Genomic DNA, 57671 nt, shown 5'->3' with positions numbered 1-57671 from the left:
GACGGGGGCCTTCGCGGGTTTCGCGCTGGGCGCGGTCCACGGGATGACGCTGGTCCTCCTGGGCCGGGCGAGCCGCAAGGCGGCCATGCCGTTCGGGCCGTTCATGGTGGCGGGCGCCCTGGCGGGTCTGGTGCTGGGAGCGCACCGGGGAGATACGGGAGGGTGAAACGGGCTGTCGGTGCACGGTGCGCGCGCCCGCGGCGGCTATGGTGGAAGCCCCCCTCGGGCCGGCCCGTATCCCCCCCCACGGGCCGGCCCGCTTCACAGCCGGGCCCGCTTATCACTGTTCTGTGACAATCCCGGTTCGTGCGGTTGTGCGGACCCGCAGTAAGGTTCTCAGGTCCCGTCCGGCCGGTCTCCGCGGGCCCCGCCCCGCCCGGTCCCGGCCGGGAACCCCGCCCGGTTCCGCCGGGAGAAGCCTGTCCGCCCGGGGTGGCGGACCGGGGTCGCGGGCTGATCCACCCAGGTCGGCCGGACGGGGCCACACGTTCGGGACCGGCATGGAGGGGCTGACAAACCGATGCTGCGATCTTCCCGGGGAGGCACCCGGTACCCCCAGTGGCTGCGCCGGCTGGTCTACAAGCTCTACACCCACCGGGTGGAGGGCCGGCTGGACCACACCCAGGTGCCCAAGCACATCGGTGTCATCCTCGACGGCAACCGCCGCTGGGCGCGGGCCGCCGGCGGTACGACCGAGCAGGGGCACCAGGCCGGCGCCGAGAAGATCCGGGAGCTGCTGGGCTGGTGCGCCGAGACGGACGTCGAGGTGGTCACGCTGTGGCTGCTGTCCACGGACAATCTCAACCGGCCCCCCGAACAGCTCAACCCCCTGCTGGCGATCATCGAGGACGCGGTGCGGGACCTGGCCGCGGACGGCCGCTGGCGGGTGCACCACGTCGGCGCGCTCGACCTGCTGCCCGACCACACCCAGCGGGTCCTGAAGGAGGCGGCGCAGACCACCGCGGACAACCGCGGGATACTCGTCAACGTCGCCGTCGGCTACGGGGGGCGGCAGGAGATCGTCGACGCCGTGCGCTCCCTGCTCGCCGAGCGGGCCGCGCGGGGCGCGAGCCTGGGCGAGCTGGCGGAGAACCTGTCCCTGGAGGACATCGCCGAGCACCTGTACACCCGGGGGCAGCCCGACCCGGACCTGGTGATCCGCACCAGCGGTGAGCAGCGGCTGTCGGGCTTCATGCTCTGGCAGAGCGCGCACTCGGAGTACTACTTCTGCGACGTGTTCTGGCCCGCCTTCCGGAAGGTGGACTTCCTGCGCGCGCTGCGGGATTACGCGGCGCGCCACCGCCGGTACGGCTCCTGACGGGACACCGGCCCCGGCAGGCCACCAGCTGTTCACCCGGTCTGCGGCATATGCCGTTGCATGGCACGGGGACGCGCAGGGAATACCCCCTTCAGGCCGGTCCCCGATCCAGGGGGCGGCCCCGGGAGGCCCTTTGCACACCACGGACGTCCGTGCGAGACGCACGGAGGACGCGGAGGGCCGGTGCCCGGCCCGTGCACCGGGGCCGGAGCCCGGTCTCTTCCCCCGCGACGCCGTCGCACCCCGAACTCTTCCGAGGGGGTCCGTCCACCCGTGGTGACCAGAACCAAGCGTCGTGAGCACGACCGGCGCACCTACGTCATCGACACCAGTGTCCTGCTCGCCGACCCGTCGGCCCTGACCCGCTTCGACGAGCACGAAGTCGTGCTCCCGGTCGTCGTGGTCACGGAGCTGGAGGCCAAGCGGCACCACCCGGAACTGGGCTACTTCGCCCGCCAGGCGCTGCGGCGGCTCGACGAGTACCGGGTGCTGCACGGGCGGTTGGACGCCCCCATCCCGATCGGCGAGCTGGGCGGCACGCTCCGGGTGGAGCTGAACCACTCCGACCCGGCGATCCTGCCCTCCACCATGCGGGGCGACCACGGCAGACCGGCCGACAACGACTCGCGCATCCTGGCGGTGGCCAGGAACCTCCAGGCCGAGGGATACGACGTCACCGTCGTCTCCAAGGACCTCCCGCTGCGCATCAAGGCGTCCTCCGTCGGGCTGCTGGCCGAGGAGTACCGCGCGGAACTGGCCATCACCGAATCCGGCTGGACGGGCATGGCCGAACTGACCCTGGCCGGCGAGGACGTGGACGAGCTGTTCGCCGCGGAGAGCGTGTACGTGCCCGAGGCCGCCGAACTGCCGGTGCACACCGGGCTCGTCCTGCAGTCCGAGCGGGGCAGCGCGCTGGGCCGGGTGACGCCCGAGGGGCGGGTCAGACTGGTGCGCGGCGACCGCGAGGCGTTCGGCATCCACGGACGCAGTGCCGAGCAGCGCATCGCGCTGGACCTGCTGCTCGACCCGGAGGTCGGCATCCTCTCGATGGGCGGCCGGGCCGGCACCGGCAAGTCGGCGCTGGCGCTGTGCGCCGGCCTGGAGGCGGTGCTGGAGAAGCGGCAGCACCGCAAGGTCATGGTGTTCCGGCCGCTGTATGCGGTCGGCGGCCAGGAACTGGGCTATCTGCCGGGCACCGCCGACGAGAAGATGAACCCCTGGGCGCAGGCGGTCTTCGACACCCTCTCGGCGGTGACGTCCCGTGAGGTGATCGAGGAGGTCGTGGCCCGCGGCATGCTGGAGGTGCTGCCGCTCACGCACATCCGCGGCCGTTCCCTGCACGACGCGTTCGTGATCGTCGACGAGGCCCAGTCCCTGGAGCGGAACGTCCTGCTGACGGTGCTGTCGCGGATCGGGCAGGACTCCCGGGTGGTCCTCACCCACGACGTCGCCCAGCGCGACAACCTGCGGGTCGGGCGGTACGACGGGGTGGTCGCCGTGGTCGAACGGCTCAAGGGGCATCCGCTGTTCGCCCACATCACCCTCACCCGGTCCGAGCGGTCGCCGATCGCGGCGCTGGTGACCGAGATGCTGGAAGAGGGCCGCATCTAGCCGTACTGGGCCGTATCCGGCCGTGTTCAGCCGCGTTCGGTGCCGTTCGGCTCGGTGTGGCGGTGTCCGGTCGCAATCGGCCGCGTCCGGGGGTGACTTCGGCCCGGTTCGTACGGAAGACCCCGCACGGCGAAGCGCAGCAGCCTAGCCGTGCGGGGCCTTCCGCGCGCCCTTTTCCGGGGAATCGGAGTGCCGGGAGGGGTGTGAGCTTTCCCACGTGTCACAGAATTGCATCCGTCGTTCCGTGTCCGGCAGTGTGTGGGTCCTGTCAGGCCCCGCGTACGGCACACCGCCACCATCCGCACCACCGGGTGCGGCGCCCACAAGTCAACAACGGAACGCCGTACGCCGCCCGAAGCATCACGCGGTCCCTCCGACCGGAGGGATCCGGCCGGGCCAGCGCCTCCCGTGACCAGCGCGTGGGGAGGTCAGTGTCAGGGGCACGATTGCGCCCGCGGGGTCACCCGAGCGGGCAGTGTGGAAGGAAACCGTGTGACTCGGATCTCGGTCCGGGGGTTCGCCGTGGCATCCGCCACCGCGGTCACCACCGTCGGCGCTGTCGTCGGAGTGGCCTCGGGGAACGAGCAGGGATCGACCGAACCGGTCGAGGCCACTGCCGCGGACGCGACGCTCCTCGCAGACATACCCGTCGGCCAGCAGGCCCAGGTACAGACCGCTTCCCTCACACAGCAGGCGGACAACGCCGCCGTCGCCGCGGACGCGGAGGCCAAGAAGGCCGCCGAGGAGGCCGCCCGCAAGCAGGCGGCCGCGGACGCGAAGGCCAAGAGGGAGGCCGCGGAGAAGGCGGCCAAGGCCGCCAAGGAGGCCGAGCAGCGAGAGAAGGAGCGGCAGCAGGCCGCCAGCCGCTCCGCGGAGCGCGCCGACTTCCCGGCGCAGAGCTCCTACACCGTGGCCGAGGTCAAGGCGATGGCCCAGCAGATCGTGGGCGGCGGCCAGTTCCAGTGCTTCTCCAGCATCGTCGAGCGCGAGAGCAGCTGGAACTACCGCGCCGAGAACCCGTCCTCGGGCGCGTACGGGCTCGTCCAAGCGCTGCCCGCCTCGAAGATGTCCTCGGCCGGTGCCGACTGGCGCACCAATCCGGCCACCCAGATCAAGTGGGGCCTGAACTACATGAACGACCGCTACGGCAGCCCCTGCGGCGCCTGGGAGTTCTGGCAGGCCAACCACTGGTACTGAGCCGTACCGGGCCGTGAGGAACGGTCCGAACCCCCCGTCCGCCGGACGGGGGGTTTGGTGTGTCCGGTCCGGAGCAACCGTTCATCCCGGTGATCTCGTCCCATGACGAGACGGCCGGTGCGGACGCGCGTACCGGCCCCGGCCGGTCGGCTCATACTGGAGCCGGCCGGAAAACCGGCCAGAGGGAACACAGGGGGCGAAGGAAGCGGCATGTCGAGACTGCAGAGCCTGAGGAAGGGCGTGTCGCGCCTCGCCGACCGGCTGAGTGAGCGCCTGGCACAGGCCGGGAAGGAGCCGGACGACACCCCGCCGGCCACGTCCGTCCGTTCCCCCGCCCCGGCGGCGACGGCGGGGGGCGGCTCCCCGCCGCCGTCCTCCGCGGGCCCCGCCGCCTCGCCGGTGCAGCCCCCGTCCGGGCCGCCGCCCGCCGTCATGGTGCCGTGGGGGGTGCGGGTGGCGGCCGAGGTGGGCTGGCGGCTGCTGGTCCTGGCGGGGGTGCTCTACGTCCTGATGAAGGTGATCAGCGCGTTCAGCCTGCTGGTCCTGGCCTTCTCCGTCGGCCTGCTGCTCACCGCGCTGCTCCAGCCCACGGTCGCCCGGTTGCGGCGGCTGGGCGTGGGGCGGGGCGCGGCCACCGCGATCACCTTCGTCACCGGTGTGGCGGCCCTGGGGCTGGTGGGCTGGTTCGTGGTCTGGCAGGTGATGGAGAACATCGACGACCTCACCCGCCAGGTGCAGGACGGCATCGAGGAACTGCGGAACTGGCTGCTGGACGGCCCGTTCCACGTCACCGAGGAGCAGATCAACAACGTCGCGGACAGTCTGAACGACTGGATCGGCGGCAACACGCAGGCGATCACCGACGCCGGTCTGCAGGGCGTGACCGTCGTGGTGGAGTTCCTCACCGGCGCGGCGCTGGCGCTGTTCGTGGCGATCTTCCTGCTCTACGACGGCCGGCGGGTGTGGAACTGGACGCTCAACTTCGTGCCCCGGCCCGCGCGGGACGGTATCGCCGGTGCCGGGCCGAGGGCGTGGACGACGCTCACCAGCTATGTGCGCGGCACGGTGATCGTGGCCTTCATCGACGGCTTCTTCATCGGGGTCGGCATCTACTTCCTGGACGTGCCGATGGCGGTGCCGCTGGCCGTGATCGTCTTCCTGTCCGCCTTCGTCCCGATCGTCGGCGCCTTCACCTCCGGGACGCTGGCGGTCCTGGTCGCCTTCGTGACCAACGGCATGGTCACCGCGCTGCTCGTCCTGGCGGTGGTGCTGGCCGTGCAGCAACTGGAGGGCCATGTGCTCCAGCCCTTCATCCTCGGCCGGCTGGTGCGGGTGCATCCCCTGGGCGTGGTGCTGGCGGTGACCGGCGGGAGCCTGCTGGCGGGCATCCCCGGCGCGGTGGTGGCGGTGCCGGTGGTGGCGGTGCTCAACTCCGTGGTCGGCTACCTGCGCGAGTACGCGGCCCAGAACGCGATGCACGGCGAGGCCACCCCGCACGGCGCCACCGCCGAGTTCGCGGTGCCGGAGGTCGCGGCGGGCGGCGCGGCGGCGGGGGAGAGCGGCCCGGGAGCGGGCGCTCCGGAGCGGTAGCGGAGTTCCCGCCGCCTCCTCCACCGGACTTCCCGGTCCCTCGTGGGCTCCCCGGGGGCCCCGCCGCACGGCGGGGCCCCCGGCGGTGTCTTCGGGTGTCTTCGGGTGTCCTCGTGTCCTCGGGTGCCTCCCCGGGCTTCCGGAGCGGGTCCCGTCAGGATAATGTGCTATCACATTGCTAGAACGCACCAGAACGAAACGGGGAACCGCCATGTCCGCCGACACCATGCCCACGGTCAGAGACCTTCCGCGGATGCCCGCACCGCGGGTGCGGGAGAAGCCCGCCCGCTCCGTCCCCGGCGGGCTCGCCCTGCTGCTCGGTCTGCTGGGGCTGCTGCTCGGGGTGGGCGGCATCCTCCTCGGGGCGGGACTGACCGCCGACGGCTCGGGCGGGGCCGGAGTGACGCTGATCGTCCTGGGGGCGCTGCTCGTGGCCGGTTCGCTCTTCGCCATGGCGGGGCTCAACATGGTGGCGCCCGGCGAGGCCCGGGTGGTCCAGCTCTTCGGGCGCTACACCGGCACCATCCGTGAGGACGGGCTGCGCTGGGTCAACCCGCTGACCAGCCGCGCGAAGATATCCACCCGGGTCCGCAACCACGAGACGGCCGTGCTCAAGGTCAACGACGCCTACGGCAACCCGGTGGAGCTGGCCGCCGTCGTCGTCTGGCAGGTGGAGGACACCGCACAGGCCACCTTCGAGGTGGACGACTTCCTGGAGTTCGTCTCCACCCAGACCGAGGCCGCCGTACGGCACATCGCGATCGAGTACCCGTACGACGCCCACGAGGAGGACGGCCTGTCGCTGCGCGGCAACGCCGAGGAGATCACCGAGAAGCTCGCCGTGGAGCTGACCGCCCGGGTGCGGGCGGCGGGGGTGCGGATCGTCGAGTCGCGTTTCACGCATCTGGCCTACGCCCCCGAGATCGCCGCCGCGATGCTCCAGCGCCAGCAGGCGGGCGCGGTGGTCGCGGCGCGCCGGACGATCGTGGACGGCGCCTGCGGCATGGTCGAGGACGCCGTCGCCCGGATCGCCGCGCAGGACTTCGTCGAGCTGGACGAGGAGCGCAAGGCCGCCATGGTCAGCAACCTCCTGGTGGTGCTCTGCGGTGACCGCTCGCCCCAGCCGGTCCTCAACACCGGGACGCTGTACCAGTGACGGCGCCGCAGCGGGGCCCCGGTTCCGGTTCCGAGCCGGAACCGGAACCGGAACCGGGGCCCCGCCCCCGGCCCCGGCGGGAGCGCAGGCAGGTGCTGCTGCGGCTGGACCCGGCGGTCCACGACGCGCTCGCCGGCTGGGCGGCGGACGAGCTGCGCAGCACCAACGCGCAGATCGACTACCTGCTGCGCCGGGCGCTGAACGAGGCCGGCCGGATGCCGGGGGACGCCCGTCCCCACCCCCGCCGGGGGCGCCCGCCCCGCGCGGAGGACTGACCCCGGACCGGATCCGCAAGGGCTGGGAAAATACCTGGTCAGATGGGTGTCGTGCCGCATGACTCCCCTCTATACACGTCGTGTATACACGTGATGTACAGTGGTGGGCATGTCCATCGGCCACACCCTGCTGGGAATCCTGGAGACCGGGCCGCGCCACGGTTACGACCTCAAGCGCGCCTTCGACGAGCGTTTCGGGCACGACCGCCCGCTGCACTACGGGCAGGTCTACTCGACCATGTCCCGGCTGCTGAAGAACGGCCTGGTCCAGGTCGACGGGATCGAGCCCGGCGAGGGGCCCGAACGCAAGCGCTACGCCATCACCGACGCCGGGATCACCGATGTCGCCGGCTGGCTCGGCCGCGCCGAGAAGCCCGAGCCCTATCTGCAGTCCGTCCTCTACACCAAGGTCGTCCTCGCGCTGCTGACCGGGCGCGACGCCGGAGACCTGCTGGACGTCCAGCGCGCCGAGCACCTGCGCCTGATGCGCGAGCTGACCCGGCGCAAGCAGGGCGGCGACCTCGCCGACCAGCTCATCTGCGACCACGCACTGTTCCATCTCGAAGCCGACCTGCGCTGGCTGGAGATGACCGCCGCACGTCTCGACCGACTCGCCAAGGAGGTGCGCGGATGACCGCCACCGACTCGTTTCTCAGCGCCACCGACCTGCACAAGTCCTACGGCCCCACCCCCGCGCTGGCCGGCGCGGACTTCGCCGTCCAGTCCGGCGAGGTCGTCGCGGTGATGGGTCCCTCCGGCTCCGGCAAGTCCACCCTGCTGCACTGTCTGGCCGGCATCGTCCGCCCCGACTCCGGCGCGGTCCACTACCGCGGCCGCGAGCTGTCGGCGATGACGGACGCCCAGCGCAGCGCCCTGCGCCGCTCCGAGTTCGGCTTCATCTTCCAGTTCGGCCAGCTCGTCCCCGAGCTGACCTGTGTGGAGAACGTCGCCCTGCCGCTGCGGCTGGCCGGCATGGGCCGGAAGGACGCCGAACGGCAGGCGGCCGGCTGGCTGGAGCGGCTGGAGGTGCACGACGTGCGCCACCACCGCCCCGGGCAGGTCTCCGGCGGCCAGGGCCAGCGCGTCGCCGTCGCCCGCGCCCTGGTCACCGGACCGCGGGTGGTCTTCGCCGACGAGCCCACCGGCGCGCTGGACTCCCTCAACGGCGAGCGCGTGATGCAGCTGCTGACCGAGGCCGCCCGGGACACCCGGGCCGCCGTGGTGCTGGTCACCCACGAGCCCCGGGTCGCCGCCTACTCCGACCGCGAGATCGTGGTCCGCGACGGCCGGGTGCGGGACATGGCGGGTGTGGCGTGAGGGCGCTGGAATCCCGGCGGGAGACCCGGGACACCGCACCGCCCTCCGGCGCGGAGGACCCGCCGCCCGCACCGGCGGCCGGAGGCGCCGGCCGGCTCGCCGACCTGCTGATGGGGGCCCGCTTCGCGCTCTCCGGCGGCCGCGAGGGCTGGGCCCGTACGGCCCTCACGGCGATCGGCGTCGGGCTCGGCGTCGCCGTGCTGATGATCGCGACCTCCGTGCCCCACATGTTCGCCGCCCGCGACGCCCGTACCGACGCCCGGGAGATCTACGGGGCGGCCGAACTGGAGCGCTCCGCGGACACCGCCCTGTACACGCTGGCGGACACCGATTTCCGCGGTGAGGACATCCGCGGCCGGTACCTCCAGCCCGAGGGCGAGGACCCGCCGCTGCCGCCGGGCGTGGACGAGGCCCCCGGCCCCGGCGAGATGCTCGTCTCACCAGCGCTGAAGGACCTGCTCACCTCGCCCGAGGGAGAGCTCCTGCGGGAGCGGCTGCCCCAGCGGATCGTCGGCACCATCGGCGACGAGGGGCTGAGCGGCCCGGCCGAGCTCACCTATCTGGCGGGCACCGACGAACTCTCCACAGCGGACGGCTCCGGCTACCGCATCGGCCAGTTCGGCGAGGACGTCCAGCGGGAGCCCCTGGATCCCTTCCTGCTGCTGCTGGTGGTCGTCACCTGTGTGGTGCTGCTGCTCCCGGTCGGGGTGTTCGTCGCCACCGCCGTGCGCTTCGGCGGCGAACGCCGGGACCGCCGGCTCGCCGCGTTGCGGCTGGTCGGCGCGGACAGCCGGACGGTGCGGCGCATCGCCGCGGGGGAGGCCCTCGTCGGGGCCCTCCTCGGACTGCTCGTGGGCATCGCGCTGTTCCTGCCGGCGCGTGAGGTGATCGGCCGGATCACGCTCTTCGACATCAACGTCTTCCCGTCCGACGTCCGGCCCAGCGCCCCGCTGGCCGTGCTGATCCTGCTGGCCGTGCCCGCCGCCGCGGTGGCCGTCACCCTGCTGGCGCTGCGCGGCGTCGCCATCGAGCCGCTCGGCGTGGTACGCCGCTCCGGGGTCCGCAGGCGGCGGCTGTGGTGGCGGCTGCTGCCGCCCGTGGCCGGACTGCTGTTGCTGTCCCCCCTGCTCGACGGGATGGACCCCGACGCCGGGGCGTTCGACACCTACATCATCACCGCGGGCATCCTGCTGCTGCTGGTCGGTGTCACCGCCGTGCTGCCCTGGCTGATCGAGTGGGTCGTCTCGCGGCTGCGGGGCGGGCCGCTCCCGTTCCAGCTCGCCGTCCGCCGGCTCCAGCTCGACAGCGGAGCGGCGGCCCGCGCGGTCAGCGGCATCACGGTCGCCGTCGCCGGGGCCATCGCCGTCCAGATGCTGTTCAGCGCGGCGGAGGAGGAGTACACCAGGCCGACCGGCCAGGACACCGGCCGCGCTCAGCTGCAGGTCATCGACTACGCCCAGAACGGCGCGAGCGCCGCCGGGCTGACCGGGCGGCTCGCGGACACCCGGGGGGTGAGCCGGGCGCTGGGCAGCACCAAGGTCCATGTCCCGATGCCCGCCGAGAGAGGCGGCGACCCGGTGTACACGCAGGTCACCGTGGCGGACTGCGCCACCCTGACGGAGTTGGCCCGCATCGGCTCCTGCACCGACGGCGACGTCTTCACGACCGACCCCGAGGGCGTCGGCTCCCGCCCCGGGGCGCGGCTCGACCTGAACGTCCCGCAGTACGTGCCGGAGAAGGGCGAAGACGTACGGATCGGAGACCCGGACCCGTGGACCGTCCCCGCCGACGTCCGTGAGGCCGAGCCCCGGACCGACCCCGCGGGCAGTCTCACCGAGGGCATCCTCGCCACCCCGGGGGCACTCGATCCCTCCCGGCTCAAGGACGGGCGGATCGAGGTCCTGGTGCGGCTCGACCCGTCGGTGCCCGACGCGGCGGAGTACGTGCGCAACGCCGTGGAGCCCGGTTCTCCCCGCACCATCGTGGTGGAGCTGACGGACAGCGACGCCGCCGACAGGTTCGTGCTCATCCAGCGCGCCCTGTACGGCGGCGCCGCCGGGGTACTGGTGCTGATCGGCGCCAGCCTGATCGTCTCCACCCTGGAGCAGCTGCGCGAGCGCCGGAAACTGCTGTCGGTGCTGGTCGCCTTCGGTACCCGCCGGGCCACGCTGGCCTGGTCGGTGCTGTGGCAGACGGCGCTGCCCGTGGTGCTCGGCCTGGCGCTGTCGATCGCCGGCGGGATCGGACTGGGGGCGGTCCTGCTGTCGATGGTCTCCGAGCCGTTCGCGGTCGACTGGGCGAGCCTGGCCGCCATGGCGGGCCTGGGCGGCGGTGTGATCCTGCTGGTGACCGTCCTGAGTCTGCCGCCGCTGTGGCGGATGATGCGCCCGGACGGACTGCGCACCGAGTGACGCGCCGCGCACGCGCCGCCCGTACGGCCCGCACGGAGGGAGGGCCGTACGGGCGGCGCGTGCCGGGCCGGGCCGGACGCCGCCGACGGCGCGTCAGCGGCGCAGGTCGCGCAGGCGCTTGCCCCGCTTGGGCCTGGCCTCCACCCCGCCGAAGACCGCCGCGCCGCGCACCACGACCACCGGCGCGTCCGGATCCTCGGCCTCCGCCGACCGCACGTCGTAGCCGCCCATGATGCCGGTGCCGCTACCGCGCAGGGTGATGTTCTCCGGGACTCTGATCTCGATGCCGCCGAAGACCGCCGTGGCGTCGATGACCACCTCCCGGTGGTCGAACAGGGCCTCGGTGAGATCGATCTCGATGCCGCCGAAGAGGGCGAAGGCGCTGGTCCGCGGACCCACCCGCCAGCGTCCCTTGCGCGAGGCACCGCCGAATATCGCGAGCAGGTGCCGGCCGGACGACGTACCGCACGGCGGACCCGGCTGGGCCGTGCCGGGGAACGGACCGCGGGACTCCGGTGCGGGGGCGGGAGAGGGCCGGAAGACGCCGGTGCGCGCCGCCGGCAGATCGCGTACCAGCGGCCGCAGTTCGCCGATCGTCTTCGCCCGGTAGGCCGCGCCGACCCGCTCGGCGTGCTCCTCGGTGTCCAGCCGGCCCTCCGCGAGTGCCTCGCGCAGGATCTCCGCGATCCGGTCGCGGTCGGCGTCCGAGGCGCGTACGTCCGCCTCGTCGACGGCCCGCGCGGCGGGCGGTGCGGCGGACTGTTCGGCGGGCTGCTTCCGCAGAGAGGTCTTCTCGTCCACCCGGCCAGCCTAGCGAACGCGATACATCGCGACCAGGGGCGGTGCCGGACGATCCCGCGGAAGCCGGGGCCGCCGAGTGAGCCCGACCTCACACCGGCCGCCGGCCGGCCGGGGTCTTACGCTGTGAGGCGCCGCCAGCCGCCGGCCGCCAGCGAAAGGAACGGACCACCCCATGCCTGCCGACCCCCGCCCGAACGCCGCAGCGACCCCCCGCCCGGACTCCCCGGCGTTCTCCTACACGGACCTGCTGCCGCTGGGCGCGGACGACACCCCGTACCGCCTGGTCACCGCCGAGGGCGTCAGCACGTTCGAGGCGGGCGGGCGGACCTTCCTGAAGGTCGAGCCGGAGGCACTGCGCCTGCTGGCCGCCGAGGCGGTCCGCGACATCTCCCACTTCCTGCGCCCCGCGCACCTGGCCCAGCTCCGCCGCATCCTGGACGACCCCGAGGCGTCGGCCAACGACCGCTTCGTCGCGCTGGACCTGCTGAAGAACGCCAACATCGCCGCCGCCGGGGTGCTCCCGATGTGCCAGGACACCGGCACCGCGATCGTGATGGGCAAGCGCGGCCAGAACGTGCTGACGGAGGGCGGCGACGAGGCGGCCCTCTCGCGCGGCATCCACGACGCGTACACACGGCTCAACCTGCGCTACTCCCAGCTGGCCCCGCTGACCATGTGGGAGGAACGGAACACCGGCACCAACCTCCCGGCGCAGATCGAGCTGTACGCCACCGACGGCGACGCCTACAAGTTCCTGTTCATGGCCAAGGGCGGCGGCAGCGCCAACAAGTCCTTCCTCTACCAGGAGACCAAGGCCGTGCTGAACGAGGCGGCCATGATGCGCTTCCTGGAGGAGCGGATCCGCTCCCTGGGCACCGCCGCCTGCCCCCCGTACCACCTGGCGGTCGTCGTCGGCGGCACCTCCGCCGAGTACGCCCTCAAGACGGCCAAGTACGCCTCCGCGCACTACCTTGACGCGCTGCCCACCGCCGGCTCCCCGGCCGGCCACGGCTTCCGCGACCTGGAAATGGAGGAGCGGGTCTTCGAGCTGACCCAGAAGCTCGGCATCGGCGCCCAGTTCGGCGGCAAGTACTTCTGCCACGACGTACGCGTCGTCCGGCTGCCCCGGCACGGCGCCTCCTGCCCGGTGGCCATCGCCGTCTCCTGCTCCGCCGACCGCCAGGCACTGGCGAAGATCACCGCCGAGGGCGTCTTCCTGGAGCAGCTGGAGAGGGACCCGGCGCGCTTCCTGCCCGACACCACCGCCGCCGAGCTCGGCGGCGTCCAGGACGAGGAAGCGGTGCGGATCGACCTCAACCGCCCGATGGACGAGATCCGCGCCGAGCTGTCCAAGCACCCCGTCAAGACCCGGCTGTCGCTGACCGGCCCGCTGGTCGTCGCCCGCGACATCGCCCACGCCAGGATCAAGGAACGGCTGGACGCGGGCGAGGAGATGCCCGCCTACCTGCGCGACCACGCCGTGTACTACGCGGGCCCGGCCAAGACCCCCGAGGGCTACGCGTCCGGCTCCTTCGGCCCGACCACCGCCGGCCGCATGGACGCCTACGTCGAGCAGTTCCAGGCGGCGGGCGGCTCCTTCGTGATGCTGGCCAAGGGCAACCGCAGCAGGCAGGTCACCGACGCCTGCGCGAAGCACGGCGGCTTCTACCTCGGCTCCATCGGCGGCCCGGCCGCGCGGCTGGCCCGGGACTGCATCAGGAAGGTGGAGGTCCTGGAGTACGAGGAACTGGGCATGGAGGCGGTCTGGCGGATCGAGGTCGAGGACTTCCCCGCGTTCGTCGTCGTCGACGACAAGGGCAACGACTTCTTCACCGACCCCGGCCCCGCCAAGCCCTTCGTCACCTCCATCCCGGTGCGCCCCGGGAACTGACCCCGGCCGGGACGTAGCTTTGTCCCCATGACTGGGACGAGCGAGAGCGAAAACGGCGAGTACCGGACCGAACACGACTCCATGGGCGAGGTGCGGGTGCCCGCACACGCCAAGTGGCGGGCGCAGACCCAGCGCGCCGTGGAGAACTTCCCGATCTCGGGCCGGCGCCTGGAACGTGCCCACATCCAGGCGCTGGCCCGGATCAAGCAGGCCGCGGCGAAGGTCAACGCCGATCTCGGGGTCCTGGACGCCACGATGGCCCGGGCGATCGCCGAGGCCGCCGCCGAGGTCGCCGAGGGGCGCTGGGACGACCACTTCCCGGTGGACGTCTTCCAGACCGGCTCCGGCACCTCCTCCAACATGAACATGAACGAGGTCGTCGCCACCCTCGCGAGCGAGCGGCTGGGCGCCCCGGTGCACCCCAACGACCACGTCAACGCCAGCCAGTCCTCCAACGACGTCTTCCCCTCCTCCATCCACATCGCCGCCACCGCCGCCGTCACCGCGGACCTGATCCCGGCGCTGGAGCACCTGGCGGCGGCGCTGGAGCGCAAGGCGGCCGAGTTCGCCGGGGTGGTCAAGTCCGGCCGCACCCATCTGATGGACGCCACACCCGTCACCCTCGGCCAGGAGTTCGGCGGCTACGCGGCCCAGGTGCGGTACGGGGTGGAGCGGCTGCGCGCCTCGCTGCCGCGGCTGGCCGAGCTGCCGCTGGGCGGCACCGCGGTGGGCACCGGCATCAACACCCCGCCCGGCTTCTCGGCCGCGGTGATCGCCGAGGTGGCCCGTACCACCGGCCTGCCGCTGACCGAGGCCCGCGACCACTTCGAGGCGCAGGGGGCCCGCGACGCCCTGGTGGAGACCTCCGGGCAGCTCCGGACGATCGCCGTCGGCCTGACCAAGATCTGCAACGATCTGCGCTGGATGGCGTCGGGCCCGCGCACCGGGCTGGCCGAGATCCGGCTGCCGGACCTCCAGCCCGGTTCCTCGATCATGCCCGGCAAGGTCAACCCGGTGATCCCCGAAGCCGTCCTGATGGTCGCCGCCCAGGTCACGGGCAACGACGCCACGGTGGCGGCGGCCGGGGCGTCCGGCAACTTCGAGCTGAACGTGATGCTCCCGGTGATGGCGCGCAATCTGCTGGAGTCCGTCCGGCTGCTGGGATCCGCCTCCCGGCTGCTGGCCGACCGCACGGTCGACGGCATCGAGGCGGACGCCGAGCGCGCCCGCGAGTACGCGGAGTCCTCCCCCTCCGTGGTCACCCCGCTGAACAGGTACATCGGCTACGAGGAGGCCGCGAAGGTCGCCAAGCGGTCCCTGGCGGAGCGGAAGACGATCCGGGAGGTGGTCCTGGAGTCCGGCTACGTGGAGCGCGGCGACCTCACCCGGGAGCAGCTCGACGAGGCACTGGACGTGCTCCGCATGACCCGGCCCTGACCCTCGTCCCCGTCCGCCGCCCCGTCCGCCGCCCCGGAGCGGCGGACGGGGCGGACCCCGGCCTGCCGGACTAATATCCGCCCATGACGGCGGACACGGCGGAGCACACGGAGACGGCGGGCGGTCCCCGCTGGCGGCCAGGAGACCACATCCTGTGGCGCTACCGGGCCAACGGAGGCACCGCCCCGCACATCTGCCGCCCGGTGACCGTCGTCCGCGACACCCCCGGACTGCTCGCCGTCTGGGTGGCCCCCGGCACCGTCTGTGTCCGGCCGCGGCTCGCCGACGGCACCCCCGTGCACCGGGAGCCGCTCGCCACCCGCTACACCAAGCCGCGCACCACCGTGCGCTCGCACTGGTCCGGCACCGGTGTGCTCAAGCTCGCACGGCCCGGCGAGCCCTGGTCGGTGTGGCTGTTCTGGGAGCGGGACTGGCGTTTCCGGAACTGGTACGTGAACCTGGAGGAGCCGCTGCGCCGCTGGGCGGGCGGGGTCGACTCCGAGGACCACTTCCTGGATCTCGCCGTCCACCCCGACCGCAGCTGGGAGTGGAAGGACGAGGACGAGTTCGCGCAGGCGCGGCGGGTCGGCCTGCTGGACGCCGACGGGGCCGCACGGGTGCGGGCCGCGGGACGGCGGGCCGAGGCGGCGGTCCGCTCCTGGGACAGCCCGTTCCGGGACGGCTGGGAGGACTGGCGCCCCGACCCCGCCTGGCGGATCCCCCGGCTGCCGGGGGACTGGGACCGGCCCCCGGACCCGGACGGCCGAGAGGGCTGGTGAGGGCGCACCCGCGTCTCGCATGATGGCCTTGGGCATTCGGTGAAACCCCACCGTGTCGCCGGGCGGCCGGCCGTAAGATCACCCCGACCTCCGCAAACCCTCAGCCGCAGCAGAACCCCCGGTCCTCACAAAGGACTTGGCGCACGTCCGTGAGAGGAGCCCCAGACATGAGCACCACGGAAGGCAACCAGGCGTACAGGGAAGAGGACCGGGCGGCGATCGACCGCGCCGGCCAGGCCGACGCCTTCGACGCCATCGGCGACCGCTACGACGAGGCATTCCCGCACAAGGAGGGGCAGCTCGCCGCGGGCGCCTGGCTGGCCGGGCAGCTGCCCGCCGGGTCGCGGGTGCTGGACGTCGGCTGCGGCACCGGGGTCCCCACGGCACGCCAGCTCTTCGAGGCCGGGCACCGGGTCACGGGCATCGACATATCACCCGGAATGCTCAAGCTCAGCCGGGACAACGTCCCCGGCGCCGAGTTCCACCGGATGGACATCGCCGATCTGGAGAACCACGACCTGGGGCCCTTCGACGGCATCACCGCCTTCTTCGCCCTGCTGATGCTGCCCAGGGACGAGATCCCGGTCGCCCTGCGCATGCTGCACGGGCAGCTGAACCCCGGCGGGCTGCTGGCACTGGGTATGGTCGAAGCGGATGTGGACGACTTCGCGATTCCGTTCCTGGGCAATACGATCCGGGTATCCGGCTATCTACGGGACGAACTGCGCCAGGTGGTGCGCGACGCGGGCTTCGAGATCGCCGGGGAGGAGTCGTTCACGTACGCACCGGCCAGCACGGACGTCCCCCCCGAGATCCAGCTCTTCCTGCACTGCCGACGCTCCTAGCCCTCGAACAGCCCTCGAAGCGCTGGGCACGCCCGATGCGCGGCCCCGGACGGATGGAAACCCAACGCGTGACGGAGTACCCGACCCCCCAGCAGTCCGCCGCCCGGCCGACGGGCGGCGGCGCGCGCACGGCCGCGCCCGTGGCCGGCCGTACCGAGACCGCGCAGACCGCGCTTCCCGGCTCCCGCGACAGCGACCGCCGTCCGCCCGACCTCACGGCCGCCTCCCAGGACGTTCCGCGCAGCGCTCCGGCCCAGCCGCCGGAGGCGGCCGCGCCCCGGGCCCCCCGGCCCGCCGCCCCGGCGGGGACGCCCGTGCCGGAGGCGGGGCATCCCCGGGACACCGGCCACACCCGTCCGGCCGGCGGCGCCCCAGAACCGGAACCGGGCGGCCGCAGCCGTCCCGGCACCCCGGAGGACACCGCCCGGGACACCGCGCCCGGCGCCGCCGGGCACCCCGGCGGGGACGAGCGGGCCGAGCAGGAGCGGCGCGGCGGCGACCGGCTGCGGTTCGTGGGCGCCGCCACCCGGCGGATCGCCCGCGGCGTGGACCTGGACGAGACCGTGCTCGGCCTGTGCCGGGCCACCGTGCCCGCGTTCGCCGACGCGATCCTGGTCTATCTGCGCGACCCGCTGCCGGTGGGGGACGAGCGCCCCGCCGGTCCCGCCGTGCTGCGGCTGCGCCGTACCGACCGGCTGCCGGACTACGCCGTCCAGCCGCCCGTCCCGGCCGGTGCCGAGGCGGAGGCCTCCGACACCGGCGAGTTCCCGCTGCCGCTGTCGGCTGTCCCGCCGGACGGGACCGGGGGCGGGGCAACGGAGCTGGTCGAGGTGCGCGGCGGCGGCGCGCTGGCCGAGGTGCTGCGCGGGGTGCGGCCGGTGTTCGGCGATGTGCCCACCGCCCGCGGGGCGCTGCCCGAGCTGCTCGGTTCCGGCTGCGAGGTCCCGGGCGGGCGCCGGGTGATCCTGGCCCCGCTGCGCGGCCGGCGCCGGGTGATCGGCGCGGCCGTCTTCCTGCGCCGTCCGGACCGGGCCGCCTTCGACGCCGACGACCTGCTGGTAGCCGCCCAGCTGGCCACCCACACCGCGCTGGGCGTGGACAAGGCGGTGCTCTACGGCCGTGAGGCGTACATCGCCGACGAGCTGCAGCGCACCATGCTCCCCGACGTGCTGCCCCAGCCGGTCGGGGTGACGCTGGCCAGCCGGTACCTGCCGGCCGCCGAGACCGCCCGGGTGGGCGGCGACTGGTACGACGCGATACCGCTGCCCGGCGGCCGGGTGGCGCTCGTCGTCGGTGACGTCATGGGCCACTCCATGACGTCCGCGGCGATCATGGGCCAGCTGCGGACCACCGCGCAGACCCTGGCGGGGCTGGACCTGCCGCCCCAGGAGGTGCTGCACCACCTGGACGAACAGGCCCAGCGCCTCGGCTCGGACCGCATGGCGACCTGCCTGTACGCCGTCTACGACCCGGTGGCGCACCGGATCGTGGTGGCCAACGCCGGGCATCCGCCGCCGGTGCTGCTGTACCGCGACGGCCGGGCGGAGGTGCTCCACATCCCGGCGGGCGCGCCCATCGGGGTGGGCGGGGTGGACTTCGAGGCGGTGGAGCTGGACGCCCCCGCCGGGGCCACGCTGCTGCTGTACACCGACGGGCTGGTGGAGTCCCGCCACCGGGACGTGTGGACCGGGATCGAGCAGCTGCGCGAGAAGCTCACCGAGACGGCCGGGCTGACCCGCCCGGACACCCCGCCGCCGCTGGAACCGCTGTGCGACGAGGTGCTGGACATCCTCGGCCCCGGCGACCGGGACGACGACATCGCGCTGCTGGCGGCCCGCTTCGACGGGATCCCGCCCAGCGACGTGGCGTACTGGTACCTCGACCCGCGGGCCCAGACCGCGCGGCAGGCCCGCCGGCTGGCGCGGCGGGCACTGGAGCGGTGGGACCTGGAGGAGCTGACGGACTCGGTCGAGCTGCTGGTCAGCGAGGTGGTCACCAACGCCGTGCGGTACGCCGAGCGGCCCATCACGCTGCGGCTGCTGCGTACCGACACCCTGCGCTGCGAGGTCGGGGACGACGTGCCGCAGCTGCCCAGGCTGCGGCAGGCACGGGCCACGGACGAGGGCGGCCGGGGGCTGTACCTGGTCAACCGGCTCGCCCGGCGCTGGGGCGCCACCCGGCTGAGCACCGGCAAGGTGGTGTGGTTCGAGCTCCTGCTGCCCTGAGGACCGGGGGCACGACGCGCGTCGCGCGTCCGGCCGGCACCGGCCCCGGCGGCCGTCGGTACGGACGCGGTCCACCCGGGCCTCCCGGGACGTTCGTGCGCGGTCCCGCGCGCGACCCCGGCCGTACCCCGGTTCCAGGTGCGGTGGCAGGCCCCGCTCGCCGGCATGACCGCCGCGGCCGCCCCGGCGGGGGCGCACGCCCCGGGAGCCGGTTCGGCCGGCCCCCGGCGGCTCCGGTCACCCGGCAGCCGGACGGCGGGCGGTGCGCCGCCCACCGATGTTCGCGGAAGGAAATCCGGCCTCCGCGGGCACGGCCTGCGGACCGCCGTCCGGAGGGCGGCCACCGGGCCCCGAGCAGAGGCGGAGCAAGGGACTCCGGTGATACGCCACCGTATGCATAAGCGCGCGCACAGTGGGTAGGCCGGATGCATCGTCTCTCGTACGGCCGCAGCGCGAACCGCCGTGCGCAGCCAGGCGGATCAAGGTGACTCAATCGACAGATCGAACAGCCGTAGCCCGTCGTCAGGAGTAGACCCGTGCTGCCAACGCCGCATCAGTCTCTGCAGGCCGCCGCCGTCCCTGTCCAGCGCACGTCCGCACGGGAACAAGCCGGGCCATGGCACTCCGAGGCGGTCTGCCGCAGGGACGAGGCCGGGCTGTTCTTCGCGCCCTCGAAGGAGCCCACAGCGGCCCGTCTTTCCCGGGAGCAGGCGGCCAAACGTGTCTGTGCGCGCTGTCCCGTGCTCATCGACTGCCGCGAGCACGCACTGCTCCAGCCCGAGCCGTACGGGGTGTGGGGCGGCATGACGGCGGCCGAGCGCAGGGTGATGCTCGCCCGGCGCCGCCGCCGCGACACCGACGCGGTGCAGCCCGCACAGGTGTCCCGCATCGCCTGACGGGCGGGCCGGTCCTTCGCGCAGGCGAAGGACCGGCCCGCCCGGTCAGCTCGCCCGGTCGAAGTCGATGGCGCTGTAGGCGCGGAGCTTCGACAGCCGGTGGGTGGAGTCGATCAGCCGGATCGTGCCGGACTTCGACCGCATCACCAGCGACTGGGTGGCGGCGGTCTCCCCGCGGTAGCGCACCCCGCGCAGCAGTTCGCCGTCGGTGACCCCGGTGGCGACGAAGAAGACGTTGTCGCCGCTGACCAGGTCGTCGGTGGTCAGCACCCGGTCCAGGTCGTGGCCCGCGTCCAGTGCCCTGCGCCGCTCCTCGTCGTCCTTGGGCCACAGCCTGCCCTGGACGACACCGCCCAGGCACTTGATCGCGCAGGCGGAGATGACCCCCTCCGGCGTACCGCCGATGCCCAGCAGCAGATCGACACCGGTGTCCTCCCGGGCGGCCATGATCGCGCCCGCGACGTCGCCGTCCGAGATGAACTTGATCCGGGCGCCCGACTCCCGGACCTCCTTCACGACGCCGTCGTGCCGGGGCCGGTCGAGGATCACCACCGTGACGTCCTCCGGGGAGCGGCCCTTGGCCTTGGCCACCCGGCGGATGTTGACCGCGGGCGGGGCGGTGATGTCGACGAACTCCGCCGCCTCCGGGCCGGTGACCAGCTTGTCCATGTAGAACACGGCGCTGGGGTCGAACATCGAGCCGCGCTCGGCCACTGCCAGCACCGACACCGCGTTGCCCATGCCCTTGGCCGTCAGCGTCGTGCCGTCCACCGGGTCCACGGCCACGTCGCACTCCGGGCCGGTCCCGTCGCCCACCCGCTCGCCGTTGTAGAGCATCGGGGCCTCGTCCTTCTCCCCCTCCCCGATGACGACCACGCCGTTCATCGAGACGGTGGAGACCAGGGTGCGCATGGCCTTCACGGCGGCGCCGTCCGCGCCGTTCTTGTCACCGCGGCCGACCCAGCGGCCCGACGCCATGGCGCCCGCCTCGGTCACCCGGACGAGTTCGAGGGCGAGGTTGCGGTCGGGAGCCTCGGGGCTGACTTCGAGCTGGGAGGGGAGATGGTGGTGATCGGTCATCGTGACGCACCTTTCTGCACGTCTGTACGGCGTCCGAACGCGACGGCCGTTCGAGGGTGCTCCGACCCTACCGAGGGACTTGCAAAGTGAGCAGAGTGCCCCACGGATGAGCGCTCATGCCGCCTTCGGGGGGTGCCGGTCCGGACCGGCACCGGGATGGGGGACCATGGGAGCGTGGCAAGCAGCAAGCGCGGCAGACAGACGGCACGGGACATGGTGCTGTCGATGCTGGTGGTCCTCCTGGGGGCCGGCATCGCGTACCTGTTCATCCCGCACGACGACTCCCTGGACCCGGTCCGCCCGATCAGCTACGACGTGGAACTGGTCACGGCCCGGCGCGCGGCGCCGTACCCGGTGGCCGCGCCGGTGGGGCTGCCCGCGGACTGGCGGGCCACCTCGGTGGACTACGAGGCGCGGAGCGACCAGGGGGCCGTGTGGCACCTGGGCTTCATGGACCCGGACAACGAGTACGCGGCCGTCGAGCAGAGCGACGGCAGTCCGGGGGAGTTCATCACGGAGGTCACCCACGGCGCGGAGCCGACCGGGCGGAGCCGGACGGTCGGCGGCGAGGAGTGGGAGCACTACGAGGGGCCGAAGTACGACGCGCTGGTGCGGCGGGAGCCCGGGGTGACCACGGTGGTCACGGGCACCGCGCCGCTCGGCAGCCTCACCCGGCTGGCCGCCGCGCTCGAGACCTCGGAGGGCTGAGCGGCGGCGGCCGGGCGGCAGCAGGGGCCGGCGCCGGGCGTCAGACGGTGGTGACGACGTCCTCGTAGGCCAGCCGCGGCGACCGGGGGCGGTAGGAGTCGGGACCGGGCCGGCCGATGTTGACCACGGCCAGCACCTTCCGGCGGCCGTCGCCGAAGAACTCCTTGTTGATGCCCTCGGCGTCGAAACCGGTCATCGGCCCGGCGGCCAGCCCGGCGGCGCGGATGCCGACGATGAGGTAGCCGAGCTGGATCGCGGCGTTGAAGGTCCCGGTCCTCTCGCGGACCGGGAGCTCGGAGAAGAACTGGTCCTTCAGGCCCGGGGCGTGCGGGAGCAGCTCCGGCAGCCGCTCGTGGAAGCCGAGGTCCACCGAGACGATCGCGGTCAGCGGCGCGGCCGCGGTCTTGGCCCGGTTGCCCTCGCTCAGCTGCGCCACCAGCCGTTCCCGGGCCTCGGGGGAGCGGACCAGGGTGATGCGCAGGGGCGACTGGTTGAAGGCGGTCGGCCCGTACTTCACCAGGTCGTAGACCGCCCGGAGCTGCTCGTCGGTCACCGGTTCGTCGGTGAAGGCGTGGGCGGTGTGCGCCGCACGGAAGAGCAGGTCCTGGGCGGCGCCGTCGAGAGCCAGGGTCATGGGGGTGGCCTCCGGGTGGAGTCGGAAGAACGGTCGGAATGCGCACCAACCACCTTAAAGGTGAACTTTCAACCATTCAACCGCCGTCCCGGTCACACGGCGGCGGTCACGCCCCCGGCGCCCCGTCCTCCTCCCCGGCCCCGTCCGCCTTCCCGGCCGCTCCACCGGACGGCCCGTCCTCCTCCCCGGCCAGCGCCGCGTCCAGCCGGGCCCGGGCACCCTCCAGCCAGCGGCGGCAGACCGCGGCCAGCTCCTCACCGCGCTCCCACAGCGCGAGCGACTCCTCCAGCGTCGAGCCGCCCGCCTCCAGGCGGCGGACCACGGCGATCAGTTCGTCACGCGCCTGCTCGTAGCCCAGCTCCCCGGCCGGCGGGGTATCCGTGTCCGTCATGCGCCCCAGCCTAGAGCCGGTGTCGGACACCCCGGGGACACGGGACATCGCCCGCACGGCCCGCACACGGCGCACGGTCCGGGCGCCGCGGCCCGCTCACCCGTCCTCCGCCGCCCGCCGCGCGACCACCGTCAGCTCGCCCTCGGCGAGCCGGGCGCGCAGCTCCTCGCCGTCCGCCGCCTCGTCCGCCGCCCGCAGCACGCTCCCGTCGGCCCGCCGCAGCACCGCGTAGCCCCGCTTGAGCGTCGCCGCGGGCGAGAGCGCGACGACCCGGGCGACGGTGTGCTCCAGCTCCGCCTCGGCCCGCGCCAGCAGATGCCCGAAGGTGCGGCGGCCCCGCTCCAGCAGCGCCCCGACCTGCTCCTCGCGCTCGGTGACCATGGTGTACGGCCGGGCCAGCACCGGACGGCTCACCGTGTCGGCCAGCCCCCGCTCCTGCCGCTCCAGCAGCACCTCCACCGCCCGCCGCGCGCGCTCGCCCAGCTGCCGCACCCGCTCCAGCTCCTCGCGCACGTCCGGGACGACGTCCTTGGCGGCGTGCGTGGGCGTACGGGCGCGCAGATCGGCCACCAGGTCCAGCAGCGGGGTGTCCGGCTCGTGCCCGATGGCCGAGACCACCGGGGTGACGCAGTCGGCCACCGCCCGCACCAGCTGCTCGTCGGAGAACGGCAGCAGGTCCTCGACGCTGCCGCCGCCCCGGGCGACGATGATCACGTCCACCGCCGGGTCGGCGTCCAGCTCCCGTACCGCCTCGATCACCTGCGGCACCGCGTGCACTCCCTGGACGGCCACATTGCGCACCGCGAAGCGGACGGCGGGCCAGCGCTGCCGGGCCGTCTCCAGCACGTCCCGCTCGGCGGCCGAGGCGCGGCCGGTGACCAGGCCGATCAGCGCCGGCAGGAAGGGCAGCGGCTTCTTCCGCTCGGCCGCGAACAGCCCCTCGGCGGCCAGCGACTTCTTCAGCCGCTCCAGCCGCGCCAGCAGTTCGCCGACCCCGACCGGCCGGATCTCCGCGGCCCGCAGCGAGAGCTGGCCGCGCGGCGCGTACCACTCCGGCTTGCCGTGCACCACCACCCGGGCGCCCTCGCCCACCACGTCCGCCACCTGGTCGAAGACACCGCGGAAGCAGGTCACGGTGATCGAGACGTCGTACGAGGGGTCGCGCAGGGTCAGGAACACCATGCCCGCGCCGGGCCGCCGGGAGAGCTGGGTGATCTGCCCCTCGACCCAGACGGCGCCGAGCCGGTCGATCCATCCGCCGATCAGCCGCGACACCTCGCCGACGGGGACCGGCGCCTCGGGCGACGTGTTGAGAGCCATGCCAGGAGGCTAGCCGCCCGCGCCGACAGCCCGGCGCCCGACAGCCGGGCGGCCCCGCCGGAGCGGCACCTGTCCCGGCGCCCCGCGGCCCGGCCCGTACGATGGCCCCATGACTGCTACGACCGCACGCCGGGTCCTGCTCGCCTCGCCCCGCGGCTACTGCGCGGGTGTCGACCGCGCGGTGATCGCCGTCGAGAAGGCACTGGAGCAGTACGGCGCGCCGATCTACGTCCGCCACGAGATCGTGCACAACAAGTACGTCGTGCAGACCCTGGAGAAGAAGGGCGCGATCTTCGTCGACGAGACGGAGGAGGTCCCCGAGGGCTCCATCGTGATGTTCTCCGCCCACGGCGTGGCGCCGATCGTGCACGAGGAGGCCGAGCGGCGGAGACTGGCGACCATCGACGCGACCTGCCCGCTGGTCACCAAGGTCCACAAGGAGGCGGTCCGCTTCGCGCAGGAGGACTACGACATCCTCCTGATCGGCCACGAGGGCCACGAGGAGGTCATCGGCACCTCCGGCGAGGCCCCCGACCACATCACCGTCGTCGACGGCCCGGAGGACGTGGCGGGCGTCACCGTCCGCGACGAGTCCAGGGTGGTCTGGCTCTCCCAGACCACCCTCTCCGTCGACGAGACCATGGAGACCGTCGACCGGCTCAAGGAGAGGTTCCCGAAGCTGGTCTCCCCGCCCAGCGACGACATCTGCTACGCCACGCAGAACCGGCAGATCGCGGTCAAGCAGCTGGGCGCCGACTCCGACCTGGTGATCGTCGTCGGCTCGCAGAACTCCTCGAACTCCAAGCGGCTCGTCGAGGTCGCCCTCGGCGCCGGAGCCCGGGACGCGCACCTGGTGGACGGCGCCGGCGAGATCGACGAGGCCTGGCTGGAGGGCGTCACCACGGTCGGCGTCACCTCCGGCGCCTCCGTCCCCGACGTGCTGGTCGAGGAGGTCCTGGAGTGGCTGGCCGGGCGTGGCTACGCGGACGTGGAGATCGTCAAGGCGGCCGAGGAGACCATCACCTTCTCGCTGCCCAAGGAGCTGCGCCGGGATCTGCGCGCCGAGGCGGCGCGGAAGGCCGCCGGCTGAACCGTACGGGAGGCCCGGCCGGAACGGCCCGGCCCGGGCGGGGCTAACCGGCCGACCCGGACCGGGCGGCGGTCCGGCCGGCGCCCTTGCGGTCCGCCCGGTCGGTCGCGCCCTCCCGGGCCGCGGGCACGGCCCGCCGGCGGGCCGTGCCGCGCCGGACGAGGACGACCGCCGCGGCGGTCAGCGTGCCGCCGTACACCCATCCGGCGTTGACGGCCAGCACGGTCACCAGCTCCACCAGCAGGCCGGCCGCCCCGTCCGCCTCGTCGCCGAGGAACAGTGCTCCGGCGGTGAACGCGATCGGCGCGGCGATCGGCGCGGCGAGCAGCTCCGCGGGCCGCACCCACAGCGCGCACACGGCGCTGACCAGCACGAAGCAGATCCCGTAGGCGGCGGGATCGCCGCTCAGCAGCAGCGCGTCCAGCCCGCCGGCCGCCGTCATCGTCCCGACGGCCAGCAGACCGCAGCCGAGCCCGGTGAGCCGGGCTCCGGACGGCCGGGGGCGCCCCGGCGCCCCCGGGGAGGCCGGCCGGTCCGCCCGGTGCCGCCGACGGTCGCGGGACGCGTGCGCGCTGTGTTGCTCCACCGCACCAACGTAGGACGCCGACCACCCCGGAGTGGGGCACGGACACGCCCTGCCAGCCCTTCGGGTGCCCGTAGACTGGTGGATCGGCCCATCCCCGGGCCGGTCCACCAAGATCCTCTCGCTTACGGGAAGTCGCCACGTGTCGCTCACGATCGGAATCGTCGGCCTGCCCAACGTCGGCAAGTCGACCCTGTTCAACGCCCTGACCAAGAACGACGTGCTGGCGGCCAACTACCCGTTCGCCACCATTGAGCCGAACATCGGCGTCGTCGGCGTCCCCGACCCCCGGCTGGCGAGGCTCGCGGAGATCTTCGGCTCGGAGCGCGTCGTCCCGGCGACCGTGGACTTCGTCGACATCGCGGGCATCGTGCGTGGTGCCAGCGAGGGCGAGGGGCTGGGCAACAAGTTCCTGGCGAACATCCGTGAGTCGGACGCGATCTGCCAGGTCATCCGCGCCTTCGAGGACGAGAACGTCGTCCATGTGGACGGCCGGGTCTCACCGGCGGGCGACATCGAGACGATCAACACCGAGCTGATCCTCGCCGACCTCCAGACGATCGAGAAGGTCCTGCCGCGGCTCCAGAAGGAGTCCCGGATCAAGAAGGACGTCCAGCCCAAGGTGACGGCGGTCGAGGAGGCCCAGGCGATCCTGGAGGAGGGCCGGACCCTGTTCTCCGCGGGGCTCGTCCAGGGCTCGGAGCGGACCGCCCTCCTGCACGACCTGCACCTGCTCACCACCAAGCCGTTCCTCTACGTCTTCAACGTCGACGAGGACGAACTGGTGGACGAGGACTACAAGGAGGAGCAGCGCAAGCTGGTCGCCCCGGCCGAGGCGATCTTCCTCAACGCCAAGCTGGAGGCGGACCTCGCCGAGCTGGACGAGGCCGACGCCCTCGAACTGCTCCAGTCCGTCGGCCAGGACGAGCCGGGCCTGGCCACCCTGGCCCGCGTCGGCTTCGACACCCTGGGGCTGCAGACGTATCTGACGGCCGGCCCCAAGGAGGCCCGCGCCTGGACGATCCGGAAGGGCGCCACGGCCCCGGAGGCGGCCGGGGTGATCCACACCGACTTCCAGAAGGGCTTCATCAAGGCCGAGGTCATCTCCTTCGCGGACCTCGTCGAGGCGGGTTCGGTCGCCGAGGCCCGCGCCCGGGGCAGGGCGCGCATGGAGGGCAAGGACTACGTCATGCAGGACGGGGACGTGGTGGAGTTCCGCTTCAACGTGTAGCCGGTGACGTAACACCACTTCGCTGATCTGGCGAACATGCAGGTCGAATGGGGTCTGGCTCTTCGGGGTCAGGCCCCTTGATTTCTGCCGTGCTGGATTCGTGTTGAGAAGGATGAGAGCGCCCGTGTTGGGGCGTGTACCGTCCAGAGCCTGGCCTGCGGCCGAGAAGTGCCTCGGGTCCCGTGTCCGCCCTCGGCCACGCGCCGGGGACGACGGCGCTCCGTCCTGCGAGTGGCAACGGTTCTGACCGGGCGTCGGCTTGGTCGAGTGCCCCTGGCTGCGTTGTCGTGCAGGTACCGTCCGTGCTTCGGCGGGACCGGGCCGGGACAGGGGCCAGGGCGCCGACGTACGCGTCGGCGCCCTGGTACGGGCCCAGCGTGGCAGTGGTCCAGGAGCATCAACGAGACCAAACGGCCGAGAAGGGGCCGGAGGTCTTACAGTGCCGTCGATCGCTCTTGACGGTATCGGCGAATCGCGCGGGATCGCCGGTATCGGTCGACGACGAGGGCGGCGACCGGGGCGAGCGTCGGCCCTGAACGGCCGCGGCCGAGACCGTGCAGTCGCGAGGTGATGCTCGCCTGTACCGCCGCCGCGCGAAGGGATTTGGACCGCAGCCGGGAGCGAGGGGCCGGGACCTCGCCGTCCTCGCCCGCGAGCCAGCGGAGGGGGGCGTCGGGCTGTTGCGCGAACGCGGTCGCGACACCGACGAGAGAGAAGCCGCGCGCCACCACGTCTTCCGCGACCCGGGCCCGTCGGATCCCGCCGGTGAGCATGAGAGGAACCGAAGCGTCCGCGACGAGCTCTCCGGCGAGCCTGAGGAAGTAGGCCTCGCGCTCCAGGGTGCGCTCGTCCGCCGGGTGACCGGCCGTGGCGAGTGACTCGATGCTCCCGCCCGACAGCTCGACGAAGTCGGCACTGTCGCCGAGCCACTCGATGACGTGGTGCGCGTCTTCAAGGTCGAAGCCACCACGTTGGAAATCTGCCGAGTTGAGCTTGACGGCGACGCCGAAACCCGGTGACACACGCGCGCGGACAGCCGCGACGACGTCGAGGAGCAGCCTGGCACGGTTGCGGAGGGAGCCTCCCCACTGGTCGGTCCGCTTGTTGACCAGCGGGGAGAGGAACTGGGCGAGCAGGTACCCATGCGCGGAGTGGATCTCGACACCGGCGAATCCTGCCTGCTCGGCGAGCTTCGCCGTGACCGCGAACCGTTTCACGGTGTCCCGGATGTCGCTCGCTGTCATCGGCTCCGGTGCCGGAAAGAGCTTCGAAAGCGGGCCGATGTCCACGGGCACCGCCGAGGGCGCCAGTGCTCGTGAGCCGGTGTCCCGCTGGACGACTCTCCCCGGGTGGTTGATCTGCATCCAGAGCGAACTCTCCTCCGCGGCCGCCGCCCACTCCCGGAAGGGCGCGAGGTCGCTGGTGGCGTCCAGGACGACGTCGGCCGGCTGCGCGACGGCCGACCGGTCGACCATGACGTGTCCCGTCAGCATCATGCCCACACCGCCCCTGTCCCAGGTGCGGTAGAGCGTCACGAGCCGGGCGTCGGGATGGCCGCCCCCGCCCGCGAGCTGCTCCTCCATCGCCGCCTTCACGAGGCGATTGGGGAGAGTGATGCCGCAGGGCAGCCGGAGGGGGGAGGCGAACTCCGGAGCGGTGGCCCGTTCGTGGTCCTGGAACCGGGACGTCATCGCTGGAGCACCAGCTTTCCGGTGGCCCGCCCCGTGCGGCTCTCGTCGACTGCCGCGTTCACGCCCTCCAGCGTCAGCGGGAAGGAACGGGAGACGTGAACGCGGACCCGGCCGCCCTCGACCAGTTCGTTCACACGCCGCAGAAGGGTCCCGGAAGCCTTGAGGAAGACGGGAACGTACTTCGTTCCCCGCGGACCTGCGCCCCGGACCCTGCGAGCGGTGATCGTCGACAGGAGCCGGACCGCGGAGGCGGGTGTGACCACGCCGTCCTCGTCGCGTGCGATCGTCACGAACCGTCCCCCCGGACGCAGGACTCGCCGCGCCCGCGTCCACTGCTCGCGTCCGCCGACGCAGTCGATCACCACGTCGAACGAGTCCGCGCCGAAGCCGGCCGACAGATCGGTCGCGTTCCTGTCGATGACCTCGTCCGCCCCCAGGGACCGCACGAATCCCTGGTTGCGCGCGCCGGCGACACCGAGCACGAAGGCCCCGGCCGCACGTGCCATCTGGACGGCGAAGTGACCGACGCCTCCGGACGCCCCGATCACCGCGACACGGGTGCCGGCCGCGACCCGACCGCGGTCCAGGCAGGTCAACGCCGTCTGCGCCGCAAGCGGGAGCGCGGCGGATTCGGCGAAGTCCAGCCCCGCCGGTGCGTGGGCGAGCAACCGCGAGTGCACATTGACGTACTCCGAGGCGCCGCCTCCGTCGGTCTCGTTGTCGGCGTGCACCCGGTCACCCACCCGGAACGAGGTGACCTGGTCCCCGACCGCGGTGACGACGCCGGCGAGGTCGAACAGCGGTGTGAACGGGAAGCGGCGGCGGGTGATGAGGCGCCGGTTCCCCTCGATCATCTGCCAGTCGATGGGGTTGACCGCTGCCGCCCGGACATGGACCTGCACCTCCTGGGGCCCCGGAGCGCGGACGGGGACCACCTCCGACAGTGCGAGCACGTCGCGGACCGCTCCGTAGCGGCTCTGCACGATCGCTTGCTGGGTGTGTGGCAGTGCGTGGGAGGCCATCGGGGAGTCCCTTCGGGAGAACCGGCCTGCGGGAGGGAGTCGGGCGGTGCGCGCGGGGGCGAGCCCGCGGCTGAGACCACTCCGGCAAATATTGAACTCGCAGTTCAATAATGTACTACATGTTCAATAGCAGCCGGTCGGATCGGGAAGGGCTACCCTTGAGGGGTGGCAAAGTCGTCCGGTGAGTCCAGAGACCCGCGCGTGGTGCGCACGCGGCGCGATGTCATCAGGGCGAGTGCCGCGTCACTGCTGGAAGAAGGCTGGGAGGCGACGACGCACGCCGAAGTCGCCCGCAGGGCCGGGTACTCGAAGGCGACCGTCTACGCGCACTGGCCCACATCCGTCGATCTCATGCGGGATGCGATCGCCTGCATCTGTGAGGACGCCACCCATCCGCCGCCCGGTGGAGATCTCCGCGAAGACCTCCACGACGCGCTGAGTGCGCTGGCGCTGACCCTGTCGGAGGGCCGGTACGACCGGTTGATGGCGGGCGTCATCGAACGCGCCGGCCACGACGAAGGCGCGCGAGACCTCCGGGACCGCCTGTACGGGACCGCCACGACCGGAGTCCGCCGCGTCCTCGCCGCGCACCTCCGGCCCGGTGATGTCGAGCCCTGCCTCGCCATGCTGGTCGGCGCGATCCTCGTCCGAGCGACCTACGAGGGCGAGGCGGTGACCTCCGCATTCATCACCGACATCATCGATCGCGCTCTCGGCCGCACCGCGCTCGAAGAGGGTTGAGTCCTTGGGCGGCAGTCCCGTTCTGGCCGGTGAGAAGGCTTTGCCGGGTGAGATGTCCGGGGCGGCCGCGGTCCCCGTATCGCCCGGCTGTTTGATCGCGGGCGGACGGGCGTCGGCGGCGTTGTTGTGCGCGGAGGCGGCCAGGGTGCCGTCACCCGTGATCAGTCCCAGGAGATCGGCGGGATGCTCAGCAAAATGATATCATTTATGTCTCTGAACTGATATCAGTGTTGAGTCGTCGGGCCGTGGAGGGACAACTGATGGCCAGAACTGTGATCGACCTGGACGAGGAGATCGTCGAGCAGGCGATGCGGCTGTACGGGGCGAAGACGAAGGCCGCCGCAGTGCGTGCGGCCATGGAGGAAGGTGTGCGGCTGCGGCTGCGGCGGGAGCTGTTCGACGCCATTGACGACGGTGAGTTCGAGGACGTGTTCGCGGAGATCCGCTCGCAGACGGGGCCACGAAATCCGGACGGCTCGCTGAAGCGCGAAGGCGGGACCTCGGCGGCGTGAAGGGGCGCTACCTCATCGACAAGTCAGCGCTGGCCCGCCGGGGCAGACCGGCAGTACGGACGCGGCTGGATGCGCTGGACCGTGACGGGCTCCTGGCGGTGTGCGCCCCGACCGAGTATGAGGTTCTGTACTCGGCGCGCGGGAAGTCCGAGGCGCTGCGACTGCGTACCTTGCTCCGTGGGTTCGACCATCTGCCCTGCAATGACGAGGAGTTCGAGCGGGCACTCGAGATTCAGGCCCTGGCCCTGAACGTCGGCTTCCACCGGGCGCTGTCGCTGGCCGGCGTCCTCATCGCGGCAACCGCCGAGCGGCATCGGGCCACGGTCCTGCACTACGACGGCGACTTCGACATGATTGCTTCGGTGAGCGGGCTGCAGGCCGAGTGGGTCGCGGCGCCCGGCACCGCCGACTGAGCGGGGGAACGCGCATGCCGTGTCGGCGTGCCGCGACGGGTGAGGACGGCCCGGGGCCCGGCGGCCGCGGCCACCGGGCCCGCGGGGCGGTCAGTAGCTGTCCGTCTCCGTGTCGACGCCCGGGAACCGCCCGGCGTCGGTCAGGACCGGGAGCACGGACCGGTCGCCCTTCAGGCTGTACGCGTAGAAGGCGCGCAGGTAGGTGACCAGGAGGCTCTGCTGCTGTTCCGGGGTCGGCCGTCCCGCTGTTTCCGGGCAGTCGGTGTCGTCGCCGCCGCTCGGCTCCGGTCCGGCGGTCCACTCGGTGTTGAAGTAGTTGTGGTTGCCCTTGACCAGGCGGAGCAGGAAGCCGTTGGCGCCGGAGTGGCCGCGGGCGTCCTCGAAGTACGACTCGTTGCCCAGCGACCAGCATCCGGTCGAGATCACCGCGAGCGGTGCTCCCGTCACCAGCGTGTCGAAGAAGGTGCTCGGTCCGGGGGAGGCGAGGGAGACCGCCCCGCGGATCCGTACGCCGTCCGGCAGCTCGTCGCGGTTGCCGTCGGCGGCCTGGTACATGACGGCCTCACCGGCCACCGAGTGGCCCATCGTGCCGACCCGGTCCAGGTCGAGGCGGTGCCTCAGGCCGGGAGTCGTCGGCTCGCCGGTGCGCGCGTCGGTGAAGCGGCCGGCGAGCGGCCCGCCACCGGTCTCGGAGAACTGCCCGAGCAGTTCCAGGTGCCGGTTGATCAGACGTGCGCGCTGCGGGGCGACACCCATGTGGTGGTTGAGGCCGTTCGCGTTGGGTGCCACCACCACGTAGCCGTCCCGGGCCAGTGCGTCGGCGAGGTAGTCGTAGCCCCGGTGACTGGGGTAGGGGTCGACGCCGGGCGGGCACGGCCAGTCCCAGTCCTCCTCGCGGGGGGAGTGGCAGGGGAGCTGCTGGCCGTGCATCAGCACGACCACCGGCAGCCTGCCGTCGACGGCGCGCGGGTAGTGGACGACGGCCCGGACCTCGGAGACCCCGTGCCAGTTCGACGGGTCGGTGAACACTTCGTCACCCAGGTCGTACTCGACGACACCGACCGGGCCGGCGGCTGAGACGTCGGCGGCCTCCGCCCGCAGGCCGGGACCGGCCGTCAGGACGGTGAGAGCGGCGGCGAGTGCCAGCGCGACAGCGCCGGGGCGGGCACGTTTTCCACGGAGCGTACGGAGCATGACGAATCCTCGGTCGGGTGGGCGGTGGTGGGTGATCCTCGTGGGCGCCGCGTCGGGGCAGTGCGGTCACGCTCCGCCGGAACGGCGGCGCGGCCCCGGCCCCCGGGGGGCCTCGGGCGGCCGGGAACGACCGGGCTCATCGACTGCTCCCCTGCGCCGGGGCCCCGGGAAGGGGGCGGACTGCTTCACGGGTCGCCCGGGGAGACGGGACGGAGGCGCGGCGGGTTGTCAAAGAGCCGGCAAAGCCGCCGGGCCCTCGAGGGCCCGGCGGCTTTCAGCGGCGTGGGGCCGGAGTGAGCCTGCCCCGGTCGAGGGAGATCCCGAAGGGCACCGGGCACCGGGCGCCGCTCTCCGCGGCGGACCTCTCCAGCCGCCCGGCGCCGGGCCGGTGCCGCCCCGCGGAGAGGTCCGTCCGGAGCGCCGTGCGGCACTCCTCCGGCAGGGAATCCTCAAATTCCTTTTCAAATAAGCGTGTTGACGGCGTGTGACATGTGCGTGTCCTTCAGGGGCACCCCCTTGTGGCATTCCTGTGGAACGGCAAATCTTTGGGGAGGCGAACCGCCGCGCACCGCACGGACCTGGTGCCGCTGGTTTGTCATGCCCATGCGCATCCCGCATCGGCGCAACCCCCACAGGAGGAGGACCCTCATGGCGACGACGCGTCCCACCAGACGCAGGCTTGCCCGAACGGCCGCGGCCACCGCCGCGGCCCTGGCCATCGGCCTCGGCTCCGCGGTGACCGCCGCGGCGGCCCCCGCGCCACCCGCCGAAGGCGTTATCCGGAACGCCGGGGCACCCGGAGCGATCAAGAACAGCTACATCGTGACGCTCGACGGGGAACTGGCCGACGCCGGCTCGGCCAGGGGGAGGAAGCTGGCAGAGAGGTACGGCGCCGAGATCAGGCGCACGTACCACGAGGCGCTCAACGGCTATGCCGTCCGCCTGACGGAGGCGGAGGCGAAGCGGCTCGCCGCCGACCCCGCCGTGGAGGCCGTGACGCAGGACCAGAAGGTGTCCGTCGCCACCACCCAGCCCGGTCCGCCCTCCTGGGGGCTGGACCGGATCGACCAGCGTTCCCTGCCGCTGGACGGCGGCTACACCTACCCCGACTCGGCCGGGGAGGGGGTGACCGCGTACATCATCGACACCGGCGTGCGGATCACCCACCGCGACTTCGGCGGCCGCGCCCGGTACGGCTACGACGCCGTGGACGGCGACACCACCGCCTCCGACGGCAACGGCCACGGCACCCATGTGGCCGGCACGGTGGCCGGCGCCGCGCACGGGGTCGCCAAGAAGGCCGGGATCGTCGCCGTGCGGGTGCTGGACGACAGCGGCTCCGGGACGGTGGCCGGCGTGGTCGCGGGAGTGGACTGGGTGACGCGTGACGCCACCGGCCCCGCGGTGGCCAACATGAGCCTGGGCGGCGGCGCCAACCCCGCGATCGACACCGCGGTGCGCAACTCCATAGCCGCCGGCGTCACCTACGTCGTCGCGGCGGGCAACTCCGGCATGAACGCGGCGGGTTACTCGCCCGCACGGGTCACCGAGGCGCTGACCGTCGGCTCCACCGACGCCGACGACGGCCGCTCCTACTTCTCCAACTTCGGCGGCGTCCTGGACGTCTTCGCGCCCGGCTCGGAGATCACCTCGGCCTGGCACACCTCGGACAGCGCCACCAGCACCATCTCCGGCACGTCGATGGCCGCGCCGCACGTCGCGGGAGCGGCGGCGCTGTACCTGGCGGAGCACCCCGGCGCCACCCCGGACCAGGTAGCCGCGGGCCTGGACGGGACCGTCGTGACCGGTGCGGTCCTCGGGGCGGGCAGCGGGTCGCCCAACAAGCTGCTGGGCGTCGGGGCGGGCGGTCCGCAGGACCCGCCGGGCGTCCGCTTCGAGAACACCACGGCCCATCCGATCCGGGACAACGCCACGGTCGAGTCCCCGATCACCGTCTCGGGGATCGGCGGGCCCGCCCCCGAGGGGCTGAAGGCCGACATCGACATCCGGCACACCTACATCGGCGATCTGCGGATCGAGGTGGTCGCGCCGGACGGCACCGTCCATCTGCTCAAGGACCACGGCACGGGCGGCGGCGCCGACGACGTGGTCGGGCTGTACCGGGTCGGCGCGGGCGGGAAGGCGGCCGACGGCGTCTGGACGCTGCGGGTGACCGACAACGCCGCGTTCGACACGGGCACGATCAACTCCTGGGCACTGCTGTTCTGACCCTGCTCCGCCCCGGATCCGTCGCGGTCCGGAACGCCGGGGGAGACGGGGCGGAGGCACGACGGACTGCCGGAGAGCAGACGAGGCCGCCGGGCCCTTGAGGACCCGGCGGCCTCGCCGCCGGGTCCCGGCGCCGCGTCACTGGTTCTGCGCGACCGCCGTCACGGGCGGGGTGCGGGACGCGCGGACCGCGGGCACCATGCCCCCGGCGGCAGTGAGGAGGGCGAGGACGCAGACCACCAGCGCGAGGTGGCCCGTGGGGAGGCTGAACGGCGCGGTCGCCGCGATCGTGCGCACCACCAGCCACGAGTAGGGCAGGGCGAGTGCCAGGCCGAGTACGCCTCCGAGCACCCCGTGGATCGCGCACTCCACCGTGACGGTGCGGTGTGCCGAGGCCGCGGTGAGGCCCAGGGCGCGCAGCAGGCCGAACTCGCGGGTGCGTTCCACCACGCTGAGGGAGGCGGTGACGGAGACCCCGACGACGGCGACGATCACGGTCAGCCCCAGCACGAGTATCACCGTCGTCCCGACCGTCCGCAGGTCGCTGGAGGAGCCCTGCTGCTCGGCGGGGTCGTGGACGAGGACGCGACCGTGGCGGTCCGCCTGGCCCTCCAGGAGGCCGGTGAGGGCGCTGTCGGCCCGTGACCTGCCCCGGGGGGCCGTCCTCGGCGGCGTCGGCGGTGATCGTCGTGGGAGCGGTGTCCACTCCCATACGGGTCAGGTCCGCGGCGGGTACGTAGATCGAGGCGTGGTAGGGGCCGCTGCCGCGCAGGGTCGCCGCGACGGTGAAGGTGGTGGTGCGCTCCTGGTACCGGACGCTGATCCGGTCGCCCGCCCGCACACCGAGAGCCTGTGCGTACTGGGCGTCCACGACGGCGTGCCCGGCCCGCGGGGTGCCGAGGGTGCCGGTCGCGGTGGGCAGGCCGGAGGCGATGCCGAGCCGGTGCGGGTCGAGGTCGGTGAGCGTCGCGCTGCGGGTGCCCGAGACGACGTCGACGCTGCGGAAGGCCTGCACGCCGGTCAGCTCCGGACGCGCCTTCACCTCGGAGGCCAGCCCCGGAAGAGGGGCGCCGTCGTCCCGCTGCAGGATGTAGTCGGCGGGCGCCTCGACCGCCTGCCTGGCCTGGTCGTAGGCGCGCAGGGAGTCGAGGCACACGAGCGTGACGCAGATGAGGGAGGAGCCGAGCGCGACCACGAGCATGCCGGCGGCGGCCCGGCGCGGTGCCTCCCCGACGCTCGTGACGGCGAGACGCCCCGCCGTGCCGAGCCGGCGCAGGGGCGGTGAGAGCGCGGCCAGGACGGGACGGACGAGTACGGGGCCCAGCGCGCTCAGGGCGAGGAGGGCGAGGGTGCCCGAGACCGTGATGACGAGCAGGGCGGAGAAGCGGTCGATGTCATCGCCCTCCGTCTCGGGCAGCAGACCGCGCTGGTGCCGGGCCAGCGCGGCGGCCCCCGCGGCACCCAGGAGCCCGGCGAGGACCCGGCCGGCGGAAGCGGCCCTGGTGCCGTTCGTGTACTCCGCGGCGCGCAGCGCCTGCATCGGGGAGACGCGTGCGGCGGAGAGCGAGGGGGCGAGGACCGCCAGGACCGCCAGGAGCGCGGTGCCCGCCACGGTCAGGACGGCCGCGGTCAGGGGGAACCCGGCAGCGGGGGAGAGCGGCTGCCCGAACCGGCCGGAGACCAGCGGGACGAGGTGTGCGCATCCCCAGGCGGCCACCACTCCGACGAGACCGGCGGCCAGGCCGACGGCGGCTCCTTCGGCCAGGAGGGCCCGCCGCAGCTGCCGCCCCGTCGCACCGACGGCCCGCAGCAGGGCGAGCTGGCGCACCCGCTGGGCGAACACGATCCGGAAGGTGTAGGCCGCCACGAGGGCCGAGGCGACGACGGCCACGGCCAGGAACAAGGAGACCAGTTCCAGCAGGTCACCCGCGGACGCGGCGGCTTCCTTCTCCTCCGCGGCCCGTACGGCCGTACCGTCGTGCAGCTCGGCGGACGGCACGACGCGGCCGATGTCCTCGCGCAGCCCGTCGGTCACGGTCCCCGACTCGGTACGGATGTCCACCCGGGGGTGGCCGGGGAAGCCGAGCAGCCGCCTGATCCGGAGGTCGGTCGCGTAGCCCGCCGGCTGCTTCTGACCGGTCACGGCGCTGCGGACGACTCCGCTCACCTCGACCTCGGTCGGCAGGGTGCGGTCGGGGTCGCCGGGGTCGACGCGCAGCAGGATGAGCGGGGAGCCGGGTGCGAGCCCGTAGTCCCGGGCGGCCTGCTCGTTGACGGCGATCCGGTCCGGGCCGTCGGGGAAGGCGCCGCGCAGCAGGCGGACCTGCGACAGGGGTCCGGTGCCGGGATCGGCGTACAGCTGGAGGTAGCGCTCGACGGAGCTGCCGCCGAGCGGGGCGCCGTCGTCGTGACGGCCCACCGCCTCCGCGACCCCGGGCAGTTCGCCGATCCGGCGGAGCTCGGCGTCGCCGATGCCCTCCGGGGCGTCGGAGGTGAGCACGGCGGACACCGCCTCGGGGGTGCCCCGGAAGCGCTCCACCGCGGTGGCACTGAGGATCTGCTGGGTCATGACGGTGCCGAAGACGACGAACGCGGCCAGCGGGCGGCGGCTCCCGCGCCGCACCGGGACGTCCCCTCACCGTCCGGGGGGAACGAGTGCTCGGCCCTCGTGGCGCTGTCCTGCAGCGGGGGCCGAAACCTGCCCTGAGCAGCACTTCATCACATCGAGTGAAACCGTGGCCGATTATTGCGCATTGTAACGCTCTGTTGCAAAGCTGTTGCACACCGTCAAGTGACTTGGAGGGCATGTGCCGTTCGGTGAGCAACCCGCGTATCTGCGTGTGGCCGGTGATCTCCGCCGGAAGATCGCCGACGGCACGCTTCCGCCGCACACGAGACTGCCCTCGCAGGCGCGCATCCGCGCCGAGTACGGGGTCTCGGACACCGTCGCGCTGGAGGCGCGGAAGGTGTTGATGGCCGAAGGGCTGGTCGAGGGGCGCTCCGGGTCGGGGACGTACGTGCGCGAGCGTCCCGTGCCGTGCCCGGTGTTCCGCACCGGTTACCGGGCGGCAGGCGGCTCCGCCAGCCCGTTCCGGCAGGAGCAGGCCGACGACCGGGTGGCCGGCGCCTGGGAGTCCCGCAGCGAGCAGGAGGACGCGTCCCCCCGGGTCGCGGAGCGGCTGCGGATCAAGGAGGGGGAGCGGGTGATGCGCACCCGCTACCTGTTCCGGACCGACGGCGAGCCGTCGATGCTCTCCACCTCCTGGGAGCCGCTGGCGCTCACCGGGCGCACCCCGGTGATGCTGCCGGAGGAGGGGCCGCTCGGCGGGCGCGGGGTGGTCGAGCGGATGGCGGCCATCGGTCTCGTCGTGGACAACGTGGTGGAGGAGGTCGGTGCCCGGCCGGGGCTCGCGGAGGAGATGCTGGAGCTGGGCGGGGTGCCGGGGCACACCGTGCTGGTGATCGAGCGGACGTACCGCGCCGGCGGATGCCCGGTGGAGACGGCGGACGTGGTCGTGCCCGCGGACCGCCATCGCATGGTGTACCACCTGCCGGTGCGCTGATCCGCTCCGTGCGCCCCTCCCGCCGATCGCACAGGTGGCCGAAATAATGCCGCATTGTGCCAAGCCGAATGCGCTGAGTGAAGCCCGGGCGTAGGCTCGGGCATATGCGGACCGGTAGATCACCAGGGTGCGGCGCGCGGAGCGGACGGAACGGGGCGCGGTGGAAGCAGGGGGGCGCGCGATGAGCGAGAGCGGGGCCGCGCTCCCCTGGATGGTCATCCGGCAGGACGAGAACGGCAACCGCTACCGCGTCGGCTGCTACGCCACCCGGGCCGAGGCGCAGAGCATGGCCGAGCGGCTGGGCGGGCGCCGGGCGGACGGTTCCGGCGCGGGCGGCGCGCGCGGAGGTGCGGGGGAGCGGCGCTACCTCGTCGAGCGCCTGCGGATCGGGAGCGGTGACCACGTCTGACCCATGCGTGACCGGGTACGGATCGGTTGTCCTGTTTGTCGGAATGTGTGCAGGATTATCGCGACCGAGAAGTCATCCGAGCATGGACGAGGACGGCGTGAGCGACACCCCCAGGGCGTTCCGGAGCGCGGCCGACCGAGTGGCCACCTCGCTGCTCGACACCCTCCGCGTCGGCATCGTCATGTTCGACACCCGGGGGTACATCCTGCTGTGGAGCCCGACCACCGAGGAGATCCTCGGCTGGCCCAGTGAGCACATGATCGGCCAGTACTACGTCGACTACCTCACCGACATCCCCGTCTCCTCCGACGGCGACCTGGTGGGGCCCGGCGACTTCTACTCAGTCCTGAGCCACGAGAAGTACTGGCGCGGCATCCTCCGGGTGCGCCACCCCGACGGCCACACCGTGGAGGTCGAGGGCCGGGCCTCGCTGATCACCCCCGCGGAGGGCAGCCCCTTCATTCTGGCCAACCTCGTCGAGACCTCACGGCTGCGCACCGTGGAGCAGGACCTCGCCGCCCTCGACGCCCTCTTCGCCACCTCCCCGCTCGGCATCGCCGTCTTCGACACCGAACACCGGTACATCCGCGTCAACGAGGCACTGGCCCGGCTCGACGCGAAGCCGGCCGACGAGATCGTCGGCCGGACCGTCCACGAGGTCCTGCCCGGGCACATGGCCGACCAACTCGCCCGGCTGCAGTCCCTGGTGCTCCGCACCGGCCGCCCCGTCGTGGACTCGGTCGTCCTGGCGCCCGACGGGCACGGCTGGCGCTCGGTGTCGTACGGCAGGCTCACCGCACCCGACGGGCGGGTCCTCGGGATCAGCTCCACGGTCATGGACGTCACCGAGCGGCGCGAGGCGCTGGAGAAGATGGAGCGGGCCCGTCAGCGGCTGAAACTCCTGGACGACATCGGGGTCGTCCTCGGCGACCTGCTCGACGTCCACCGGATCGCCGACGCCCTCGCCGGCGCCCTCGTCCCGCGCCTGACCGACTACGCGAGCGTGATGCTGTACGGCGCCGTGGCGCACGGCGGCGAGCTGCCCCGCTCCGGCCACCTGCCGGACACGCCGCTGCTCCAGCTCGGCACCGCCGCCCGGCACCGCGGGCCCGCCGTCGACAGCGTGCTGCGGGTCGGCCGGGAGATCGCCTTCGCCCCGGACTCGGTCTTCGGCGAGGTGCTCGGCTCCACCGTCCCCCATCTGATGCTGTCCGAGGAGGAGCTGCTCTCCGCCACCTACCCCGGTGACCCCACGGTCCGGGTCACCATCGACCTGGGCGTCCACGCGGTGCTGGTCGTCCCGCTGCGGGCCCGCGGCATCATCCTGGGACTGCTGGTGCTCAGCCGCGGCGCCGGCCGCCCCGCCTTCGACCGGGACGACCTCGCGCTCACCATGGAGCTGGCCGGGCGCGCCGGCACCAGCCTGGACAACGCCCGGCTCTACGCCCGCGAGCGCGAGAGCGCCCTGATGCTCCAGCGCAGCCTGCTGCCCCAGCACGTCCCCTCCCCGGCCGGGGTGCGGGTCGCCTACCGGTACGTCCCCGGCGGCAGCCGCGCCGAGCCCGACGCGGCGGCCGGCGGCGACTGGTTCGACGTCATCCCGCTCGCGGGCGGCCGGGTCGCCTTCGTGGTGGGCGACGTGATGGGCCACGGACTGCGCGCCGCGGCCACCATGGGCCGGCTGCGCACGGCCGTGCGCACCCTGGCCGGGCTCGACCTGCCGCCCGACGAACTGCTGCGCCGGGTCGACGAACTCGCCGACGACCTCGTCCAGGGGCCCGACGAGCCGCTGATGGCCACCTGCGCCTACGTCGTCTACGACCCCTCCACCCGGCGGTGCACCTTCACCATGGCCGGGCACGTGCCGCCGCTGCTGCTCCACCGGTCCGCCGGGCACTGGACCGCCGTACCGGTCGAGGCGCCCCCCGGCACCCCGCTCGGCGTCGGCGGGGTGCCGTACGAGTCCCTGGAGACGCAGGTGGAGGAGGGCTCGGTCCTCGTGCTCTACACCGACGGCCTGATCGAGCACCGCGGCGAGGACATCACCGACGGCCTGGACCGGCTGGCCGCCCTGCTCGGCGCGCTTCCGGCCCACCCCCGTCTGGAGGACATCTGCGACCGGGTGCTGACCGACCTGGGCGTCGGGGACGGCGCCTCCCCGGACTCCGGCGGCACCGGCGGGGTGGACGACGTGGCCCTGCTGCTCGCCCAGCTCGGCGGGCTCCCGGAGGGGAGCACCACCTCCTGGACCTTCCCCGCCGAGACGTACGCGGTGCGCAGGGCCCGCGACGCCGTCCGGCGGGCCCTGCGCGGCTGGGGACTGGACGCGCTGGTCGACGACACCGCGCTGCTCGTCAGCGAACTGGTCACCAACTCCCTGCGCCATGCCCACGGACCCATCGGCGTACGGATGGTGCGCGGCTCCTCCCTGCTGGTGGAGGTCTCCGACCCGCTGCCCGTCCCGCCCCGGGAGCGCACCGCCACCGCGGACGACGAGGGCGGACGCGGCATCCAGCTGGTGGCCCGGGCGGCGCGCCGCTGGGGGACCCGGTACGGCCCCATCGGCAAGACGGTGTGGTTCGAACTGCCGCTGCGCTGACGCCTCGTCGTGGGCCCCGCCGCCGGTCACAGCGCTAGCCGGACCACCGGCCACAGCGCCGTTTCCGGCGGTGGAGGGCGCGAAAGTGGATGCGTTCCCACGCCGGTGTCCGCCCCCGAGGGCGTGCCCGCGCCTTGACGCTGTGTCGAGGACACCGGAAAAATTGCGCCACGCCACATCACGTGTCTCCGCTCAGCCGGCGGTGCCGCCGCCGGGCCGGTCCGTACGACCGTCTCGTCAGGCGTGTGGTTCGGGTCGACCCCACCTGGTTAGGAGAGGAGGGAACGGAGTCGGCGCGGATGCTGTCGGACGTGGCAGGGACCGTGCAGTGAACTGGACCGGTGTGTTCCCAAGAAGCCGTACCTGGGAGGATGCTGGACCGGACAGGAAGGGGCGGCGTTGAGCGACATTCCGGCCGAGCCGGGGAAACCGGACGATGTACGCCGTGCCCTGGCCCTGCTGAACGCCGCCGGAGCGCGGATAGGCAACTCCCTCGATCTGGACACCACCGCCCGCGAACTGCTCGACGTCGCCGTCCCCCAGTTCTGCGACCTGGCCTCCGTGGACCTGTTCCCCGAGCTGTTCTCCGGGGAGGACCCCAGGACGTCCCAGGAGGCCGACGCCACCCGGCCGTTGCGCCGGGTGGCCTTCGCCAGCGCCGTCTCGGACGGCCCGATCACCCTCGGCCACCGCCCCGGTGAGGACCTCGACCCGGCCCCCGTCGAGCTCGGCAGCGTCCACCGCTACCCGGCCGGCTCCCCGTACGCCGAGGCGCTGCACACCGCCCGCGTCCAGCGGGCCACCGGCACCCTGGTGCAGTCCACCCTCGCCGTGCCGATGGTCGCGCGCGGCCGGGTGCTCGGCCTGGTGCAGTTCTCCCGCACCAAGGGCAGCGAGCCCTTCGGCGAGCGGGACGCCGCCCTCGGCGCGGAGCTGGCCGCCCGGGCCGCCGTGTGCATCGACAACGCCCGGCTGTACCGCAGGGAGCACGAGCGCGCGCTCATCCTCCAGCGCAGCCTGCTGCCGCCGGACGACCCGGAGGCGGCCGGACTCGACATCGCCTGCCGCTATCTGCCGGGCAGCGCGGCGACCGAGGTGGGCGGCGACTGGTTCGACGTCATCGAACTGCCCGGCCACCGCACCGCCCTGGTGGTGGGGGACGTGATGGGCCGTGGGCTGCGCGCGGCCGTGGCCATGGGCGAACTGCGCACGGCCGTGCGCACCCTGGCGCTGCTGGACCTGGAGCCCGCCGAGGTGCTGGGCGCCCTCGACGAGATCGCCCGGGGACTGGGCGCCCCGCGCGGCGGCCGCTCCGAGTCCTCCGGCCGGTCCGCCGACCTCTCCGAGGTGTACCTGGCCACCTGTGTCTACGCCGTGTACGACCCCGTCACCCGGCGCTGCACCTTCGCCAACGCCGGCCATCTGCCGCCGGTGCTGGTCGAGCCCCGCGACGGCGACGGCGAGCAGCCCGCGCTGCTGCTGGAGGTCCCCAAGGGCGTGCCGCTGGGCGTGGGCGGCGAGCCCTTCGAGGAGACGGAGGTCGAGCTGCCGGACGGCGCCCTGCTCGCCCTCTACACCGACGGCCTGGTGGAGTCGCGCTACCAGCCGCTGGACGAGGGGCTGGAGGCCCTGCGCACCACGCTGGCGGGTCCCGGCCGGCCGCTGGAGGACGTCTGCGACGAGGTGCTGGGCGCGCTGGAGACCCACCACGGCGAGGACGACATAGCCCTGCTGCTGGCCCGTATCCAGGGGCTGCCGGCCGGATCGGTGGGCGACTGGCGGCTGCCCGCCGAGCCCCGCTCGGTGGCCCGCGCCCGTGAGCTGGCCCTCCGTCAGCTCGCCGACTGGGAGCTGGACGACCTGGCCGACACCACGGAGCTGCTCGTCAGCGAACTCGTCACCAACGCGCTGCGCTACGGCGAGGGGGACATCCGGCTGCGGCTGCTGCTGGACCGCACCCTGGTCTGCGAGGTGTGGGACACCGGCCTGGTCCAGCCCCGCCGCCGCCGCGCCCGCGACACCGACGAGGGCGGACGCGGCCTGCAGCTGGTCGACCTGCTCTCCGCGGGCTGGGGAAGCCGGCGCACCCCGCGGGGCAAGATCGTCTGGTTCGAGCTCTGCCTCCCCGAGGACGGGGAGTCCAAGCCGCCGGACATGGCGGAGGCCCTGCTGAGCCTGTTCTGACCGGGTCCGGCCGCCGGTCAGCCGCGGCGGCGGCGGATCCTGCTGCCGAGCCAGACCAGCGGGTCGTACCTGCGGTCCGCCACCCGCTCCTTCATGGGGATCAGTGCGTTGTCGGTGATCTTGATCCCCTCCGGGCAGACCTCGGTGCAGCACTTGGTGATGTTGCAGTAGCCCAGCCCGTGCTCCTCCTGGGCGGTGGCCTGCCGGTCCAGGCCGTGCTCGCCCGCCGAGTCCAGCGGGTGCATGTCCAGCTCCGCGATGCGCATCAGATAGCGCGGGCCGGCGAACGCGGTCTTGTTCTCCTCGTGGTCGCGGACCACGTGGCAGGTGTTCTGGCACAGGAAGCACTCGATGCACTTGCGGAACTCCTGCGAGCGCCCGACGTCCTCCTGCGCCATCCGGTACTCGCCCGGCGCCAGCCCCTCGGGCGGTACGAAGGCGGGGATCTCGCGCGCCTTGGTGTAGTTGTAGCCCACGTCCGTCACCAGGTCCCGCAGGACGGGGAAGGCGCGCAGCGGGGTGACCGTGATCGTCTCGGCGCGGTCGAAGACCGACATCCGGGTCATGCACAGCAGCCGCGGGCGGCCGTTGATCTCCGCGCTGCACGAACCGCACTTGCCCGCCTTGCAGTTCCAGCGCACCGCCAGGTCCGGTGCCTGGGTCGCCTGGAGCCGGTGGATGATGTCGAGGACCACCTCGCCCTCGTTGACCTCGACGGTGAAGTCCTCCAGGGCGCCGCCGCCGGTGTCGCCCCGCCAGACGCGGAAGTGGGCCCGGTAGCCGCCGTCCGGTCCGTCCGGGTGCTCCCGGCCCCGGTCCTGGTCCCGCTCGTCCCGCTCCCGCTGCTCCCGACGCTCGCTCACTTGGCCGTCAGCTCCTCGTCCAGCTCCTCGTCGGTCAGGTACTTCTCCAGCTCCGCCTTCTCGAAGAGCGCGAGGAGGTCGGGGCGGATGGGCGGTGTCCCGTGGCGGGACAGGGCGATCCGGCCGCCGGAGGAGGGCGCCCGGTAGGACGCGTCCGCGGTGAGCGAGCACCGCAGGTTCACCCGGCGCCAGGCGCGGTCCATGCCCGGGTGGTCGTCGCGGGTGTGGCCGCCGCGGGACTCGGTGCGCTCCAGGGCGGCGCGGGCCACGCACTCGCTGACCAGCAGCATGTTGCGCAGGTCCAGGGCGAGGTGCCAGCCGGGGTTGAACTGCCGGTGCCCCTCCACCCGGACCCGCCCGGCCCGTTCCCACAGGCCGGTCAGCCGCCGCAGTGCCTCGGCCATCTCGCTCTCGCGGCGGATGATGCCGACGAGGTCGTTCATGGTCTGCTGCAGTTCCTGGTGGACGGTGTACGGGTTCTCCGCCGGCCCGCCGGGCCCCGCGCCGTCCGCGGTGCCGAACGGGCGCACCGCCTCGGCCACCGCGGCGTCGACGTCCTCGTCGGTGACGTCCGGCCGGTCGCCGACGGCCAGCGCCGCCGCGTACCGCGCCGCGTGGAGCCCGGCCCGGCGCCCGAAGACCAGCAGGTCGGACAGGGAGTTCCCGCCGAGCCGGTTGGAGCCGTGCATGCCGCCGGCCACCTCGCCCGCCGCGAACAGCCCCGGCACCCCGGTGGCCGCGGCGGTGTCGGGGTCCACGTCCACGCCGCCCATCACGTAGTGGCAGGTCGGGCCGACCTCCATCGGTTCCGCGGTGATGTCCACGTCCGCCAGCTCCTTGAACTGGTGGTACATCGACGGCAGCCGCCGCCGGATCACCTCGGCGGGCATCCGGGTGGACACGTCCAGGAACACCCCGCCGTGCGGGGAGCCGCGGCCCGCCTTGACCTCGGCGTTGATGGCGCGGGCCACCTCGTCGCGGGGCAGCAGCTCGGGCGGGCGGCGGTTGTTGTCCGGGTCCTCGTACCAGCGGTCGGCCTCGTCCTCGGTCTCGGCGTACTTGTCGCGGAAGACGTCCGGGACGTGGTCGAACATGAACCGGCGGCCCCCGCTGTCGCGCAGCACCCCGCCGTCGCCGCGCACCGACTCGGTGACGAGGATGCCCTTCACCGACGGCGGCCAGACCATGCCGGTCGGGTGGAACTGCACGAACTCCATGTTGACCAGCGGCGCACCGGCGAGCAGGGCCAGCGCGTGGCCGTCGCCGGTGTACTCCCAGGAGTTGGAGGTCACCTTGAACGACTTGCCGATGCCGCCGGTGGCCAGCACCACGGCCGGTGCCCGAAGGACGAAGAAGCGGCCCGACTCGCGCTCGTAGCCGAAGACGCCCGCCACCTTCCCGTCCCGTTTGAGGATCCGGGTGACCGTGCACTCCTGGAGGATCGCCAGCCGGGCCTCGTGGTCGCCGGAGAGGCGGAAGTCCTCCTGCTGGAGGGAGACCACCTTCTGCTGGAGGGTGCGGATCAGCTCCAGACCGGTGCGGTCGCCCACATGGGCCAGCCGGGGGTACTCGTGGCCGCCGAAGTTCCGCTGGGAGATCCGCCCGTCCGCCGTGCGGTCGAACAGCGCCCCCCAGGTCTCCAGCTCCCACACCCGCTCGGGGGCCTCCCGGGCGTGCAGCTCGGCCATCCGCCACTGGTTGAGGAACTTCCCGCCGCGCATGGTGTCGCGGAAGTGGACCTGCCAGTTGTCGCCCTCGTTGACGTTTCCCATGCTGGCGGCGATGCCGCCCTCGGCCATCACGGTGTGGGCCTTGCCGAAGAGGGACTTGCAGACCACGGCGGTCCGCAGCCCCTGCTCACGGGCCTCGATCGCGGCCCGCAGCCCGGCGCCGCCCGCCCCGACGATCACCACGTCCCACTGGTGGCGCGTCACGTGCGTCATCTTGTAGTGCATCCCTCTCGGCAGGTTCGGAGAACGGGCACGGGCGTCCGGCCTGCACCGGTGCCGGCCGGACGGGGTCCGTCAGAACAGACGGGGATCGTCGAACGCGCCCGTGGCCAGCAGATAGACGTACAGGTCGGTCAGCGCGATGCTGATCAGGGAGGCCCAGGCCAGCAGCATGTGCCGGGCGTTGAGCCGGCTGACCCAGCCCCACAGGCGGTACCGCACCGGGTGCCGGGAGAAGTGCCGCAGCCGGCCGCCGACGATGTGGCGGCAGGAGTGGCAGGAGATGGTGTAGGCCCAGATCAGCGCGATGTTGACCACGAAGAGCAGCGTGCCGAGTCCCATGTGGCCCCACTCGTACCCCGGGTCGCGGAAGGCGAGCAGGGTGTCGTAGGTGAGGATCAGGGCGATGACGACCGCGGCGTAGAAGAAGTAGCGGTGGACGTTCTGCAGGACCAGCGGGAAACGCGTCTCCCCGGTGTACCTCCGGTGCGGCTCGGCGACGGCGCAGGCGGGTGGCGAGGCCCAGAAGCCGCGGTAGTACGCCTTGCGGTAGTAGTAGCAGGTCAGCCGGAAGCCCAGCGGCAGGAACAGGAAGATCAGGGCCGGGGAGAGGGTCCACCAGTCGCCGAACAGGGCGAGGTTGGGGCCGGCCTCCATGGGCACGCAGTTCTCCGCCAGGCAGGGGGAGTAGAACGGCGAGACGTAGGGGGCCGCGTAGTAGTGGTCGTTCGCGAAGGCCCGCCAGGTGGAGTACACGACGAAGACGAGCAGTCCGGCGGCGGTGGCGGCCGGTCCGAGCCACCAGCGGTCCGTTCTCAGGTGCGGGGCCGTGATGGCGGCGCGTGTACCGCCGCGCACGCCGTGCCCGCTCCGGTGGGGTTCGGTGTCTGTGGCCAACGGTCTCTCCGGTGTCTCTCCGGTCGGGCGGGGCCGGGCGGACCCCGGCGGTACGGTCGTCGGTCAGCGGTCGCGGGCCGGCCGGTCGCGCGGCGCCCCGAGCCCCTCCTCCTCCGCGTCGGCCCACAGGGCGCGGTCGTACGGGGTGTCGGGGACGATCACGATCTCCCCGGGGGGCGCGTCCGCGGGCTGCCGCGGCACCGAGGCGCGGAGCAGGGAGAGGCTCTCGCGCAGATGGTCCGCGTCACTTCTGACCCGGCGGATCTCCAGCCCGCCGCCGACGTCCCGTTCCAGCCGGGCGACGGTGCGGACCAACTCGTCGAGGCAGCGCTGTGCTGCCGTCAGTTCGTCCTGCAACGACATGACGTGCCCACCTCCCAGGGGTGGCGCTGGCATGACCATGGGAGTGTCGCGCGTCACACTTGGCTTGTGAAGGGTGCGACGGCGGTTTTCCGGAAGAAGGAGGAAGATCCCGGCCGCGGGTGGACGCCGGCCCCGGCGACCCGGGCCCGTACCATGGGGTGACGAAGGCCGTGGCGATGACCAGCCCGGCGAGCGCGCGGCCGCACCGGCCGCGTCGCCATCCACGATCCCGGGAGAAGCACCCCCAGTATGCCCACGCGCCACGACATTCGTAACGTCGCCATCATCGCCCACGTCGACCACGGCAAGACCACCCTGGTGGACGCCATGCTCCGGCAGGCGGGCGCCTTCGCGGCCCACCAGCAGGTGGACGACCGTGTGATGGACTCCGGCGACCTGGAACGCGAGAAGGGCATCACCATTCTCGCCAAGAACACCGCCGTCAGGTACCACCCCAAGGGCGGCGAGCCCGTCACCATCAACATCATCGACACCCCCGGCCACGCCGACTTCGGCGGCGAGGTCGAGCGCGGCCTGTCCATGGTGGACGGGGTGGTGCTGCTGGTGGACGCCTCGGAGGGACCGCTGCCGCAGACCCGCTTCGTGCTGCGCAAGGCGCTCCAGGCCCGGCTGCCGGTCATCCTGTGCATCAACAAGACCGACCGCCCCGACGCCCGGATCGCCGAGGTCGTCGACGAGACCTACGGCCTCTTCCTGGACCTGGACGCGGACGAGGACCAGATCGAGTTCCCCATCGTCTACGCCTGTGCCCGGGACGGCGTGGCCTCGCTGACCAAGCCGGCGGACGGCACCGTACCGGCCGACAGCGACAGCCTGGAGCCGTTCTTCTCCACCCTGCTGGCGACGGTCCCGGCCCCGGTGTACGAGGCGGACACCCCGCTGCAGGCGCATGTCACCAACCTCGACGCCGACAACTTCCTCGGCCGCATCGCGCTGTGCCGGGTGAAGCAGGGCACCCTGCGCAAGGGGCAGACGGTGGCCTGGATGAAGCGTGACGGCTCGGTGCACAGTGTGCGGATCACCGAGCTGCTGATGACCGAGGGACTCACCCGCAAGCCCGCCGAGGAGGCGGGTCCCGGCGACATCTGCGCGGTCGCGGGCATCTCCGACATCATGATCGGCGAGACCCTGGCCGACCCGGAGACCCCGGTGGCGCTGCCGCTGATCACGGTGGACGAGCCGGCCATCTCGATGACGATCGGGACGAACACCTCGCCGCTGGTCGGCAAGGGCGGCAAGGGGCACAAGGTGACCGCCCGGCTGGTCAAGGACCGCCTCGACCGCGAGCTGATCGGCAACGTCTCGCTGCGGGTGCTGCCCACCGAGCGGCCCGACGCCTGGGAGGTGCAGGGCCGCGGCGAGCTGGCGCTGGCCATCCTGGTGGAGACCATGCGCCGGGAGGGCTTCGAGCTGACCGTGGGCAAGCCCGAGGTGGTCACCAAGGAGGTCGACGGGAAGGTGCACGAGCCGGTCGAGCGGATGACCATCGACGCGCCCGAGGAGCACCTGGGCGCGATCACCCAGCTGATGGCGTCCCGCAAGGGCCGGATGGAGACGATGACGAACCACGGCTCGGGCTGGGTCCGGATGGAGTTCGTGGTGCCCTCGCGCGGGCTGATCGGCTTCCGCACCGAGTTCCTGACCCAGACCCGCGGCACCGGCATCGCGCACAGCATCCACGAGGGGCACGAGCCGTGGTGCGGCGAGCTGCGCACCCGGGACAGCGGCTCGCTGGTCGCCGACCGGGCCGGGGTGGCGACGGCGTACGCGATGCTCAACCTCCAGGAGCGCGGCACGCTCTTCGTCGAGCCGGGCACCGAGGTGTACGAGGGCATGATCGTCGGGGAGAACTCCCGCTCCGACGACATGGACGTCAACATCACCAAGGAGAAGAAGCTCACCAACATGCGGGCGGCCGCCTCGGACACCACGGAGAACCTGGTGCCGCCGCGGAAGCTGTCGCTGGAGCAGTCCCTGGAGTTCTGCCGCGAGGACGAGTGCGTCGAGGTGACGCCGCAGAGCGTACGCATCCGCAAGGTCGCCCTGGACCAGAAGGAGCGCGCCCGCGCCGCCTCCCGCGCCAAGCGCTGAGCCGCCGCCCGGGTCGGCCCGGTCCGGACAGGCGCCGCACCTCCGTACGCGGAGGCGCGGCGCCTGTCCGCGTTCGGGGGTTACCGACCGGTTGGTTTCCGGTACGGTTGCGTTTACCACGACTGCGCTCCGTATATCGGTGAGCGCGAATCCGTCAAGCGATTTTACTCACATTGTGTCCGTAATGCGGAGTGCCTGTCCTGAAAGTCGTGCCAACCGTCCGGTTCGCGGGCGTCTGTAACGGATTGGTTTGTCCGAATTTCGGACATCAAGGTGTACGGGATGTGACCAAAACGAGACCCCTGGGCAGTGGTTTACGCGCGCTGATTGCCCAATAGTTGAGTGTCATCGAGCTCGGATCGAGGAGCGTGCGCACCGACCGCGCTGACTCGTGACAGCGGTTCCCGCCGAGGTCGGCCGAGCCGGCCGGAACGGCGGCGGACCGTCCGTACAGACAGTGGACTCCTGAGGAGGCATACCCATGCGCGGTGCCAAGAGCGCCAAATGGGTCGCAAGCGCGATAGTCGTGGCTCTGGCCGCGACCGCCTGCAGTGGCAGCGACAGCGGCGACACGTCGGACTCCGGCAAGGGCGACGGCTACGTCTCGATCGAGGTCGGTGAGCCGCAGAACGCCCCGATCCCCTCGGACACCAACGAGAGCAACGGCTCCTACCTGGTCAAGGCGCTCTTCACGCAGCTGCTGGAGTTCGACAACGAGGGCGAGATCGTCTACCTCAACGCCGAGTCGGTCGAGACCGAGGACTCCAAGACCTGGACGGTCAAGCTGAAGGACGGCTGGACCTTCCACAACGGCGAGAAGGTCACCGCCAAGTCCTACGTGGACACCTGGAACTGGGCCGCCAACATCAAGAACAACCAGAAGAACAGCTTCTGGTTCTCCGACATCGCCGGTTACGAGGACGTGCACCCCGAGAAGGGCGAGCCGACCGCCGAGACGATGTCCGGGCTGAAGGTCGTCGACGACCTCACCTTCACCATCGAGCTGAGCAAGCCGGTCCCGTACTTCGAGTACAAGATGGGCTACACCACCTGGGCCCCGCTGCCGAGCGTCGCCTTCGAGGACCCGAAGGCCTTCGGCGAGAAGCCGGTCGGCAACGGTCCCTACAAGTTCGAGAAGTGGGACCACAACAAGCTGTTCCAGGTCTCCGCCTACAAGGACTACAAGGGCGAGGACAAGGCCCACAACGACGGCATCAAGTTCGTCAACTACTCGACCGTCGAGGCCGCCTACCAGGAGCTGATCTCCGGCAACCTGGACATGGTCCGCACCATCGGCCCCAAGGACCTGCCGAAGTACAAGCAGGACCTGGGCGACCGCGCGATCGAGCAGCCGTACGCGGCGGTGCAGAGCATCGTCCCGGCCTACTACAGCAAGCCCTTCAAGGGCGTCGACCCCAAGGTCGTCCAGGGCCTGTCGATGGCGATCGACCGCGAGACGATCGCCAAGACCGTCCTCAACGGCACCCGTGAGCCGGCCACCAGCTTCACGCCGCCGCAGGTCAAGGGCAACCAGGACCTCGACACCCCGAGCCTGACGTTCGACCCGAAGCGGGCCAAGGAGCTCGTCGAGGAGGGCGGCGGCATCCCGGGCAACAAGATCTGGATCCAGTTCAACGCCGACGGCGGCCACGCCGAGTGGGTCACCGCGGTCTGCGAGAACATCCGCCAGAACACCGGTGTGGAGTGCATCCCGGACTCCAAGCCGGACTTCCAGACCGACCTGGACCTGCGCGACGCCAACAAGGTCAAGGGCATGTACCGCGGTGGCTGGGTGGCGGACTACCCGCTGAACGTCAACTTCATGCGGGAGCTCTACCACTCCAAGGCCGAGGCCAACAGCGGCCGCTTCTCCAACAAGGAGATCGACGCCCTGTTCGAGAAGGGCGACAGCGCCGCGAGCCTGGAGGAGTCGATCAAGCTCTACCAGGAGGCCGAGCAGAAGATGGCCGAGCTGATGCCCGCCATCCCGATGTTCAACTACAAGCTGAACGCCGGCTACAGCGACCGCGTCGAGAACGTGAAGGTCGACTGGCACGGCGACCTGGTGGTCAACGAGGTCACCGTCAAGTAGTCCGCCCGCGGTCCGTCCGCATCCGGCCAGCTCCGCCGCCCGCCTCCGTGCGAGGGCGGGCGGCGGAGGAGGCATCCGGGGGCCGTTTCCGCCACAGCGGGACGGCCCCTGGGGCCTGTCCGCAACCAATGGAGGAAACATGGGGCGCTATGTCGTACGGCGACTGCTCCAGATGATCCCGGTGTTCATCGGCTCGACACTGCTGATCTTCCTGATGATGTACAGCCTGCCAGGCGACCCCGTGCGCGCGCTGTACGGCGAGCAGGCCATCGACGAGGCCCAGATCGCCCAGATCAAGCAGGATCTCGGTCTGGACCTGCCGCTCTGGCAGCAGTACTGGAACTATCTGACCGGGCTCTTCCAGGGCGACTTCGGCACCCAGATCGCCAGCGGAAGACCGGTCGGCGACATCATCGCCGACGCCCTCCCGGTGACGATCCGGCTGGCGCTGTTCGCCTTCACCTTCGTGGTGCTCGTCGGCATCTCCCTCGGCGTGATCGCCGGTCTGAAGGCCGACACGCTGCTCGACCGGGGCATGCTGGTCTTCACGCTGCTGCTGATCTCGGTGCCCTCGTTCGTGCTCGGCTACGGTGCCCAGTTCGTCTTCGCGTTCAAACTGGGCGTCGCCACACCGACGGTGCGCAACTCGGAGGACTTCAGCGAACTGCTGATGCCGGCGATCGTGCTGGCCGCGCTGTCGCTGGCCTATGTGGTACGGCTCACCCGCACCTCCATCGCGGAGAACCTGCGCTCCGACTACATCCGCACCGCCATCGCCAAGGGGCTCCCGCGACGCCGGGTGGTCGGAGTCCACCTGCTGCGCAACTCGCTGATCCCGGTGGTGACCTTCCTGGGCACCGACCTGGGAGCGCTGCTGAGCGGTGCGATCGTCACCGAGGGCATCTTCAACGTCCAGGGCATCGGTGACGCCGTCTACGAGGCGCTGATCCAGCGCGAGGGCTCGACCGTGGTCGGCATCGCGAGTCTGATCGTCATCATCTACCTCTGCGCCAGCCTGATCGTCGACCTGCTCTACGCGGTACTGGACCCGAGGATCCGCTATGCCTGATCTGACCAAGAAGACCGAACCGGTGACGGGACCCCGGGTCCCCGCCGCACCCGCCTCGCTGGCGGTGGAGCCCGACAAGGGAGTCGGCAGCCTGGGCGGTACGGTCGGCAAGCCGCGCAGCCTGTGGTCCGACGCCTGGTACGACCTGCGCCGCAACCCGCTCTTCGTGTTCTCCGCCGTCATCATCGCGCTCCTGATGGTGATGGTCGCCTGGCCGGGGCTGTTCACCAGCGCCTCGCCGCGCTACGGCGACCTGACGAACCACTACCTCCAGGAGCCGGAGCTCACCCACTTCTTCGCGCCCGAGTGGCTGGGCTACGACGGGCAGGGCCGCAGCATCTACGCCCGCGTCGTGTACGGCGCCCGCGCCTCGGTGCTCGTCGGTGTCTCCGTGACCCTGCTGGTCACCGTCTTCGGCGGTCTGGTCGGCATGCTGGCCGGCTACTTCGGCGGCATCCTCGACAGCCTGCTGTCGCGCGTCATCGACACCTTCGCCGGCATCCCCTTCCTGCTCGGCGCCATGGTCGTCCTCAGCGTCTTCGACGTGCGCACCGTCTGGATCGTCACCCTGGCGCTGGCGTTCCTCGGCTGGACCCAGGTCGCCCGTGTCGCGCGCGGCTCGGTGATCTCGGTCAAGGGGGCGGACTACGTGCAGGCCGCCCGGGCCCTGGGCGCCGGCACCCGCCGCATCCTGCTGCGCCATGTGCTGCCGAACGCCGTCGCGCCGGTGATCGTGGTCGCCACCATCGCGCTCGGCGGCTACATCGCGGCCGAGGCGACCCTGTCCTATCTGGGCATCGGCCTGTCCGAGCCGACGGTCTCCTGGGGCGGCGACGTCTCCCGGGGCAAGGACCAGTTGCGGAACGCGCCGTTCGTCCTGCTGTCCCCCGCCGTGATGGTCTCCATCACGGTGCTGGCGTTCATCATGCTCGGCGACGCCGTGCGCAACGCCCTCGATCCGAAGCTGCGCTGAGGGAGGCGTACGTGACCACCATCGACAAGACCGAGTACGTACCGGAGCCGGAGACCGGCAGCGGCGGGCCGCTGCTGGAGGTCCGCGACCTGCATGTGGAGTTCCACACCCGGGACGGTGTCGCCAAGGCGGTCAACGGGGTGAACTACTCGGTGTCCGCCGGGGAGACGCTGGCGGTGCTGGGGGAGTCGGGGTCGGGGAAGTCGGTGACCGCGCAGGCGGTCATGGGGATCCTCGACATGCCGCCGGGCCGGATCCCGAAGGGGGAGATCTTCTTCCAGGGCCGGGACCTGCTGAAGCTGCCGGAGGAGGAGCGGCGCCGGGTGCGGGGACGGAAGATCTCGATGATCTTCCAGGACGCGTTGTCGGCGTTGAATCCGGTGTACAGCGTGGGTTTTCAGTTGGGGGAGATGTTCCGGGTCCATCGTGGGCTTTCGCGGAGGGAGGCGAAGGCGAAGGCGGTGGAGTTGATGGACCGGGTGCGGATTCCGGCGGCGCGGGCGCGGGTGAATGATTATCCGCATCAGTTCTCGGGGGGTATGCGGCAGCGGATCATGATTGCGATGGCGTTGGCGCTGGAGCCGGATCTGATCATCGCGGACGAGCCGACGACGGCGCTGGATGTGACGGTGCAGGCCCAGGTGATGGAGCTGCTGGCGGAGTTGCAGCGGGAGTATCACATGGGGTTGATCCTGATCACGCATGATCTGGGGGTGGTGGCGGATGTGGCGGACAAGATCGCGGTGATGTACGCGGGGCGGATCGTGGAGACGGCTCCGGTGCACGAGTTGTACGAGCGTCCGGCGCATCCGTATACGCGGGGTCTGCTGGATTCGATTCCGCGGCTGGATCACAAGGGGCGGGAGTTGTACGCGATTCAGGGGCTGCCGCCGAGTCTGACGAGCATTCCGTCCGGGTGTGCGTTCAATCCGCGGTGTCCGCGGGCGCGGGAGGTGTGCCGGGTGGATGTGCCGCCGTTGTACCGGGTGACCGAGTCGGACGGCACCGAGCTTGCCGGGCGCCGCAGTGCCTGCCACTTCTGGGAGGAGACCATCCATGGCTGAGATCAGGAAGAGTGACGAGGCCGTGGTGGAGGGCGCCTCCGCCGACCGTGCGCCGGACTCCGCCGTGGCGGGGGAGGCCGCGGTGGCGGGGGAGGCCGCGGTGGCCGCCGTCGGGAAGCCGGCCGGGCGGGGCGAGCCGGTTCTTGAGGTGCGGGGGTTGGTGAAGCATTTTCCTCTGACGCGGGGTGTGGTGTTCCGGCGTCAGGTGGGTGCGGTGCGGGCGGTGGATGATGTGTCGTTCGCGTTGTTCCAGGGGGAGACGCTGGGGATCGTCGGTGAGTCGGGGTGTGGCAAGTCGACGGTGGCGAAGTTGTTGATGGGGCTGGAGCGGCCGACGGCGGGGGAGATCCGGTACAAGGGTGAGGACATCACGCGGTTGTCGGGTCGGGCGTTGAAGGCGGTGCGGCGGAACATTCAGATGGTGTTCCAGGATCCGTATACGTCGTTGAATCCGCGGATGACGGTGGGGGATATCGTCGGGGAGCCGTTCGATATTCATCCGGAGGTGGCGCCGCGGGGGGATCGGCGGCGGCGGGTGCGGGAGCTGTTGGATGTGGTGGGGTTGAATCCGGAGTACATCAACCGGTATCCGCATCAGTTCTCGGGTGGGCAGCGGCAGCGGATCGGGATCGCGCGGGGGTTGGCGCTGAATCCTGAGGTGATCATCTGTGATGAGCCGGTCTCGGCGTTGGATGTGTCGGTGCAGGCGCAGGTGGTGAATCTGATGGAGCGGCTGCAGGAGGAGTTCGATCTGTCGTACATCTTCATCGCGCATGATCTGTCGATCGTGCGGCATATCTCGGATCGGGTGGGGGTGATGTATCTGGGGAAGATGGCGGAGGTCGGTACGGATGTGGAGATCTATGATCATCCGACGCATCCGTATACGCAGGCGTTGCTCTCGGCGGTGCCGCAGCCGGATCCGCGGGGGCGGGAGCGGCGGGAGCGGATCATTCTGTCGGGGGATGTGCCCTCGCCGGCGGATCCGCCGTCGGGGTGTCGTTTCCGTACCCGGTGCTGGAAGGCGCAGGAGCGGTGTGCGCAGGAGGTGCCGCTGCTGGCGGTGCCCGAGCGCTTCGCCGGCAGCGACTCCCCGGCCGCGCATCCCTCCGCCTGCCACTTCGCCGAGGAGAAGGACGTGGTGCACGCCGCCTGAGACGCGGCGCGGCGCCCGAACCACCGCCGGGGCGCCCGGACCGACCGGTCCGGGCGCCCCGGCGCATGTGTGCGCCCCGGGGCCGCGCACACACCTCCCGGCGGGGGCGGCCGTCCGGCATCCGGGGGGTTCTCCGGGCGCACTCCGCGTATCCGCCCGGGTGTACGGGAAAATGGTGTCGATGGGGTGATATGGGTCTTATGGGAAGAAAAGCCGGGACCCAGGGAGACACCTCATGCGCCGAACCAAACGGTTCACCGGGGCCATCGCGGCAGTGGCGTTCCTGGCCGCGCCGGCCACCGCCTGCGGCAGCGGGGAGGCCGACAGTGCCGGGAACGGAGTGGTACGGGCCTCGTGGGGCGACCCGCAGCATCCGCTGGAACCCGCGAACACCAACGAGGTGCAGGGCGGCAAGGTCCTCGACATGATCTTCCGGGGCCTCAAGCGCTACGACCCCGAGACCGGCGAGGCGGTGAACGCCGTGGCCGAGTCGATCGAGACCGAGGACCAGCAGAACTTCACGGTCACCCTCAGGAAGGGCTGGAAGTTCGGCGACGGCACACCGGTCACGGCGAGCTCCTTCGTGGACGCCTGGAACTACGGCGCCCTGGTCACCAACAACCAGATCAACTCGTACTTCTTCCAGTACATCGAGGGCTACGACGAGGTCCACCCGGCGGACGAGGGCGCGAAGCCGACGGCCGAGACCATGTCCGGACTGAAGGCGCTGAGCGACTACGTCTTCACGGTGCGGCTCAGCCAGAAGTTCTCCCTGTGGCCCCAGACCCTCGGCTACAACGCCTACGCGCCGCTGCCCGAGTCCTTCTTCGAGGACCGCGAGGCATGGCTGGAGAAACCGGTCGGCAACGGCCCGTACAAGATCGACTCGTACTCCCGGGGCCAGGTCATGCGCCTGTCCCGGAACGAGGACTACAGCGGTACGGACAAGGCCCGGAACGAGGGCGTGGAACTGCGGGTCTACACCGACAGCAACACCGCCTACACCGACCTCCAGGCCGGCAACCTCGACATCGCCGACGACATCCCCGCCTCCCAGCTCAAGAACGCCGAACGGGACCTGGACGGCCGCTACGTCAACCAGCCCGCCGGCATCATCCAGACCCTGAGCTTCCCCCTCTACCGCAAGGAGTGGCAGGGCGAGGACGCGCGCAAGGTCCGCCAGGGCCTGTCCATGGCGATCGACCGGAAGTCGATCACCGAGCGGATCTACCACGGCACCCGCGTCCCGGCCACCGACCTCACCTCGCCCGTGCTCGGCCCCGACGGCGGCTACGCCGAAGGGCTGTGCGGACAGACCTGCGACTACGACCCCGAGCGGGCCAGGAGACTCATCGAGGAGGCGGGCGGACTGCCCGGCGGAAGCGTGACCCTCACCTCCAACGTGGACGCCGGCTCGCACCGCCAGTGGATGGACGCCGTCTGCAACAGCATCAAGAACGTCCTGGACGACCGCGGCGCCTGCCGGGTCAAGCCGGTGGGCACCTTCGCCGACTACCGCAAGGACGTCGTCGCCGAGGAGATGACCGGCATGTTCCGCACCGGCTGGCAGATGGACTACCCGCTGATCCAGAACTTCCTCCAGCCGCTGTACTACACGAACGCCTCCTCCAACGACTCCGGATACAGCAGCGAGAAGTTCGACGAGCTGCTCGACCGGGCCAACGCGGTCAACGGGAAGGAGGCGGTCGACCTCTTCCGGGAAGCGGAGAAGCTCCTGCTGCGGGACCTCCCGGCCGTCCCGCTGTGGTACCAGAACGGCACCGCCGGCT

47 protein-coding genes and 2 pseudogenes (2 of these 49 running past the window's edge) are annotated in these 57671 nt (G+C 72.1%); 34 read left to right on the top strand and 15 right to left on the bottom strand.

The window, feature by feature from the left end; translation table 11 throughout:
• The 10 genes from V1L54_RS07580 to V1L54_RS07535 form a co-directional block, all read left to right on the top strand.
• Positions 1–166, top strand: partial view of a prepilin peptidase gene (locus V1L54_RS07580; protein ID WP_330117112.1) — the 3' portion only. 587 nt of this gene lie to the left of the window's left edge; 166 of the gene's 753 nt are visible here — the last part of the coding sequence; its start codon lies beyond the left edge, outside the window; it ends in the stop codon at positions 164–166.
• A 354-nt stretch (positions 167–520) separates the two neighbouring features.
• Positions 521–1318 carry an isoprenyl transferase gene (locus tag V1L54_RS07575; protein WP_330117111.1) on the top strand — a complete coding sequence of 266 codons (798 nt, stop codon included), beginning with the start codon at positions 521–523 and terminating at the stop codon, positions 1316–1318.
• Between the two features lie 273 nt (positions 1319–1591).
• Complete coding sequence (phoH2, locus tag V1L54_RS07570; protein ID WP_330117110.1) at positions 1592–2929, top strand: RNA 5'-3' helicase PhoH2; 1338 nt, start codon at positions 1592–1594, stop codon at positions 2927–2929.
• Between the two features lie 492 nt (positions 2930–3421).
• Positions 3422–4126 carry an aggregation-promoting factor C-terminal-like domain-containing protein gene (locus V1L54_RS07565; protein ID WP_330117109.1) on the top strand — a complete coding sequence of 235 codons (705 nt, stop codon included), beginning with the start codon at positions 3422–3424 and terminating at the stop codon, positions 4124–4126.
• Positions 4127–4336: 210 nt separating this feature from the next.
• The gene (locus V1L54_RS07560) at positions 4337–5716 is read left to right on the top strand and encodes an AI-2E family transporter (RefSeq protein WP_330117108.1); all 1380 of its coding nucleotides are present in this window, start codon (positions 4337–4339) and stop codon (positions 5714–5716) included.
• Between the two features lie 211 nt (positions 5717–5927).
• Positions 5928–6872 (top strand): SPFH domain-containing protein, encoded by a 945-nt coding sequence (locus V1L54_RS07555; RefSeq protein WP_330117107.1) that lies wholly within the window; start codon positions 5928–5930, stop codon positions 6870–6872.
• Positions 6869–7147: a type II toxin-antitoxin system antitoxin gene (locus tag V1L54_RS07550; RefSeq protein ID WP_443076526.1), complete on the top strand. Its 279-nt coding sequence runs from the start codon at positions 6869–6871 to the stop codon at positions 7145–7147. Before V1L54_RS07555 ends, V1L54_RS07550 begins: the two co-directional genes overlap by 4 nt.
• Positions 7148–7256: 109 nt before the next feature.
• Positions 7257–7781, top strand: coding sequence for a PadR family transcriptional regulator (locus tag V1L54_RS07545; protein ID WP_330117105.1), 525 nt, complete (start codon positions 7257–7259; stop codon positions 7779–7781).
• Entirely contained in the window at positions 7778–8464 is a 687-nt protein-coding gene (locus V1L54_RS07540) for an ABC transporter ATP-binding protein (RefSeq protein WP_330117104.1), read from the top strand. The genes V1L54_RS07545 and V1L54_RS07540 overlap by 4 nt, the downstream gene beginning before the upstream one ends.
• Positions 8461–10875 (top strand): ABC transporter permease, encoded by a 2415-nt coding sequence (locus V1L54_RS07535; protein ID WP_330117103.1) that lies wholly within the window; start codon positions 8461–8463, stop codon positions 10873–10875. The genes V1L54_RS07540 and V1L54_RS07535 overlap by 4 nt, the downstream gene beginning before the upstream one ends.
• A 93-nt stretch (positions 10876–10968) precedes the next feature.
• Here the strand turns inward: V1L54_RS07535 and V1L54_RS07530 are convergent, their stop codons facing one another.
• The gene (locus V1L54_RS07530; protein WP_330117102.1) at positions 10969–11676 is read right to left on the bottom strand and encodes a DUF1707 SHOCT-like domain-containing protein; all 708 of its coding nucleotides are present in this window, start codon (positions 11674–11676) and stop codon (positions 10969–10971) included.
• A 172-nt stretch (positions 11677–11848) separates the two neighbouring features.
• Here V1L54_RS07530 and V1L54_RS07525 point away from each other — a divergent pair, with 172 nt between their 5' ends.
• The 6 genes from V1L54_RS07525 (at position 11849) to V1L54_RS07500 (ending at position 19749) form a co-directional block, all read left to right on the top strand.
• The gene (locus V1L54_RS07525; RefSeq protein WP_330117101.1) at positions 11849–13567 is read left to right on the top strand and encodes a fumarate hydratase; all 1719 of its coding nucleotides are present in this window, start codon (positions 11849–11851) and stop codon (positions 13565–13567) included.
• A gap of 27 nt (positions 13568–13594) precedes the next feature.
• A complete protein-coding gene (locus V1L54_RS07520) occupies positions 13595–15004 on the top strand; it encodes a class II fumarate hydratase (protein ID WP_330117100.1) in 1410 nt (469 codons plus the stop codon).
• An 83-nt stretch (positions 15005–15087) separates the two neighbouring features.
• Positions 15088–15783 carry a cytidylyl-2-hydroxypropylphosphonate hydrolase gene (gene fomD, locus V1L54_RS07515; protein ID WP_330117099.1) on the top strand — a complete coding sequence of 232 codons (696 nt, stop codon included), beginning with the start codon at positions 15088–15090 and terminating at the stop codon, positions 15781–15783.
• A gap of 167 nt (positions 15784–15950) precedes the next feature.
• Entirely contained in the window at positions 15951–16628 is a 678-nt protein-coding gene (locus V1L54_RS07510) for a class I SAM-dependent DNA methyltransferase (RefSeq protein WP_330117098.1), read from the top strand.
• 53 nt (positions 16629–16681) lie between these two features.
• The gene (locus tag V1L54_RS07505) at positions 16682–18853 is read left to right on the top strand and encodes a SpoIIE family protein phosphatase (protein ID WP_443076525.1); all 2172 of its coding nucleotides are present in this window, start codon (positions 16682–16684) and stop codon (positions 18851–18853) included.
• 536 nt (positions 18854–19389) lie between these two features.
• Entirely contained in the window at positions 19390–19749 is a 360-nt protein-coding gene (locus V1L54_RS07500) for a WhiB family transcriptional regulator (RefSeq protein ID WP_330117096.1), read from the top strand.
• A gap of 45 nt (positions 19750–19794) precedes the next feature.
• On the opposite strand, the gene glpX is transcribed toward V1L54_RS07500, so the two are convergent.
• Positions 19795–20829, bottom strand: a complete 1035-nt coding sequence (gene glpX / locus V1L54_RS07495) for a class II fructose-bisphosphatase (protein ID WP_330117095.1) — start codon at positions 20827–20829, stop codon at positions 19795–19797.
• A 156-nt stretch (positions 20830–20985) separates the two neighbouring features.
• On the opposite strand from glpX, the gene V1L54_RS07490 reads away from it, so the two are divergent.
• Positions 20986–21537, top strand: coding sequence for a DUF4245 domain-containing protein (locus V1L54_RS07490; protein WP_330117094.1), 552 nt, complete (start codon positions 20986–20988; stop codon positions 21535–21537).
• Between the two features lie 40 nt (positions 21538–21577).
• Here V1L54_RS07490 and V1L54_RS07485 read toward each other — a convergent pair whose 3' ends face one another.
• The 3 genes from V1L54_RS07485 to xseA all read right to left on the bottom strand — a co-directional run bounded on the left by V1L54_RS07485 (position 21578) and on the right by xseA (position 23882).
• Positions 21578–22171, bottom strand: coding sequence for a malonic semialdehyde reductase (locus V1L54_RS07485; protein ID WP_330117093.1), 594 nt, complete (start codon positions 22169–22171; stop codon positions 21578–21580).
• Between the two features lie 106 nt (positions 22172–22277).
• Positions 22278–22562, bottom strand: coding sequence for an exodeoxyribonuclease VII small subunit (locus tag V1L54_RS07480; protein ID WP_330117092.1), 285 nt, complete (start codon positions 22560–22562; stop codon positions 22278–22280).
• 96 nt (positions 22563–22658) lie between these two features.
• Positions 22659–23882, bottom strand: a complete 1224-nt coding sequence (gene xseA, locus V1L54_RS07475; protein ID WP_330117091.1) for an exodeoxyribonuclease VII large subunit — start codon at positions 23880–23882, stop codon at positions 22659–22661.
• 109 nt (positions 23883–23991) lie between these two features.
• Between xseA and V1L54_RS07470 the strand changes: the two genes are divergently transcribed.
• Positions 23992–24972, top strand: coding sequence for a 4-hydroxy-3-methylbut-2-enyl diphosphate reductase (locus V1L54_RS07470; protein WP_330117090.1), 981 nt, complete (start codon positions 23992–23994; stop codon positions 24970–24972).
• Positions 24973–25015: 43 nt separating this feature from the next.
• On the opposite strand, the gene V1L54_RS07465 is transcribed toward V1L54_RS07470, so the two are convergent.
• Positions 25016–25558 carry a DUF6542 domain-containing protein gene (locus V1L54_RS07465; RefSeq protein ID WP_330117089.1) on the bottom strand — a complete coding sequence of 181 codons (543 nt, stop codon included), beginning with the start codon at positions 25556–25558 and terminating at the stop codon, positions 25016–25018.
• A 139-nt stretch (positions 25559–25697) separates the two neighbouring features.
• On the opposite strand from V1L54_RS07465, the gene ychF reads away from it, so the two are divergent.
• Positions 25698–26786 (top strand): redox-regulated ATPase YchF, encoded by a 1089-nt coding sequence (gene ychF, locus V1L54_RS07460; RefSeq protein ID WP_330117088.1) that lies wholly within the window; start codon positions 25698–25700, stop codon positions 26784–26786.
• A gap of 434 nt (positions 26787–27220) precedes the next feature.
• On the opposite strand, the gene V1L54_RS07455 is transcribed toward ychF, so the two are convergent.
• A complete protein-coding gene (locus V1L54_RS07455; RefSeq protein ID WP_330117087.1) occupies positions 27221–28477 on the bottom strand; it encodes an NADH:flavin oxidoreductase/NADH oxidase family protein in 1257 nt (418 codons plus the stop codon).
• Entirely contained in the window at positions 28474–29499 is a 1026-nt protein-coding gene (locus tag V1L54_RS07450; protein ID WP_330117086.1) for an NAD(P)-dependent alcohol dehydrogenase, read from the bottom strand. The genes V1L54_RS07455 and V1L54_RS07450 overlap by 4 nt, the downstream gene beginning before the upstream one ends.
• A gap of 165 nt (positions 29500–29664) precedes the next feature.
• Between V1L54_RS07450 and V1L54_RS07445 the strand changes: the two genes are divergently transcribed.
• The 3 genes from V1L54_RS07445 (at position 29665) to V1L54_RS07435 (ending at position 31165) form a co-directional block, all read left to right on the top strand.
• The gene (locus V1L54_RS07445; protein WP_330117085.1) at positions 29665–30240 is read left to right on the top strand and encodes a TetR/AcrR family transcriptional regulator; all 576 of its coding nucleotides are present in this window, start codon (positions 29665–29667) and stop codon (positions 30238–30240) included.
• 260 nt (positions 30241–30500) lie between these two features.
• Complete coding sequence (locus tag V1L54_RS07440) at positions 30501–30752, top strand: type II toxin-antitoxin system VapB family antitoxin (RefSeq protein WP_330117084.1); 252 nt, start codon at positions 30501–30503, stop codon at positions 30750–30752.
• Positions 30749–31165, top strand: coding sequence for a PIN domain nuclease (locus V1L54_RS07435; RefSeq protein ID WP_330117083.1), 417 nt, complete (start codon positions 30749–30751; stop codon positions 31163–31165). The genes V1L54_RS07440 and V1L54_RS07435 overlap by 4 nt, the downstream gene beginning before the upstream one ends.
• A 90-nt stretch (positions 31166–31255) precedes the next feature.
• On the opposite strand, the gene V1L54_RS07430 is transcribed toward V1L54_RS07435, so the two are convergent.
• A complete protein-coding gene (locus V1L54_RS07430) occupies positions 31256–32359 on the bottom strand; it encodes an alpha/beta hydrolase (protein ID WP_330117082.1) in 1104 nt (367 codons plus the stop codon).
• A gap of 648 nt (positions 32360–33007) precedes the next feature.
• Between V1L54_RS07430 and V1L54_RS07425 the strand changes: the two genes are divergently transcribed.
• Positions 33008–34588 (top strand): S8 family peptidase, encoded by a 1581-nt coding sequence (locus V1L54_RS07425; RefSeq protein ID WP_330117081.1) that lies wholly within the window; start codon positions 33008–33010, stop codon positions 34586–34588.
• Between the two features lie 138 nt (positions 34589–34726).
• On the opposite strand, the gene V1L54_RS29435 is transcribed toward V1L54_RS07425, so the two are convergent.
• Both V1L54_RS29435 and V1L54_RS29430 read right to left on the bottom strand, forming a co-directional pair.
• Positions 34727–35083, bottom strand: coding sequence for an ABC transporter permease (locus tag V1L54_RS29435; RefSeq protein ID WP_443076541.1), 357 nt, complete (start codon positions 35081–35083; stop codon positions 34727–34729).
• A 1057-nt stretch (positions 35084–36140) separates the two neighbouring features.
• Positions 36141–37157 (bottom strand): annotated as a pseudogene (locus V1L54_RS29430) (ABC transporter permease); the annotation flags it as partial.
• A gap of 238 nt (positions 37158–37395) precedes the next feature.
• Here V1L54_RS29430 and V1L54_RS07415 point away from each other — a divergent pair.
• The 4 genes and pseudogenes from V1L54_RS07415 to V1L54_RS07400 form a co-directional block, all read left to right on the top strand.
• Complete coding sequence (locus tag V1L54_RS07415; protein WP_330117079.1) at positions 37396–38151, top strand: GntR family transcriptional regulator; 756 nt, start codon at positions 37396–37398, stop codon at positions 38149–38151.
• A gap of 181 nt (positions 38152–38332) precedes the next feature.
• The gene (locus tag V1L54_RS07410) at positions 38333–38560 is read left to right on the top strand and encodes an SPOR domain-containing protein (protein ID WP_330117078.1); all 228 of its coding nucleotides are present in this window, start codon (positions 38333–38335) and stop codon (positions 38558–38560) included.
• An 82-nt stretch (positions 38561–38642) separates the two neighbouring features.
• Positions 38643–41159 carry a SpoIIE family protein phosphatase gene (locus tag V1L54_RS07405; RefSeq protein WP_330117077.1) on the top strand — a complete coding sequence of 839 codons (2517 nt, stop codon included), beginning with the start codon at positions 38643–38645 and terminating at the stop codon, positions 41157–41159.
• A gap of 435 nt (positions 41160–41594) precedes the next feature.
• Positions 41595–43343, top strand: a pseudogene (locus V1L54_RS07400) (ATP-binding SpoIIE family protein phosphatase); the annotation flags it as partial.
• Between the two features lie 17 nt (positions 43344–43360).
• On the opposite strand, the gene V1L54_RS07395 reads toward V1L54_RS07400, so the two are convergent.
• The 4 genes from V1L54_RS07395 to V1L54_RS07380 form a co-directional block, all read right to left on the bottom strand.
• Positions 43361–44206, bottom strand: a complete 846-nt coding sequence (locus V1L54_RS07395; RefSeq protein WP_330117076.1) for a succinate dehydrogenase/fumarate reductase iron-sulfur subunit — start codon at positions 44204–44206, stop codon at positions 43361–43363.
• The gene (locus tag V1L54_RS07390) at positions 44203–46149 is read right to left on the bottom strand and encodes a fumarate reductase/succinate dehydrogenase flavoprotein subunit (protein ID WP_330117075.1); all 1947 of its coding nucleotides are present in this window, start codon (positions 46147–46149) and stop codon (positions 44203–44205) included. Before V1L54_RS07390 ends, V1L54_RS07395 begins: the two co-directional genes overlap by 4 nt.
• Before the next feature lie 81 nt (positions 46150–46230).
• Positions 46231–47052 (bottom strand): succinate dehydrogenase subunit SdhC, encoded by an 822-nt coding sequence (sdhC, locus tag V1L54_RS07385; RefSeq protein WP_330117074.1) that lies wholly within the window; start codon positions 47050–47052, stop codon positions 46231–46233.
• Between the two features lie 63 nt (positions 47053–47115).
• Positions 47116–47415: an Rv0250c family protein gene (locus V1L54_RS07380; RefSeq protein WP_330117073.1), complete on the bottom strand. Its 300-nt coding sequence runs from the start codon at positions 47413–47415 to the stop codon at positions 47116–47118.
• A gap of 249 nt (positions 47416–47664) precedes the next feature.
• Here V1L54_RS07380 and typA point away from each other — a divergent pair, with 249 nt between their 5' ends.
• From typA to V1L54_RS07345, 7 genes are all read left to right on the top strand, one after another.
• A complete protein-coding gene (typA, locus tag V1L54_RS07375) occupies positions 47665–49527 on the top strand; it encodes a translational GTPase TypA (RefSeq protein ID WP_330117072.1) in 1863 nt (620 codons plus the stop codon).
• Positions 49528–50008: 481 nt separating this feature from the next.
• Positions 50009–51619 (top strand): peptide ABC transporter substrate-binding protein, encoded by a 1611-nt coding sequence (locus V1L54_RS07370; protein ID WP_330117071.1) that lies wholly within the window; start codon positions 50009–50011, stop codon positions 51617–51619.
• 139 nt (positions 51620–51758) lie between these two features.
• Entirely contained in the window at positions 51759–52688 is a 930-nt protein-coding gene (locus V1L54_RS07365) for an ABC transporter permease (protein ID WP_330117070.1), read from the top strand.
• Positions 52681–53661 (top strand): ABC transporter permease, encoded by a 981-nt coding sequence (locus V1L54_RS07360; RefSeq protein ID WP_330117069.1) that lies wholly within the window; start codon positions 52681–52683, stop codon positions 53659–53661. Before V1L54_RS07365 ends, V1L54_RS07360 begins: the two co-directional genes overlap by 8 nt.
• Positions 53662–53672: 11 nt before the next feature.
• Positions 53673–54725: an ABC transporter ATP-binding protein gene (locus tag V1L54_RS07355; protein WP_330117068.1), complete on the top strand. Its 1053-nt coding sequence runs from the start codon at positions 53673–53675 to the stop codon at positions 54723–54725.
• Positions 54718–55881: an ABC transporter ATP-binding protein gene (locus V1L54_RS07350; RefSeq protein WP_330117067.1), complete on the top strand. Its 1164-nt coding sequence runs from the start codon at positions 54718–54720 to the stop codon at positions 55879–55881. Before V1L54_RS07355 ends, V1L54_RS07350 begins: the two co-directional genes overlap by 8 nt.
• A gap of 235 nt (positions 55882–56116) precedes the next feature.
• Positions 56117–57671, top strand: the 5' portion of a protein-coding gene (locus V1L54_RS07345) for a peptide ABC transporter substrate-binding protein (RefSeq protein WP_330117066.1). It continues 74 nt past the right edge of the window; the window shows 1555 of its 1629 coding nt (coding positions 1–1555); its start codon is at positions 56117–56119; its stop codon lies beyond the right edge, outside the window.

The sequence above is a fragment of the Streptomyces rubellus genome (assembly GCF_036323805.1).
GTDB lineage: Bacteria > Actinomycetota > Actinomycetes > Streptomycetales > Streptomycetaceae > Streptomyces.
The sequence above is the reverse complement of the archived record's forward strand: the minus strand, read 5'-3'. Positions and strand labels throughout refer to the sequence as shown.

Excerpts from the sequence above, each read along its gene's own strand:
- V1L54_RS07575 (WP_330117111.1), top strand. The coding sequence starts at position 521 with ATGCTGCGATCTTCCCGGGGAGGCACCCGGTACCCCCAGTGGCTGCGC.
- V1L54_RS07560 (WP_330117108.1), top strand. The coding sequence starts at position 4,337 with ATGTCGAGACTGCAGAGCCTGAGGAAGGGCGTGTCGCGCCTCGCCGAC.
- V1L54_RS07555 (WP_330117107.1), top strand. The coding sequence starts at position 5,928 with ATGTCCGCCGACACCATGCCCACGGTCAGAGACCTTCCGCGGATGCCC.
- V1L54_RS07545 (WP_330117105.1), top strand. The coding sequence starts at position 7,257 with ATGTCCATCGGCCACACCCTGCTGGGAATCCTGGAGACCGGGCCGCGC.
- V1L54_RS07540 (WP_330117104.1), top strand. The coding sequence starts at position 7,778 with ATGACCGCCACCGACTCGTTTCTCAGCGCCACCGACCTGCACAAGTCC.
- V1L54_RS07525 (WP_330117101.1), top strand. The coding sequence starts at position 11,849 with ATGCCTGCCGACCCCCGCCCGAACGCCGCAGCGACCCCCCGCCCGGAC.
- V1L54_RS07520 (WP_330117100.1), top strand. The coding sequence starts at position 13,595 with ATGACTGGGACGAGCGAGAGCGAAAACGGCGAGTACCGGACCGAACAC.
- fomD (WP_330117099.1), top strand. The coding sequence starts at position 15,088 with ATGACGGCGGACACGGCGGAGCACACGGAGACGGCGGGCGGTCCCCGC.
- V1L54_RS07510 (WP_330117098.1), top strand. The coding sequence starts at position 15,951 with ATGAGCACCACGGAAGGCAACCAGGCGTACAGGGAAGAGGACCGGGCG.
- V1L54_RS07505 (WP_443076525.1), top strand. The coding sequence starts at position 16,682 with ATGGAAACCCAACGCGTGACGGAGTACCCGACCCCCCAGCAGTCCGCC.
- glpX (WP_330117095.1), bottom strand. The coding sequence starts at position 20,829 with ATGACCGATCACCACCATCTCCCCTCCCAGCTCGAAGTCAGCCCCGAG.
- V1L54_RS07490 (WP_330117094.1), top strand. The coding sequence starts at position 20,986 with ATGGGGGACCATGGGAGCGTGGCAAGCAGCAAGCGCGGCAGACAGACG.
- V1L54_RS07485 (WP_330117093.1), bottom strand. The coding sequence starts at position 22,171 with ATGACCCTGGCTCTCGACGGCGCCGCCCAGGACCTGCTCTTCCGTGCG.
- V1L54_RS07480 (WP_330117092.1), bottom strand. The coding sequence starts at position 22,562 with ATGACGGACACGGATACCCCGCCGGCCGGGGAGCTGGGCTACGAGCAG.
- xseA (WP_330117091.1), bottom strand. The coding sequence starts at position 23,882 with ATGGCTCTCAACACGTCGCCCGAGGCGCCGGTCCCCGTCGGCGAGGTG.
- V1L54_RS07470 (WP_330117090.1), top strand. The coding sequence starts at position 23,992 with ATGACTGCTACGACCGCACGCCGGGTCCTGCTCGCCTCGCCCCGCGGC.
- V1L54_RS07455 (WP_330117087.1), bottom strand. The coding sequence starts at position 28,477 with ATGACGTCCCGGTTCCAGGACCACGAACGGGCCACCGCTCCGGAGTTC.
- V1L54_RS07450 (WP_330117086.1), bottom strand. The coding sequence starts at position 29,499 with ATGGCCTCCCACGCACTGCCACACACCCAGCAAGCGATCGTGCAGAGC.
- V1L54_RS07440 (WP_330117084.1), top strand. The coding sequence starts at position 30,501 with ATGGCCAGAACTGTGATCGACCTGGACGAGGAGATCGTCGAGCAGGCG.
- V1L54_RS07430 (WP_330117082.1), bottom strand. The coding sequence starts at position 32,359 with ATGCTCCGTACGCTCCGTGGAAAACGTGCCCGCCCCGGCGCTGTCGCG.
- V1L54_RS07425 (WP_330117081.1), top strand. The coding sequence starts at position 33,008 with ATGGCGACGACGCGTCCCACCAGACGCAGGCTTGCCCGAACGGCCGCG.
- V1L54_RS07410 (WP_330117078.1), top strand. The coding sequence starts at position 38,333 with ATGAGCGAGAGCGGGGCCGCGCTCCCCTGGATGGTCATCCGGCAGGAC.
- V1L54_RS07405 (WP_330117077.1), top strand. The coding sequence starts at position 38,643 with ATGGACGAGGACGGCGTGAGCGACACCCCCAGGGCGTTCCGGAGCGCG.
- V1L54_RS07390 (WP_330117075.1), bottom strand. The coding sequence starts at position 46,149 with ATGACGCACGTGACGCGCCACCAGTGGGACGTGGTGATCGTCGGGGCG.
- V1L54_RS07380 (WP_330117073.1), bottom strand. The coding sequence starts at position 47,415 with ATGTCGTTGCAGGACGAACTGACGGCAGCACAGCGCTGCCTCGACGAG.
- typA (WP_330117072.1), top strand. The coding sequence starts at position 47,665 with ATGCCCACGCGCCACGACATTCGTAACGTCGCCATCATCGCCCACGTC.
- V1L54_RS07370 (WP_330117071.1), top strand. The coding sequence starts at position 50,009 with ATGCGCGGTGCCAAGAGCGCCAAATGGGTCGCAAGCGCGATAGTCGTG.
- V1L54_RS07365 (WP_330117070.1), top strand. The coding sequence starts at position 51,759 with ATGGGGCGCTATGTCGTACGGCGACTGCTCCAGATGATCCCGGTGTTC.
- V1L54_RS07360 (WP_330117069.1), top strand. The coding sequence starts at position 52,681 with ATGCCTGATCTGACCAAGAAGACCGAACCGGTGACGGGACCCCGGGTC.
- V1L54_RS07350 (WP_330117067.1), top strand. The coding sequence starts at position 54,718 with ATGGCTGAGATCAGGAAGAGTGACGAGGCCGTGGTGGAGGGCGCCTCC.